Annotated in this window: 60 protein-coding genes and 1 tRNA gene (2 of these 61 cut by a window edge); 28 read left to right on the plus strand and 33 right to left on the minus strand. The window is 72.5% G+C overall.

The annotated features are described in order from the left end of the window. Positions 1 to 91, minus strand: the 5' end (the start) of a protein-coding gene (locus DDE18_RS12345) for a ferritin (protein ID WP_116572584.1). Its footprint begins 422 nt before the window's first position; 91 of the gene's 513 nt are visible here — the first part of the coding sequence; its start codon is at positions 89 to 91; the stop codon falls past the left edge of the window. Positions 92 to 149: 58 nt separating this feature from the next. After that, positions 150 to 674 (minus strand): hypothetical protein, encoded by a 525-nt coding sequence (locus DDE18_RS22970; protein ID WP_116572585.1) that lies wholly within the window; start codon positions 672 to 674, stop codon positions 150 to 152. A 109-nt stretch (positions 675 to 783) separates the two neighbouring features. Here DDE18_RS22970 and DDE18_RS12355 point away from each other — a divergent pair, with 109 nt between their 5' ends. Genes DDE18_RS12355 through DDE18_RS12365 form a run of 3 tightly spaced genes read left to right on the plus strand, consistent with a single transcriptional unit; the run spans position 784 to position 4,255 of the window. Further along, a complete protein-coding gene (locus tag DDE18_RS12355; RefSeq protein WP_116572586.1) occupies positions 784 to 1,872 on the plus strand; it encodes a hypothetical protein in 1,089 nt (362 codons plus the stop codon). Continuing rightward, complete coding sequence (locus DDE18_RS12360; protein WP_116572587.1) at positions 1,869 to 3,056, plus strand: hypothetical protein; 1,188 nt, start codon at positions 1,869 to 1,871, stop codon at positions 3,054 to 3,056. The genes DDE18_RS12355 and DDE18_RS12360 overlap by 4 nt, the downstream gene beginning before the upstream one ends. Further along, positions 3,053 to 4,255, plus strand: coding sequence for a hypothetical protein (locus DDE18_RS12365; RefSeq protein WP_116572588.1), 1,203 nt, complete (start codon positions 3,053 to 3,055; stop codon positions 4,253 to 4,255). The genes DDE18_RS12360 and DDE18_RS12365 overlap by 4 nt, the downstream gene beginning before the upstream one ends. Here DDE18_RS12365 and DDE18_RS12370 read toward each other — a convergent pair. Together DDE18_RS12370 and DDE18_RS12375 are read right to left on the minus strand one after the other, a co-directional pair. Further along, positions 4,216 to 4,896 (minus strand): EcsC family protein, encoded by a 681-nt coding sequence (locus tag DDE18_RS12370; protein WP_116572589.1) that lies wholly within the window; start codon positions 4,894 to 4,896, stop codon positions 4,216 to 4,218. The genes DDE18_RS12365 and DDE18_RS12370 overlap by 40 nt on opposite strands. A gap of 29 nt (positions 4,897 to 4,925) precedes the next feature. After that, complete coding sequence (locus DDE18_RS12375; protein WP_116572590.1) at positions 4,926 to 5,900, minus strand: calcium-binding protein; 975 nt, start codon at positions 5,898 to 5,900, stop codon at positions 4,926 to 4,928. A 76-nt stretch (positions 5,901 to 5,976) separates the two neighbouring features. Here DDE18_RS12375 and aat point away from each other — a divergent pair, with 76 nt between their 5' ends. After that, positions 5,977 to 6,666 carry a leucyl/phenylalanyl-tRNA--protein transferase gene (gene aat, locus DDE18_RS12380; RefSeq protein WP_245916651.1) on the plus strand — a complete coding sequence of 230 codons (690 nt, stop codon included), beginning with the start codon at positions 5,977 to 5,979 and terminating at the stop codon, positions 6,664 to 6,666. Between the two features lie 72 nt (positions 6,667 to 6,738). Then, the gene (locus DDE18_RS12385; RefSeq protein WP_116572592.1) at positions 6,739 to 7,182 is read left to right on the plus strand and encodes a hypothetical protein; all 444 of its coding nucleotides are present in this window, start codon (positions 6,739 to 6,741) and stop codon (positions 7,180 to 7,182) included. Positions 7,183 to 7,197: 15 nt separating this feature from the next. On the opposite strand, the gene DDE18_RS12390 is transcribed toward DDE18_RS12385, so the two are convergent. Further along, positions 7,198 to 8,064, minus strand: coding sequence for an Fpg/Nei family DNA glycosylase (locus DDE18_RS12390; protein WP_116572593.1), 867 nt, complete (start codon positions 8,062 to 8,064; stop codon positions 7,198 to 7,200). Between the two features lie 88 nt (positions 8,065 to 8,152). On the opposite strand from DDE18_RS12390, the gene DDE18_RS12395 reads away from it, so the two are divergent. After that, the gene (locus DDE18_RS12395; RefSeq protein WP_116572594.1) at positions 8,153 to 9,346 is read left to right on the plus strand and encodes an ATP-binding protein; all 1,194 of its coding nucleotides are present in this window, start codon (positions 8,153 to 8,155) and stop codon (positions 9,344 to 9,346) included. Here the strand turns inward: DDE18_RS12395 and DDE18_RS12400 are convergent. Genes DDE18_RS12400 through DDE18_RS12410 form a run of 3 tightly spaced genes read right to left on the minus strand, consistent with a single transcriptional unit; the run spans position 9,343 to position 11,206 of the window. After that, positions 9,343 to 9,549 (minus strand): CDGSH iron-sulfur domain-containing protein, encoded by a 207-nt coding sequence (locus DDE18_RS12400; RefSeq protein ID WP_170313280.1) that lies wholly within the window; start codon positions 9,547 to 9,549, stop codon positions 9,343 to 9,345. The two genes, DDE18_RS12395 and DDE18_RS12400, sit on opposite strands and share 4 nt — an antisense overlap. Beyond that, complete coding sequence (locus tag DDE18_RS12405) at positions 9,546 to 10,589, minus strand: iron-containing redox enzyme family protein (RefSeq protein WP_116572595.1); 1,044 nt, start codon at positions 10,587 to 10,589, stop codon at positions 9,546 to 9,548. Before DDE18_RS12405 ends, DDE18_RS12400 begins: the two co-directional genes overlap by 4 nt. After that, positions 10,586 to 11,206 (minus strand): methyltransferase, encoded by a 621-nt coding sequence (locus DDE18_RS12410; RefSeq protein WP_245916652.1) that lies wholly within the window; start codon positions 11,204 to 11,206, stop codon positions 10,586 to 10,588. Before DDE18_RS12410 ends, DDE18_RS12405 begins: the two co-directional genes overlap by 4 nt. 133 nt (positions 11,207 to 11,339) lie before the next feature. On the opposite strand from DDE18_RS12410, the gene DDE18_RS12415 reads away from it, so the two are divergent. The 6 genes from DDE18_RS12415 to DDE18_RS12440 all read left to right on the plus strand — a co-directional run bounded on the left by DDE18_RS12415 (position 11,340) and on the right by DDE18_RS12440 (position 16,427). Beyond that, positions 11,340 to 11,927, plus strand: a complete 588-nt coding sequence (locus DDE18_RS12415) for a TetR/AcrR family transcriptional regulator (RefSeq protein ID WP_116572597.1) — start codon at positions 11,340 to 11,342, stop codon at positions 11,925 to 11,927. An 8-nt stretch (positions 11,928 to 11,935) separates the two neighbouring features. Continuing rightward, positions 11,936 to 12,853: an alpha/beta fold hydrolase gene (locus DDE18_RS12420; RefSeq protein ID WP_116572598.1), complete on the plus strand. Its 918-nt coding sequence runs from the start codon at positions 11,936 to 11,938 to the stop codon at positions 12,851 to 12,853. A 79-nt stretch (positions 12,854 to 12,932) separates the two neighbouring features. Next, complete coding sequence (locus tag DDE18_RS12425; RefSeq protein WP_116572599.1) at positions 12,933 to 13,505, plus strand: mycothiol transferase; 573 nt, start codon at positions 12,933 to 12,935, stop codon at positions 13,503 to 13,505. 289 nt (positions 13,506 to 13,794) lie between these two features. Beyond that, the gene (locus DDE18_RS12430) at positions 13,795 to 14,601 is read left to right on the plus strand and encodes a glycerophosphodiester phosphodiesterase (RefSeq protein WP_116572600.1); all 807 of its coding nucleotides are present in this window, start codon (positions 13,795 to 13,797) and stop codon (positions 14,599 to 14,601) included. A gap of 10 nt (positions 14,602 to 14,611) precedes the next feature. After that, positions 14,612 to 15,541 (plus strand): DUF5926 family protein, encoded by a 930-nt coding sequence (locus tag DDE18_RS12435; RefSeq protein ID WP_116572601.1) that lies wholly within the window; start codon positions 14,612 to 14,614, stop codon positions 15,539 to 15,541. Between the two features lie 259 nt (positions 15,542 to 15,800). Then, the gene (locus DDE18_RS12440) at positions 15,801 to 16,427 is read left to right on the plus strand and encodes a hypothetical protein (RefSeq protein WP_116572602.1); all 627 of its coding nucleotides are present in this window, start codon (positions 15,801 to 15,803) and stop codon (positions 16,425 to 16,427) included. Positions 16,428 to 16,484: 57 nt separating this feature from the next. Here DDE18_RS12440 and DDE18_RS12445 read toward each other — a convergent pair whose 3' ends face one another. The 8 genes from DDE18_RS12445 to larB form a co-directional block, all read right to left on the minus strand. Further along, complete coding sequence (locus tag DDE18_RS12445; RefSeq protein WP_116572603.1) at positions 16,485 to 17,582, minus strand: adenylate/guanylate cyclase domain-containing protein; 1,098 nt, start codon at positions 17,580 to 17,582, stop codon at positions 16,485 to 16,487. Positions 17,583 to 17,595: 13 nt separating this feature from the next. Next, positions 17,596 to 17,967 carry a cyclic nucleotide-binding domain-containing protein gene (locus DDE18_RS12450; RefSeq protein ID WP_116572604.1) on the minus strand — a complete coding sequence of 124 codons (372 nt, stop codon included), beginning with the start codon at positions 17,965 to 17,967 and terminating at the stop codon, positions 17,596 to 17,598. A 186-nt stretch (positions 17,968 to 18,153) separates the two neighbouring features. Continuing rightward, on the minus strand, positions 18,154 to 18,897 hold the full coding sequence (locus tag DDE18_RS12455; RefSeq protein ID WP_116572605.1) for a hypothetical protein: 744 nt from the start codon (positions 18,895 to 18,897) through the stop codon (positions 18,154 to 18,156). 98 nt (positions 18,898 to 18,995) lie between these two features. Next, positions 18,996 to 20,222: an arginine deiminase gene (locus DDE18_RS12460; RefSeq protein ID WP_116572606.1), complete on the minus strand. Its 1,227-nt coding sequence runs from the start codon at positions 20,220 to 20,222 to the stop codon at positions 18,996 to 18,998. Positions 20,223 to 20,255: 33 nt separating this feature from the next. After that, on the minus strand, positions 20,256 to 21,308 hold the full coding sequence (locus DDE18_RS12465; protein WP_116572607.1) for a GNAT family N-acetyltransferase: 1,053 nt from the start codon (positions 21,306 to 21,308) through the stop codon (positions 20,256 to 20,258). A gap of 11 nt (positions 21,309 to 21,319) precedes the next feature. Then, complete coding sequence (locus DDE18_RS12470) at positions 21,320 to 21,925, minus strand: TMEM165/GDT1 family protein (RefSeq protein WP_116572608.1); 606 nt, start codon at positions 21,923 to 21,925, stop codon at positions 21,320 to 21,322. After that, on the minus strand, positions 21,925 to 23,097 hold the full coding sequence (larC, locus tag DDE18_RS12475) for a nickel pincer cofactor biosynthesis protein LarC (RefSeq protein WP_116572609.1): 1,173 nt from the start codon (positions 23,095 to 23,097) through the stop codon (positions 21,925 to 21,927). The genes DDE18_RS12470 and larC overlap by 1 nt, the downstream gene beginning before the upstream one ends. Beyond that, a complete protein-coding gene (larB, locus tag DDE18_RS12480) occupies positions 23,094 to 23,810 on the minus strand; it encodes a nickel pincer cofactor biosynthesis protein LarB (protein WP_116572610.1) in 717 nt (238 codons plus the stop codon). Before larB ends, larC begins: the two co-directional genes overlap by 4 nt. Before the next feature lie 114 nt (positions 23,811 to 23,924). On the opposite strand from larB, the gene DDE18_RS12485 reads away from it, so the two are divergent. Beyond that, complete coding sequence (locus tag DDE18_RS12485; protein ID WP_116572611.1) at positions 23,925 to 24,713, plus strand: VOC family protein; 789 nt, start codon at positions 23,925 to 23,927, stop codon at positions 24,711 to 24,713. Between the two features lie 5 nt (positions 24,714 to 24,718). Here DDE18_RS12485 and DDE18_RS12490 read toward each other — a convergent pair whose 3' ends face one another. Continuing rightward, a complete protein-coding gene (locus DDE18_RS12490) occupies positions 24,719 to 25,552 on the minus strand; it encodes a prephenate dehydratase (protein ID WP_116572612.1) in 834 nt (277 codons plus the stop codon). A 25-nt stretch (positions 25,553 to 25,577) separates the two neighbouring features. On the opposite strand from DDE18_RS12490, the gene DDE18_RS12495 reads away from it, so the two are divergent. Further along, the gene (locus DDE18_RS12495) at positions 25,578 to 25,976 is read left to right on the plus strand and encodes a DUF4446 family protein (RefSeq protein ID WP_245916653.1); all 399 of its coding nucleotides are present in this window, start codon (positions 25,578 to 25,580) and stop codon (positions 25,974 to 25,976) included. Between the two features lie 8 nt (positions 25,977 to 25,984). Here the strand turns inward: DDE18_RS12495 and DDE18_RS12500 are convergent, their stop codons facing one another. After that, complete coding sequence (locus DDE18_RS12500) at positions 25,985 to 27,562, minus strand: bifunctional phosphatase PAP2/diacylglycerol kinase family protein (RefSeq protein WP_245916655.1); 1,578 nt, start codon at positions 27,560 to 27,562, stop codon at positions 25,985 to 25,987. Between the two features lie 33 nt (positions 27,563 to 27,595). Here DDE18_RS12500 and serS point away from each other — a divergent pair, with 33 nt between their 5' ends. The 4 genes from serS to DDE18_RS12520 are packed head-to-tail and all read left to right on the plus strand — an operon-like array spanning position 27,596 to position 31,153. Further along, positions 27,596 to 28,882 carry a serine--tRNA ligase gene (gene serS / locus DDE18_RS12505; protein WP_116572613.1) on the plus strand — a complete coding sequence of 429 codons (1,287 nt, stop codon included), beginning with the start codon at positions 27,596 to 27,598 and terminating at the stop codon, positions 28,880 to 28,882. Continuing rightward, positions 28,875 to 29,741: an HAD family hydrolase gene (locus DDE18_RS12510; protein WP_245916657.1), complete on the plus strand. Its 867-nt coding sequence runs from the start codon at positions 28,875 to 28,877 to the stop codon at positions 29,739 to 29,741. Before serS ends, DDE18_RS12510 begins: the two co-directional genes overlap by 8 nt. After that, entirely contained in the window at positions 29,738 to 30,565 is an 828-nt protein-coding gene (locus DDE18_RS12515; protein WP_245916658.1) for an HAD family hydrolase, read from the plus strand. The genes DDE18_RS12510 and DDE18_RS12515 overlap by 4 nt, the downstream gene beginning before the upstream one ends. Positions 30,566 to 30,574: 9 nt before the next feature. Next, positions 30,575 to 31,153, plus strand: a complete 579-nt coding sequence (locus DDE18_RS12520; protein WP_116572614.1) for a hypothetical protein — start codon at positions 30,575 to 30,577, stop codon at positions 31,151 to 31,153. Positions 31,154 to 31,351: 198 nt separating this feature from the next. Here DDE18_RS12520 and DDE18_RS12525 read toward each other — a convergent pair whose 3' ends face one another. The 4 genes from DDE18_RS12525 to mobA are packed head-to-tail and all read right to left on the minus strand — an operon-like array spanning position 31,352 to position 33,950. Then, positions 31,352 to 31,957, minus strand: a complete 606-nt coding sequence (locus DDE18_RS12525; protein ID WP_116572863.1) for a bacterial proteasome activator family protein — start codon at positions 31,955 to 31,957, stop codon at positions 31,352 to 31,354. A 5-nt stretch (positions 31,958 to 31,962) separates the two neighbouring features. Beyond that, positions 31,963 to 32,955, minus strand: coding sequence for an NAD(P)H-quinone oxidoreductase (locus tag DDE18_RS12530; protein ID WP_116572615.1), 993 nt, complete (start codon positions 32,953 to 32,955; stop codon positions 31,963 to 31,965). A 48-nt stretch (positions 32,956 to 33,003) separates the two neighbouring features. Then, a complete protein-coding gene (locus DDE18_RS12535) occupies positions 33,004 to 33,327 on the minus strand; it encodes a DUF6457 domain-containing protein (RefSeq protein ID WP_116572616.1) in 324 nt (107 codons plus the stop codon). 47 nt (positions 33,328 to 33,374) lie between these two features. After that, entirely contained in the window at positions 33,375 to 33,950 is a 576-nt protein-coding gene (gene mobA, locus DDE18_RS12540) for a molybdenum cofactor guanylyltransferase (RefSeq protein WP_245916659.1), read from the minus strand. A gap of 115 nt (positions 33,951 to 34,065) precedes the next feature. Here mobA and DDE18_RS12545 point away from each other — a divergent pair, with 115 nt between their 5' ends. From DDE18_RS12545 to DDE18_RS12555, 3 genes are read left to right on the plus strand one after another with little or no spacing between them, the layout of a single operon-like run. After that, on the plus strand, positions 34,066 to 34,833 hold the full coding sequence (locus DDE18_RS12545) for a carbon-nitrogen hydrolase family protein (RefSeq protein ID WP_116572618.1): 768 nt from the start codon (positions 34,066 to 34,068) through the stop codon (positions 34,831 to 34,833). Positions 34,834 to 34,844: 11 nt separating this feature from the next. After that, on the plus strand, positions 34,845 to 36,185 hold the full coding sequence (locus DDE18_RS12550; protein ID WP_116572619.1) for a hypothetical protein: 1,341 nt from the start codon (positions 34,845 to 34,847) through the stop codon (positions 36,183 to 36,185). Between the two features lie 60 nt (positions 36,186 to 36,245). Then, entirely contained in the window at positions 36,246 to 36,482 is a 237-nt protein-coding gene (locus DDE18_RS12555; RefSeq protein ID WP_116572620.1) for a biotin/lipoyl-binding carrier protein, read from the plus strand. Between the two features lie 31 nt (positions 36,483 to 36,513). Here DDE18_RS12555 and DDE18_RS12560 read toward each other — a convergent pair whose 3' ends face one another. From DDE18_RS12560 to DDE18_RS12570, 3 genes are all read right to left on the minus strand, one after another. Beyond that, positions 36,514 to 37,233, minus strand: a complete 720-nt coding sequence (locus tag DDE18_RS12560) for an ANTAR domain-containing protein (RefSeq protein ID WP_133241224.1) — start codon at positions 37,231 to 37,233, stop codon at positions 36,514 to 36,516. A gap of 335 nt (positions 37,234 to 37,568) precedes the next feature. Beyond that, a tRNA-Ser gene (locus DDE18_RS12565) sits at positions 37,569 to 37,658 on the minus strand. Between the two features lie 57 nt (positions 37,659 to 37,715). Beyond that, positions 37,716 to 38,870, minus strand: coding sequence for an ROK family protein (locus tag DDE18_RS12570; RefSeq protein WP_116572622.1), 1,155 nt, complete (start codon positions 38,868 to 38,870; stop codon positions 37,716 to 37,718). A 118-nt stretch (positions 38,871 to 38,988) separates the two neighbouring features. Here DDE18_RS12570 and zwf point away from each other — a divergent pair, with 118 nt between their 5' ends. From zwf to eda, 3 genes are read left to right on the plus strand one after another with little or no spacing between them, the layout of a single operon-like run. Next, positions 38,989 to 40,485 carry a glucose-6-phosphate dehydrogenase gene (zwf, locus tag DDE18_RS12575; RefSeq protein WP_116572623.1) on the plus strand — a complete coding sequence of 499 codons (1,497 nt, stop codon included), beginning with the start codon at positions 38,989 to 38,991 and terminating at the stop codon, positions 40,483 to 40,485. Then, positions 40,482 to 42,344 carry a phosphogluconate dehydratase gene (gene edd, locus DDE18_RS12580; protein ID WP_116572624.1) on the plus strand — a complete coding sequence of 621 codons (1,863 nt, stop codon included), beginning with the start codon at positions 40,482 to 40,484 and terminating at the stop codon, positions 42,342 to 42,344. The genes zwf and edd overlap by 4 nt, the downstream gene beginning before the upstream one ends. After that, positions 42,328 to 42,969 carry a bifunctional 4-hydroxy-2-oxoglutarate aldolase/2-dehydro-3-deoxy-phosphogluconate aldolase gene (eda, locus tag DDE18_RS12585; RefSeq protein ID WP_116572625.1) on the plus strand — a complete coding sequence of 214 codons (642 nt, stop codon included), beginning with the start codon at positions 42,328 to 42,330 and terminating at the stop codon, positions 42,967 to 42,969. Before edd ends, eda begins: the two co-directional genes overlap by 17 nt. A gap of 6 nt (positions 42,970 to 42,975) precedes the next feature. On the opposite strand, the gene DDE18_RS12590 is transcribed toward eda, so the two are convergent. Both DDE18_RS12590 and DDE18_RS12595 read right to left on the minus strand, forming a co-directional pair. Continuing rightward, entirely contained in the window at positions 42,976 to 43,431 is a 456-nt protein-coding gene (locus DDE18_RS12590) for a nucleoside deaminase (protein WP_245916660.1), read from the minus strand. Between the two features lie 24 nt (positions 43,432 to 43,455). Next, positions 43,456 to 43,941 (minus strand): tRNA adenosine deaminase-associated protein, encoded by a 486-nt coding sequence (locus tag DDE18_RS12595; protein WP_116572626.1) that lies wholly within the window; start codon positions 43,939 to 43,941, stop codon positions 43,456 to 43,458. A gap of 97 nt (positions 43,942 to 44,038) precedes the next feature. Between DDE18_RS12595 and upp the strand changes: the two genes are divergently transcribed. The 3 genes from upp to pntB all read left to right on the plus strand — a co-directional run bounded on the left by upp (position 44,039) and on the right by pntB (position 47,787). Next, complete coding sequence (gene upp, locus DDE18_RS12600) at positions 44,039 to 44,680, plus strand: uracil phosphoribosyltransferase (protein WP_116572627.1); 642 nt, start codon at positions 44,039 to 44,041, stop codon at positions 44,678 to 44,680. A gap of 125 nt (positions 44,681 to 44,805) precedes the next feature. After that, a complete protein-coding gene (locus DDE18_RS12605) occupies positions 44,806 to 46,338 on the plus strand; it encodes a Re/Si-specific NAD(P)(+) transhydrogenase subunit alpha (protein WP_116572628.1) in 1,533 nt (510 codons plus the stop codon). Between the two features lie 3 nt (positions 46,339 to 46,341). Continuing rightward, a complete protein-coding gene (gene pntB, locus DDE18_RS12610; protein WP_116572629.1) occupies positions 46,342 to 47,787 on the plus strand; it encodes a Re/Si-specific NAD(P)(+) transhydrogenase subunit beta in 1,446 nt (481 codons plus the stop codon). 18 nt (positions 47,788 to 47,805) lie between these two features. Here pntB and DDE18_RS12615 read toward each other — a convergent pair whose 3' ends face one another. The 4 genes from DDE18_RS12615 to DDE18_RS12630 all read right to left on the minus strand — a co-directional run bounded on the left by DDE18_RS12615 (position 47,806) and on the right by DDE18_RS12630 (position 51,655). Beyond that, entirely contained in the window at positions 47,806 to 48,267 is a 462-nt protein-coding gene (locus DDE18_RS12615) for a DUF2231 domain-containing protein (protein ID WP_116572630.1), read from the minus strand. A gap of 57 nt (positions 48,268 to 48,324) precedes the next feature. Beyond that, on the minus strand, positions 48,325 to 49,239 hold the full coding sequence (locus tag DDE18_RS12620; RefSeq protein ID WP_116572631.1) for a sugar ABC transporter permease: 915 nt from the start codon (positions 49,237 to 49,239) through the stop codon (positions 48,325 to 48,327). Further along, on the minus strand, positions 49,239 to 50,252 hold the full coding sequence (locus tag DDE18_RS12625; RefSeq protein WP_211754533.1) for a carbohydrate ABC transporter permease: 1,014 nt from the start codon (positions 50,250 to 50,252) through the stop codon (positions 49,239 to 49,241). Before DDE18_RS12625 ends, DDE18_RS12620 begins: the two co-directional genes overlap by 1 nt. Before the next feature lie 107 nt (positions 50,253 to 50,359). Next, positions 50,360 to 51,655, minus strand: coding sequence for an extracellular solute-binding protein (locus DDE18_RS12630; protein WP_116572632.1), 1,296 nt, complete (start codon positions 51,653 to 51,655; stop codon positions 50,360 to 50,362). 141 nt (positions 51,656 to 51,796) lie between these two features. Here DDE18_RS12630 and DDE18_RS12635 point away from each other — a divergent pair, with 141 nt between their 5' ends. Further along, a complete protein-coding gene (locus DDE18_RS12635) occupies positions 51,797 to 52,852 on the plus strand; it encodes a LacI family DNA-binding transcriptional regulator (RefSeq protein WP_116572633.1) in 1,056 nt (351 codons plus the stop codon). Here the strand turns inward: DDE18_RS12635 and DDE18_RS12640 are convergent. Together DDE18_RS12640 and DDE18_RS12645 are read right to left on the minus strand one after the other, a co-directional pair. Continuing rightward, positions 52,821 to 53,552, minus strand: coding sequence for a VIT1/CCC1 transporter family protein (locus tag DDE18_RS12640; RefSeq protein WP_116572634.1), 732 nt, complete (start codon positions 53,550 to 53,552; stop codon positions 52,821 to 52,823). The genes DDE18_RS12635 and DDE18_RS12640 overlap by 32 nt on opposite strands. 64 nt (positions 53,553 to 53,616) lie before the next feature. Continuing rightward, on the minus strand, positions 53,617 to 53,960 hold the 3' portion of the coding sequence (locus DDE18_RS12645; RefSeq protein WP_211754534.1) for an NADPH-dependent F420 reductase. 295 nt of this gene lie beyond the right edge of the window; 344 of the gene's 639 nt are visible here — the last part of the coding sequence; the start codon falls outside the window, past its right edge — the gene reads right to left on this strand; the stop codon is at positions 53,617 to 53,619.

The raw sequence follows: 53,960 nt of genomic DNA on the forward strand, positions 1-53,960 counted from the left end.
CGATGGCAAGCTGCCGGTAGACCAGTGACGCCTCGAACTCCAGGGTGATCTGGTCGTTGAACGCCTTCTCCAGGGACTCGCTGAGCTTCATGGGCGCCAGCGTATCGGGGCGCCCGGACACGCCTCCGGGCGCCTTCACCGCCGGCGGGTCAGCCCTTGTCGGGATCGGCCGCCTTGCGGAGGATCTCCGACTCGGACTTCACCGCCTTCGTCAGCGACGGGTCCACGAGCGGCTCGGTGTCGGGCTGCTGCAGGTCGGTCTGGCCGGTGTCGGGGTTGTAGCCCGGCCCCGCGCCGGTCGTCCCGACGGGTGTCTCGACGTCGGGACCGCCGTCCAGCTCCTCGCGCCAGTCGTCGAACCGGTCGTCCCCCGGCCCGCCGTGCTCGGCGGTGCGCGACGGAGCCTTGGGCTCGGTCGCCGTCTGCGGCTGCGGCTGGACCGGGGTGGTCTTCGGGACCTCGGTGAGGCGCTCGCCGGGGCGCGGTGGCACCCAGGAGCCCTCGGCCGTGTCCTGCGTGGAGGAGTCGCGGTGGGCGCGGAGCAGCACGCCTTCCGCGGCGCCCTTCGCCAGGCCGGTCACGAACGCCGCCGACTCGATGGGATGCCGGACCGCATGCACGGTCCCCTCGACCACGGCCTGGGCGGCCCTCGTGGCGGTGCCGACGGTTGACATGTCTGGTCGTCTCCTCTCGTGGGGTGTCTTCCCCCTTCGAGTACCCGCCAGGGAGCCGGCCCATCCTCGGCGGCGCCGCCACGGGGCGCGGGTCCTAGACTCAGCGACCATGAGCCGCGTCGTACACCTCCACATCGGCGCCCCCAAGACCGGCACCACCTACCTGCAGGACCGGCTGATGCTCAACCAGGCGTCGCTGGCCGAGCACGGGGTGACGATCCCGACCAAGAACCGCTTCGTCGACGCGGACCTCTTCCACTTCCGGGCGGCGCTCGACCTGCTCGAGCAGGACTGGGGCGGCGCTCCCGGGCACGCCAGGGGCTCGTGGGACACGATGGTCAAGCGCGTACGCCGCGCCAAGGGACCGGTGATCATCAGCCACGAGATCCTCGCGCCGGCCAAGCCGGACAAGGTCGCGAAGGCGATGAACGACCTCGAGGGCTGCGAGGTGCACGTCGTCTACTCCGCCCGTGACCTCGGCCGCCAGCTGCCGGCCGCGTGGCAGGAGAGCATCAAGCAGGGCCGCAAGTGGTCCTTCGAGCGGTTCCTCAACAAGGTGGAGCGCGGCCAGACCTGGTTCCGCGCCGCTATGGACCTGCCGTCGGTGCTGTCGACGTGGGGCGCCAAGCTGCCGCCGGAGCGGGTGCACGTCGTGACCGTGCCGCACGACCGCGGTCCGAGCGGCGACGAGCTGTGGCTGCGGTTCTGCCGCGCCTTCGGCCTCGACCCCGCGTGGGCACCGCTCGACTCCGAGCGCACCAACCGCTCGCTCGGCATCGCCGAGACCCAGCTGATCCGCCGCCTCAACCGCCGCCTCGAGCTGCCGATGTGGCGCGACGTCACCTACGACTCCCTGATCCGCGAGCTGCTCGCCCAGCAGGTGCTCGTGAGCCGCGACTCGATCCCGGTGCGGCTGCCGCCCGACCGGTTCGAGTACGCCGAGGCGCAGGGCCAGCTGTGGATCGACTGGATCAAGGGCAGCGGCGTCGACGTGATCGGCGACCCCGAGGACCTGCGCCCACGCCTGCCCGCCGAGGGCACCAAGTGGCGCGACCCCGACAAGGTCGGGCCGAAGCTGCAGCTGGGCGCCGCCCTGGACGCGCTCACCGTGATGACCCGCGAGGCGGCCGAGCGGACGGAGGCCGAGTCGAGCGTCCGGCGCCTCCGCGACCAGGCGCGTCGCCTGCGCGAGCGGTGAGCGACTCGCGGGCCTGGGGGTGGGTCGCCCACCTCCGTGACGGCGGCTCGACCCCGTGGGCCGAGTGGCTCACGGCGGGCGACCGACCCTGGTCGGTCGAGCGACCCCGGTCGGTCGAGCGACCCCGGTCGGTCGAGCGAAGTCGAGACCACGAGCCGACCGCCCGCGTGCTCCCGGGGGCCCAGCAGCTCGAGCTGCTCCGCCGGGTCAACGCGGGAAGTCGTGGTCGACTCGCGGACGGCCTCGCCGACCGCATCCTCTCCGCCGCGGCGCCGGGTCGGGGCAAGCCCGACCTGGCGCTGGCCGGCGCCGGCCCCGAGCCGGCCTGGGGCCCGCGCCCGGTCGACCCGGCCGAGCTGCCCGCGCACGAGCTGACCCGGGTCGCCACCAGCGTGCTCGCCGACGACGTGGTCGGCCTGGGCGTCCCCGAGGTGACCTCGCCGCGCGCCCGGCTCTGGCGGCGCCGCTACCGCCTCCTCGGCGACCCGCTCGTCGCGGCCGAGCTGCGTGCCGACCTGATCGCCCGCGGCCGTCCGCCGGGCGGGAGGCGACCGACCGTCCTGGTCCTCGCCGGGCCCTACGACCGGCTGCTCGCCGACACCTGGAGCCGGCGCTGCTTCGAGCGCAGCTCGACCGGATGGCCGGAGTGGCTGCGGTTCTGGCGCGAGCGCGACGCGCTGCCGACCCGCGTCGACCTGGTCCGGGCGGCCCAGCCGTGGGCCGCGCGGCACGCGGAGGTGTGCGTGGTGACCGACCCGGCGCGGCTGCCGCGACTGCTCGGCGTACGGTCACTGCCGCAGGTGGACACCCCGGGTGCCGACGTGGCCGAGCTCGGCCGCCGGATCGCCACCGTCCTCGGGCTGCTGGTGCCGAAGGAGGACCGCGCGGCCCTGATGTCGCAGACGCTGTGGCCCCGGATCCCGCGCACGACGACCCCGCCCGTCGTCGTACCTCCCGAGCACCGCGACTGGCTCGCGGCGCAGGCGGAGCGGCAGGTCCGGCTGCTGAGGCGGGCTGGCTACGCTGTCGCCGGCGACCTCTCCGACCTGGCTCCTGGGCCGGCGCAGCGGGAGGCAGGGGAGGCGGCCGGTGACCTGGACGCTGCCGTCCTCGAGCTGGCGGTGCGGATGCTGGCCGACCCGTCCTGGAAGCACACGGTGTGGATGCGGAAGGAGGAGCGATGAGCGGACGCGTGCTGCTGCACGTCGGCACTCCCAAGACCGGCACGTCCTACCTCCAGGACGTCCTCTTCCGCAACCGGGCGCAGCTGGAGCCGCAGGGCATCCGTTATGCCGCCGACCGGTTCGACGCCCACTTCCTCGCCGCGCTCGACCTGATGCGGCTGACGTGGGGCGGGCTCGAGACCCAGGCCGTCGGCGCGTGGGACCGGCTCGCGGCGTCGGTGCGCGAGTGGGACGGCACGTCGATCATCAGCCACGAGATCCTCTCGACGGCGAGCCCGACCCAGGTCGCCCGCGCGCTGGAGTCCTTCGGCGGCGCCGAGGTGCACCTGGTGCTGTCGGTGCGCGACCTGGTGCGGCAGATCCCCGCCGAGTGGCAGGAGAACGTCAAGCACCGCAGCCTCGTCTCCTACGCCCGCTTCCTCGAGATCATCGCCGACCCCGGCCGGGACACCCGGATCGGCTCGTGGTTCTGGGGCGCGCAGGAGATCCCGGACATCCTCGACCGCTGGGGCTCCTCGCTGCCGCCCTCCCACGTGCACGTGGTGACGGTGCCGCCGCCGGGTGCGCCGCGCGACGAGCTGTGGCGGCGCTTCAGCCGCACCTTCGGGCTCGACGGCCTCGACCTCGACCTGACCCCGGAGCGCGCCAACCCCTCCCTCGGCGTGCCCGAGACCGCGCTGCTGCGGCTGGTCAACAAGCGGGTCGTGCCGATCGTCGACCCGCCCGACTACCGCCCGCTGGTGCGCGAGCTGCTCGCCCACCAGACCCTCTCCCGCCGCACCGACTCCGCCCGCCTCGGGCTCCCGCCGGAGAAGCACGCCTGGGCGCAGGACCTCTCCCGCGCGTGGGGGGAGGAGATCACCAGGCGTGGGTACGACGTCGTCGGCGACGTCGCCGACCTGGTGGGCCCGCCCCCGGGCGACTTCGTCGACCCCGACACGGCGCCCGCCGACGAGCTGCTCCCCGCGGCTCTCGACGCGATCAGCGCGCTGCTGGTCGAGGGCTCCCGGCTGCGCGCGGTCGAGGCAGAGCTGCACCGCGAGCTCGACGAGGCCCGGGCCGCGCTCGAGCGGTCCTACCTGCGCCCGTCGTACCGGCTGCGCGAGAAGGCCGTGCACTCGCTGGAGACCAGCGCTCCCGGACGGGGTGCGCTGGGGGTCTACCGGCGGCTGCGGGGCAGGAGCTCGCGGTCGGCGTAGCGGCCGACCTTCCACGTCGCGAAGCCGTCGGCGCCGGCGCCGACCAGCCCGCCCACGACCGGCACCCGGCGCCCGACCGTCGTCGCGAGCCGCTTGCCGGCCACCCGCGCGATCAGGTCACTGGCGACCTCCGCGGAGATCTTGGCGTCGAGCAGCGGGTCGTGGCTCGGTGCGGTGGCGATCGCCATCGGGGGCGCGGGGAGCTTTTTGCGCTTCACCATCTCCTCGACCGACTCCTCGCCGAGGAGCGTGACCAGGACGGCGTTGCGCACCCGCGGGTCGGCGAGGTCGTGGCCGCGGAGGTGGGCGATCGCCGCGATCATCCGGCACTGCACGACCGCCAGCCCGGCGAGGTTGGCCGGGATCGCGACGGTGGCGGTGACCAGGCCACCGATGTTGGTGAGGAAGCCCTGGGCCCCGGCCAGCCGCACGTGGGTCTCGATGACGTCGTGGATGGCCAGGTCGACGTCGCCGCCGTGGGCCTTGAGCTGGCGCTCGGCCGCCGCCCGGGCGCCCGGCAGCGGGCCCGCACCGTCGATGGCGCGGGTCAGCGCCTCGCGCACGAACCCGGTCGTCAGGCCCGGCGCCATCTCGGTGATCTTGGGAGCCAGCCGCTTGCCCACGGAGCCCTTGATGCCCATGCGGCGATCTTATGGCGGGGGTGGGAGGGTCAGCGCCGCACCTCGCAGCCCATGGCCCGCTCAGCGCTGATGCAGACGTCGCGGCCGCGGCCGGCGCGCGCCTTGTCCCGACCGCTCCCGAGGTCGAGCCTGTCGCGGCCGGTGGTGCCCTGGACGACGTCGTTGGCGCCGAAGGTGCGTGCGTCCAGGCTCTTCGCGAGCGAACCCTCGACCTCGAAGTCGTCGAGTCTCGGGGTGCCACGGAAGACCCAGCGCAGACCGACGCTGTCAGTGGGCTCGAACTCCTCGATCCCGTCGTAGCTGCCCATGCGTCGACCGTCGACCCTCAGCCGGCCGTTCGCCATCGTGATCTCCGTGCCGCGAGGCACGTCCAGCCCCCATGTCTGGAAGGTCAGCTCGTCGCGGCCCTGGGCACCCCACCACTGGAACCCGCGCACGTGGTTCTCCAGCCAGGTGGAGATGTGGTCCCTCCCGCGGCCAGCGTCGAGCACGACCCCGGGCACCGCCTCCGCGTGGATCCTGTCATTGCCCTCTTCCCCGTAGGCCCGTCCGTCGATGGCTGAGGGGATCAACATCATCCAGTCGTGGCCATACCCGGCGTACGCCGCGCCGTTGCGCGAGTCGAGGCGGAGGTCGTCCGACCCCGGTCCACCCGAGAGGAAGTCGCCTCCGACGCGGTTCCAGTGGTGACCGGCACCCCAGTCGTCCGAGCGGAGCACGTCGTCCCCGGATCCGGCGAAAAGGCGGTCACTGCCGTCACCGCCGAGAACAGTGTCGTCCCCCTCGCCTGCACAGACGAGGTCGTTGCCGCCGCCCGCGTCGATGTCGTCGTTGCCTTCGAAGCTCATGATGACGTCGTCCCCCGGCGTGCCCAGCACCGTGTCGTCGCCAGGCGTGCCCACGATGGTCGGCGTGTTGTCATCGCAGGTCGGCTCGAAGGCGGACGCCGGCGACACGGCGTACAGGCTGGTCGCGACGAGCGCGGTGGCGAGCAGGAGCTTCATGGCATTCCTTCCCGGAGTTGCTGCGAGTCTGACGCACGCCGGGGCGGATGAGTTGTCACCGGTTAGGTTGGCCGACGTGCCGTTCGAGCCGCCGCCCACGCCGTGGGTCTTCCCCGAGCCAGGCCTGTGGGAGGACGACGACCTGGTCGCCCTCGGTGCCGACCTCGCGCCCGGCACCCTGCTCGCGGCCTACCGGCAAGGACTGTTCCCGATGCCCGTCGCGATGCGCGGCGACCCGATGGGATGGTTCTCGCCGGTGGACCGGGGCGTCCTCCCGCTCGACCACCTGCGGATGACCCGGTCGCTGCGCCGCTCGTGCCGCGACTTCGAGATCCGCGTCGACACCGCCTTCGAGGAGGTCATCGACGCCTGCGCCGACCCAGCCCGGGGCGAGGGTGGCTGGATCGACGACGCCGTGCGCTCGGCGTACGTCGGGCTGCACGCCCTCGGCTGGGCCCACTCGGTGGAGACCTGGCGCGACGGGCGGCTGGCCGGTGGGCTGTACGGCGTGGCGATCGGCGGCCTGTTCGCAGGCGAGTCGATGTTCCACCGGGATCGGGACGCGTCGAAGGTGGCGCTCGTCGGCCTGGTCGACCTGATGACCGACGGGCACGCGTCGGGGAGGCTGCTCGACGTTCAGTGGCGGACCGACCACCTCGCCAGCCTCGGCGTGGTGGAGGTGCCGCGCGAGACCTACCTCACCCGGCTGCGGCGCGCGCTCGAGCTGCCGCTGCCGCAGGCGTTCGGGGACCCGGGGGAGTCTTGATCGTGCGCGGATGGGGCATGGTGTGCCCCGACCCCGTGTCTTCCGCACGCCACCACACCTGAGGGGACAGTCATGAAGAAGGCCCTGGTCGCCGCCACGCTGGTGCTCGTCGGCGGTGCTGCCGTCGGGTGTGGGGGCGGTGCGCCCACCGACGCCACCGACGAGGCCTTCTGCGATGCCTACAGCAGCCTCTTCGCGGACGCTGCGGAGCTCGGCGACGCCGACGACGCGACCATCATCAAGCGGGTCAAGGAGTGGGGCGCCGAGATGGAGAAGGCCGGCACGCCGGCGGACATCCCCGACGACGCCCGCGCCGGCTTCGAGAAGACCGTCGAGGAGATCGACGACCTCGACGCGGACGCCAGCCAGGAGGACTTCGAGAAGCTCGAGGAGGACTACTCCGACGAGGAGAAGAGGCAGGCCGAGGCGTTCGCGAAGTACACCACCGACACCTGCGGCTCCCCGCTCGACCACATCGAGGTCCCCGAGGCGCCCACCGAGGCGCCGTCCGAGTGACCGGATCCGCCGCAGCTACTTGAGCAGCTTGCTCAGCCGCCGGTCCGCCAGCGGCTTGCCGCCGGTCTGGCAGGTCGGGCAGTACTGCAGGCTCGAGTCGGCGAACGACACCTCCCGGACGGTGTCGCCGCAGACCGGGCACGGCTGGCCGGTGCGCCCGTGCACGGCCAGGTTGCTCTTCTTCTCGCCCTTCAGCTCGCTCGCCGCGAGTCCGCGGGAGCGCTCGACCGCGTCGCCCAGCACGCCCTTGACGGCGTCGTACAGCGTCTGCAGCTCGGTGTCGTCGAGGCTGTTGGCGGGCTTGAACGGCGAGAGCCGCGCCGCGTGCAGCAGCTCGTCGGAGTAGGCGTTGCCGATGCCGGCGATCAGCGACTGCATCCGCAGGACGCCCTTGATCTGCTTGCGCCCCTCCCGCTCGAGGATCTCCCGGAGCACGTCGATCGTGAAGGCGTCGTCGAGCGGGTCCGGCCCGAGGCGCGCGATCCCCTCGACGTCGGACGGGTCGCGTACGACGTACAGCGCGAGGCTCTTCTTCGTGCCGGCCTCGGTGATGTCGAGCCCGGACGTGTCGTCGATGACCACCCGGGCGGCGAGCGGCGACTTGCTGTTGGGGCGGGCCGGCAGTGCCGGCACCTCCTCCTTCCAGCGGATCCAGCCGGCGCGCGCCAGGTGGACCACCAGGTGCAGCCCGCTGGCGGTGATGTCGAGGAACTTTCCGTGCCGCGTCACGTCCTCGACGAGCGTGCCGTGCAGCGCCTGCAGCGGCGGGTCGAAGGTCTTGAGCGCGCTGAACGCCGCGAGGTCGACGCGGGTGATCGCGCGGTCGACGAGGCGGCCCCTCAGGTCGAGGGCCAGGGCCTCCACCTCGGGCAGCTCCGGCATGCCGCCGAGTCTAGGCCGGTGACTGCCTCGACTCGCCGACTATCCCGATGTCTAAGGCAGACCCTAGAGAAGCCGATACGGTCCCATCGTGGACCCAATCCGGAACCCCTACGCACCCGGCGCCGGCCAGCGCCCGCCGGAGCTCGCCGGCCGTGACGAGCAGCTCGGCGCCTTCGACGTCGTGATCGAGCGGGTGTCGGCGGGGCGGCCGGAGCGCAGCCTGGTGCTCACCGGCCTGCGGGGGGTGGGCAAGACCGTGCTGCTCAACGCCCTGCGCAGCGCGGCCGTCCGCAAGAAGTGGGGCACCGGCAAGCTCGAGGCCCGCCCCGACCAGGGCCTGCGGCGCCCGCTCAGCAGCGCCCTGCACCAGGCAGTCCGCGAACTCGGCCACCGCGACGCGGACAGCGTCGACCACGTGCTCGGCGTGATCCGCTCGTTCGCCCAGCGCGACGCCGGCGTGGGGGCCCGGCTCAAGGACCAGTGGCACCCCGGCATCGACGCCCCTGCGGTCAAGGGGCGCGCCGACTCGGGCGACATCGAGATCGACCTCGTCGAGCTCTTCACCGACGTGGGCGGCCTCGCGGCTGACCAGGGGAGAGGGGTCGGCGTCTTCATCGACGAGATGCAGGACCTCGGCGCCGACGACGTCTCCGCGCTCTGCGCCGCCTGCCACGAGCTGAGCCAGAGCGGCCTCCCGCTCATCGTGGTCGGCGCCGGGCTGCCCCACCTGCCGGCGGTCCTCAGCGCCAGCAAGTCCTACTCCGAGCGACTCTTCCGCTACCAGCGCATCGACCGCCTCTCCCGCGAGGCCGCCGATCGCGCGCTGAGCGCGCCCGCCGAGGACGAGGGTGCGGCCTACACGGCCGAGGCCCTCGAGGTGATGTACGCCGCGACGGGCGGCTACCCCTACTTCATCCAGGCCTACGGCAAGGCCGTGTGGGACCTCGCACCGGAGAGCCCGATCACCGCCGACGACGTGGCGGTCGCGGCGCCGGAGGCGGAGTCGGAGCTCGCCGTCGGCTTCTTCGGCAGCCGCTTCGAGCGCGCGACGCCGGGGGAGCGCGACTACCTCCGCGCCATGGCCGATGTCGCGGTCGACCTCGGCGACGTCGACGACGTGCCGACCGCCGACGTGGCCGCCTCGCTCGGCAAGAAGCCGCAGTCGCTGAGCCCGGCGCGCGACAGCCTGCTCAAGAAGGGGCTCATCTACTCCGGCGAGCGGGGCCGGATCGCCTTCACGGTGCCCCACTTCGGCCGCTACCTACGCGAGCAGGCCATCTAGTCCGGCCGGCGCTCCGGCGGCAGCGAGCGGTGGGTGCCGTCGCACCACGGCATGCGCTGAGAGGTGTCGCACCGGCAGATCGCCACGACCGGGCGTCGTACGACGTGGACCTCGCCGTCGCCGTCGACGACCTCCTCGGCGCCGCGCAGCAGCAGCGGCCCGCCCGGACAGGCGAAGGTGCGCACCGGCCGCGGCCCGCTCACACCGCCACCTGCTCGTTGTCGCCGTCGTCCAGGAGGCTCGACCGCCCCGCCTCCCAGGCGTGGAGGAGCGCGCGCCCGGCCGCGTCCTCGACGACGAGGCAGGCCGCGGCGCCGAAGAAGAGCTCGGGCACGCAGGCCGGGTCGGTGTCGGCCAGCGACCCGCAGATCGAGCGGAACACCAGCTGCTCGTGCACCGCGTCGGCCTCGACGTGCTCGTCGTAGTAGTCGAACACCTCGCGGGGCAGGCCGAGCCGTTCGGCGGCGCGGGCCAGCAGCCGGCTCGGCCCCGAGCTGGTGGCCTCGAAGACCCCGAAGTGGCCCATCGCCGCCGGGGCCAGCCGCCGCTGCAGGCCGAGCACGTGCATGGTGTTGGGCACCACGAGCGTCGTGCCGGGCAGCCGCCGCAGGTAGTCGCCCACGGCCGCCGACAGCCCGCACGCGGTCATCGCCCGGGCGTACAGCCCGCTGTGGTGGCGGCCCGGGTCACCGGCGCCGTACTCGTCGTACAGCAGCTCCGCCAAGGCGGACTGCGCCGCGCCGGTCAGCCGCGGCAGCACGAGCGCCTGCGGGTCGGACTCCCGCAGGTTGTAGGCACTGCGGTGCACCAGCAGCTCGAGGAACTGCTCGGCCGTCCCGTCCTTGCGCAGGTACGACGCGACCGAAGCGCCGCCGAAGCCGTCGACCATCGCGAACAGCCGGTCGGGGACGGGGCCGTCGGCGGCGAGCGCCTCCTCGACCAGCTCGGCGGTCGCGAGCCTGAGCTCCGCCTCCACGTGGTCGGCCAGCAGGCCCCACACCGCCACGCGGGACGGCGCCCACTCCCAGGCGGGGTCCACGTCGGCGAAGCCGTCGACGTGCAGGTGGTGCAGGCACCACAGCACGAGGTGGAGGTCGTCGGCGTCGGGGCCGGCCGCCGCGACGTCGCGGACGTTGTCGATGGGGAGCGGTCCCTCGGCGGCCGGGGAGAGCAGACCGGGCAGCACCAGCTCGCCCAGCGGCCCCCGTGGCGCCGGCAGTCGCGGTCGGTGCGGGCCGCTCATGCGGCCACCGGTCGCTCGGCCGGCTGGAGCAGGGCCAGCTCGCCGCGGTCCGCGTGGCGGCGCACCTCGACGAGCGAGAGGCCGTCCAGCTCGGGTGCCAGGATGGCGGACTGTCCCGGCCCGAGCTGCAGCAGCAGCGCGCCTCCCGGCACCAGGTGGTCGCGGGCGACCTCCAGGCAGGTCCGGGCGACGTCCAGGCCGTCCGCCCCGCCGTCGATGGCGTGCGGCGGGTCCTCGGGGAACCGGCCGACCTGGTCATGCGGCACCCACGGCGGGTCGGCGATGACGAGGGCGAAGCGCTCGGACTCGGCCACCGCGGTGTCGAGCGGCAGCTCCCGCACCGAGACCTGCCCGGCAAGACCCGCAGCCTCGGCGTTGGCGAGCGCATAGCCGCACGCCACCGGGTTGTCGTCGACGCACACCAGTCGCCGGTCCCGGCCCCACACCGCGCACAGCCCGATCTGACCAACGCCGGCGCACAGCTCGAGGACGGGGCCCTCGGGCAGCTCGTCGAGGAGCTCGGCCGCCCACGCCGACTGGGCCACGGTCCAGGGCCGGGGCTCGAGGACGCGGTGGTCGTAGTGGATGGTCAGGCCGGCGAAGTCGAGCTCGGGCACGTGGTCTTTCCTCCCTGTCGGCGGTCGGGATCGGGGCGTGGGGGCGCTCCGGTACCCCGCGACGGCCCTGCTCAGCCGCACCCCCGGGACGTTATCCGGCCCAAAAAAGCACGACCGTGCTATCGTCGGGAGCATGCGCAAGGGTGAGGCCACCAGGTCGACGATCCTCGACGAGGCGTTCCGCCTCGCGACCAGGGTCGGGTTCGAGGGCGTCACCATCGGCCAGCTCGCCGAGCAGACGGAGCTGAGCAAGAGCGGCCTCTACGCCCACTTCGCCTCCAAGGAGCAGCTCCAGCTCGACACCCTGGCGCGGGCGCGGGAGCACTTCATCGACCGGGTGGTCCGGCCGGCCCTGGCCACCGAGCGGGGTGAGCCGCGGGTCCGCATGCTCTTCGAGCGCTGGGTCGCCTGGGCGGAAGAGGGCGATGGCTGCCTGTTCGTCGCCGCCTCCGCCGAGCTCGACGACAGGCCCGGGCGGCTGCGCGACGCCCTGGTCCGCAACGAGGTCGACTGGCTCGACCTCATCGCCACCGTGGCGCGTACGGCGATCAGCGAGGGGCACTTCCGCGAGGACCTCGACCCAGACCAGTTCGCCTACGAGCTGCACGGCATCGAGCTGGCGCACCACCACGCCGTACGGCTGTTGCGTGACCCGCGCGCGGGTGCTCGCACGCGCACGGCCTTCGAGTCCCTCGTCGTCGCGGCCCGCGGCACGCACTGACCCCCCACATGGAGAACGAGAGAGTCCTCATGGCTTCACAAAAAAGCACGACCGTTCGTCTCTATCGCGTCGGCTTCCGCCTGGGCGAGCTGGTCGCACCCGGGCTGTCGGCCCGGTTGGCCACGGACCTGTGGTTCCGCCTCCCGCCGCCGAGGCCGGCTGGCGAGGTCCCGCCCGGCGGCACGCCGTTCGAGGTCCACGCCCAGCGGCATGCCGTCCGCGGCCTGTACTGGGGCCGCGGTCCCGCCGTCTACCTGGTCCACGGCTGGGGCGGCCGCGCCGACCAGCTCGCCGCGTTCGTCGAGCCCCTCGTCAGCGCCGGTCATCGCGTGGTCCTCTTCGACGGCCCGTCCCACGGGGACTCGGAGCCGGGGGCGCTCGGCCCGGGCAGCACCTCGGCCATCGAGTTCGGCCGAGCCCTGGACGCCGTCGCGGCGCGGTTCGGCCGCGCATCTGCGGTGGTCGCGCACTCGATGGGCGCGGTCGCGACCTTGCTCAGCCTCAAGTACGGCTGGCTCGCCACGGAGCGCCTGGTCCTGCTCGCCCCCATGTCCCGGCTGTCGACCCATCGCGACGCTCTCTTCTCGGCCCTCGGGGTCGGTCCTCGCACGACCCGCAGGACCGACCGCCTCCTCGAGCGCCGGGTCGGGCACCCGATCGAGGAGTTCGACCTCGCCCGGCTGGGCGCGGAGGTCGACCCGGTGCCCACCCTCGTCGTGCACGACCGCGACGACCGGATGACCCCACACGCGGCGAGCGAGCTGTGGGTGGAGTCGTGGCCCGCCCGGCTCGTCTCCACGGAAGGCCTGGGTCACCAACGCCTGCTCCGCGATCCCGGCGTGGTGCGCACCGTGACGGACTTCGTGACGGGCCGCAGCGCCGCAGCCGTGCACCGCGGTGACGCTCTGAGGGCCGCCACCGGCTGACTACAGCGGACAGATCCTGTCCGCCTGGTCCGGGAGAGTCGGAGCAACACCCCGACCCAACCCGACCGAAGGAGACCCGATGTCCCACCCCGAAGCCGCTGCCCTCGCCGCCACCCTGCGCACGCAGGTGGCCGCCGTCCGCAACGCAGCCCACGGCCTGACCGAGGAGGAGGGCCGGCTCGCCCCGGCCCGCAGCGACCTGTCGATCGGCGGCATCCTCAAGCACCTCGTCGTCAGCTGGACGGGGTGGCAGCGCCGCGAGGCGCAGAACCGCGGCGCCCGCGGGTGGGACCTCACCGACGAGGACTTCGCCGACTTCTACGGCAGCTTCGCCCTCACCGACGACGAGACCCTGGAGGGCATCCTCGAGACGTACGACGACGCGACCCGCCGGCTGGTCGAGGCGGTCGAGGCGAGCGACCCGGACGCCGAGGAGCTCGCGCCCCCGCAGCCCTGGTTCGGCCAGCACGAGCCCACGCCCATCACCAAGCGCGTGCACCTGCTCGCCATCGTGGAGGAGTTCGCCCGCCATGCGGGTCACGCCGACATCGTCCGCGAGCAGGTCGACGGCGCGAAGGCCGCCGAGCTGGCCCTCGCGGTGATGGGGCTGCCGGGCAACGATTTCGTCAAGCCTTGGCAGCGCTCGGCCTGAGCCCCCGTCGAGTCGGCGCATCTGCTCACCACAACCCCGTCGAGTCGGCTCGTCTGCACACGAGCACCGCGTCGAGTCGGCTCGTCTGCCGCCCGGCAGCCCGGCAATGCCGCCGACGCCCCGCCGGGCGGTGCGTATGCAACCGTTCCTCGCCGCGATTCGGTTGCCAGCCCACCGCCCGCGGCGGCGGCGCCGGGTGCGGACGGCTCTGTGATCGCGCCCGCCGACCGGCGGACCCGGACACCACTCGGCCGAAACCTCGGCGATGCAGCCGCACTAGGCTCGCGCCATGAGGCCGCAGGTCGTCGCCCATCGGGGCGCCAGCCACGACACCGCCGAGCACACGCTGCTGGCCTACACACGTGCCCTCGAGGTCGGGGCCGAAGCCCTGGAGTGCGACGTGCGGCTCACCGCGGACGGACATCTCGTCTGCGTGCACGACCGCGACCTGCGGCGTACGGCGGCCACCCGCGGCGTTGTGTCGACGATGAACCTGGCCGAGCTCGACCAGCTCGACTTCGCGTCGTGGAAGAACCCGTGGGCCGAGCTCGACGACGAGGCGCCCGACCGGGATCCGGAGACGGGCAAGGTGCTCACGCTGCGCAAGCTGCTCGAGACGGTCGCCGACCACGGGCAGGGTGTGGAGCTGGCCATCGAGACCAAGCACCCCACCCGCTACGGCGGGCTCGTCGAGCGGCGCCTGGTCGAGCTGCTCGCCGACTTCGGGTGGGACGGGCGCGACTCGCCGGTGCGGGTGATGAGCTTCAGCCGCACCGCGATCGCCCGGATCCGCCACCTGGCCCCCGACCTGCGGGTGGTCATCCTGATCGAGAAGGCCCACCACTGGCCGCTGCTCAAGCAGGCCATCGGGCCGAGCTGGATCCTGGGCCCCGGCGTCACCGAGCTGCAGGACCACCCCACCTTCGCCAAGGCGCTGCGCAAGTCCGGCCGCGACATCCACGTCTGGACCGTCAACACCCCGGAGCAGCTGCAGACCTGCCTCGACGTCGGCGCCCGGGCGATCATCAGCGACAAGCCGGCCTACATGATCCAGCTGCTCGACGCCCAGAACGGGGGGAGGCGCTACGCCAGATAGGTTGGCGCCCATGGCGAAGAAGTCCCGCACGAAGGCACGTGAGTCCCCCCCAGCCGGGGAGGTCGGCCCCCGCCAGCCCTGCCCCTGCGGCTCTGGCAAGCGCTACAAGGCGTGCCACGGCGCAGCCGGCGGCGCCCCCGCGCCCTACGTCGCCCGCCCCTTCGAGGGCATGCCGAGCGAGTGCGACGTGATCGCCATGCGGGAGCTGGTGCCGGCCGCGACCGCGCCCTTGGCGGTCAAGGAGACCGACCGCCCCGTTCGCCTGTGCTCCCTGCTCCCCGCGGCCGCCCCGGCGATGGTGCGCGAGGGCGGCGCGATCTGGCTCGGCCTGCAGGTGCAGCACCAGTACGGCGATCCCGCGCGCGACCTGGGCGCGGTGCTCGAGAAGGCGCTGGCGACCGAGGAGCCGGGCGTCATCGGCCTCGCCTCCGCCCCCGGCGACGGCCCGCGCCTGCAGGACCTGGTCAGCGACTCCGAGCTCGACATCACCGTGCACGACGGGTTCGGCTACTGGGTCGACGACCTGGAGGAGGACCCGACGGTCACAGCCGCGCTCGAGCAGGCCAATGCGGCGGCCAACCCGACGGTGCGGCTGGCGTCGGTCGAGGCGGCGTACTGGACCAGCGTCGGCTCCAAGGAGCACCTGCGCTGGGTGATGCCGCACCCGGAGGACGAGCTGCTCTCCGCGCTGGCCCGGCTGCACGCCGCCGGCCAGGACGTGATCGCCGACGGCTCGCGGCTCGTCGGCATGTTCCGCGCACACGGCCTGCTGGCCCCGGTGTGGGACCTGCCGGTGGGCACGGGTGCCGAGGTGCTGGAGGAGCCGGCCGCCCGGTTCGGTCGCGACCTGGCCGACGCCATGGCCTCCGGCGGAGAGCTCTCCGCGGCCGAGCGCTCGGCCCGCGCGGGCCTCGCCAACCGCCAGGTCACCATCCGGTGAGATGCGAATCACCGGGACTTTCGGCCAGGCGGTTGTGGTCCGCGGTGAACGCGGGGTAAATTGGCCATTGCCCGGTCGTTGTTGTTTCCCCCGTCAACAGCGGCCGGGCTTTCATGTGCCCTGAGAGCGGTGCCCGCAGGCACGTCCGGCCAGGGCCATCCGGTCCTCAGGATCCTGGAAAGACCGGCGTCACGTTCTCCCCTGACGGACGTCTCCTCCTCAGGACGCCCGCGTCGGGCGCCCGGACCTGGGAGGACCCATGTACACCAGCTCGCGCTCGAGCTCGCTCTCTGCCCCGCTCGCGGCGCTCGTCGCGATGGCCGTCGCCCTCGCCGGCTTCGTGGTGATGCTCGGCGTCGGCGCCTCTGCCACGGCGGTCGAGTCGGCCTCTTCCTCGGTGCGTGCCGCCGGCTGCTCCGCCGAGCAGCAGGAGGTGACCGACGCGAAGGCCGCCTTCACCTCGGCGAAGAAGAAGGTCGCGCGGCTGAAGAAGAAGTGGAAGAAGGCCCAGGGCGTCCAGAAGCGGAAGCTCTACAAGAAGTTGAAGAAGGCCAGGAAGCAGCTGCGCTTCCAGAAGGAGTGGCTCGCCATCGCCACCACCGCCCACAACGCGTGCCTGGCCAAGCAGGCCGCCTCGCCGAGCAGCACCGCCGGCCCGACCAGCACGGCGAGCACCGCGCCCACGACGTCCACCTCGCCGACGGTCACCGCCACGACGACCGCGAGCGACCCGGTGCCGACCTGCCTCCCGGGCACCGCGCCGTGCCTGCCGGAGGTGCCGACGAGCACGGCGACCGACCCGGGTCTCCCGCTGCCCACCTGTCTGCCGGGCCAGCCGCTGCCGCTCCCGGGTGAGATCCCGACCTGCGTGGCGCCGCTGCCGTGACCTGGTGATTCAGGCTGAATCACCGCCACTGACCCGTCCCCGCTCCGCGCGGACGGGTCAGTCGTCCTCGGCGGGCTTGCGGCGCCGCAGGTGCCACGCCTCGAGGCGGGAGTAGCCCTTCACCGACACGCGGCGCAGCCGCTTCAGCTTGTACGGCGAGGGGTCCGGCTCGTCGTGGGCGCCCTCTGGCCCGTCCGGCTCCACCTCGTCGTCGGTGTCCTCGCCCCGGTCCGCGGGCCCGTCGGGCCCCATCAGCCCGTCGTACGCCCCCCGGTCGACCACGAGCGTGCCGGGCCGGGCGACGGACGTGAGCCGGGCGGCGATGTTGACCGTGTGCCCGAAGACGTCGCCGAGCCGGGTGACGACCTCGCCGTAGGCGAGCCCCGCGCGCACCGCCGGGAACGGGTCCTCCTCGTCGGCCCCGCGAGCGGTCAGCTCGAGCGCCACCTCGATCGCGCCGACGAGGTCGTCGGCGGTGAAGAGGATCTCGTCGCCGATTGTCTTGATGACCTGGCCACCATGGTCGGTGACCGTGCCGGTGGTGTCCTGCTCGAAGCGCTCGATCCACTCGACGAGGGCCGCCTCGTCCATCGTCTTGCTGTGGGTGGTGTAGCCGACGATGTCGACGAAACACACGGCCCGCGCCGGCTCGGGGGTGCCGCTCGTGGCGTTCATCAGCAGGCGGCTGGCGGCGCTGGCGAGGTGCCGCCGCCACACGTAGGCCTGCAGCGCCTCGACGCGCGGCAGCACTCCGGCGGCCAGCTCGGCGAGCCGGACGTCGGGGTCCGGGCCCTCCAGGGCCAGGCCGGCGAGCAGCGAGACCTGCCACTCGGCGAGCCGGGCATAGCTGCGACCCCAGGTGCGGACCAGGGCGGACTGGGACTCCTCGTCGAGGATGCCCATCCGCATCAGGTCGACCGTCATCTGCAGGGCGTGCACGTCACTCTCGGCGAACGCGACGTCCTCGTCGGTGCGGTGCGCGAAGCCGAGCAGCCGCCACAGCTCCTCGGCGAGCTCGAGGGGGACCCCGGCCCGGGCGGCCACGTCCACCCGGGTGAGGGTCGGGGCGTCGCCCAGGAGGAAGGCCTCGACCTGGTCGAAGGCGGCGGCGAGGTCGTCGTACGACGAGGTCGCGGGCGCCGGGTCGTCGGTCACGCGGACGGCCGCCTCAGCTCTCGCTGGCGCGCTCCGCGTGCGCGTTGCGGAGCGCGTCGCCGAACGCCGGGATCTCGGTGACCAGCTGCTCGACCGCCTCGGCGGTGTAGTGGATGAGCTTGAGCGGCGTCACCGCGACGATCGAGGCCGTGCGCAGCGTGTGGTTGACGATCGCGGCCTCGCCGATGATCTCGCCGGCGCCCAGGCGGGCGATCTCCTGGCCGCCCTTCCGGACCGAGACCTCACCGTCGACGATGATGTAGGCCTTGTCGGCAGGGGTCCTCTCGGAGATCGGGGACCAGCCCTCCGGCAGGGTGACCTCGGTGCCCGCGGCCTTGATGCGGGAGATCTCGATGTCGGTGAAGCCGTCGAGGATCGACGTCATGAGGCGTGCCTTTCATCGCTTGGTGGTGCTCCCTGAGTGCGGATCCTCGCATGTCGAGCGGCGGTTGGGCACGGCTTCCACGCCCGGCGCGCGGGCGGGTGTGGTGGGTGCGGTCGGGGGCTGGGGGAGTGCGATGAGGCCGCCGCCCGACGGTGTCGGACGGCGGCCTCGCGCGGTGTCAGCAGGTCACGGCACGACGTGCACGACGATCGGCTGGGAGTAGATGTAGTCCGAGAACTCCGGGCCGTCGGTGTAGAACGCCTTGAAGACGTAGTCGCCCACGGGGTACTCGTCGGCGACCCTCTCGAGGAAGGAGTAGCTCTGGAACTCGAAGGCGCCGTTGTCGCCGACGGAGGCCATGCAGCAGTAGTCGGGGCTGCTGCTGCCGCCCTTGACGTTGCCGTCCTTGTAGATGTCGACATAGCCCTCGGTGGCGATCTTGTCCTTGTACTTCACGACGCCGGTGAGCGAGCCCGGGTCGTAGGTGTAGTCGTTGGCCAGCGCCGACTCGGAGACGGTGAACTCGACGGCGTTGACGTTGAGCGAGGAGTCGAAGACCCGGACCGAGGTCTTGCCCTTGCGGGTCTTGTACTTCGCCTTGACGACGTACTTGCCCGGGGCCGCGGCCTGCGACATCCGGTAGGACGCCTTGCCCTTCTTGATCTTCTTCTTGTCGGCCAAAGCGCCGTTGACGATGAACGTCACCTTGCCGCGGCTGCCCTTGCCGGTCACCGCGGTGACCTTCACGCCCTGCATGCCGTAGTGCGAGTAGGCCTTGGGCGACGTCGTCATCTTGATCGGCGCCGGGCGGGCGGCATCGGCCGCGTTGATGGTGGTGGAGGAGACGGGGGCTGCCTCGGCCGTCGTCACGGGCGCGGCAAGGGCCGCAGCAGTGACGACCGAGACGAGGGCGGTCGCGAGCGTGCGCATCGGAGAGCCTCTTTCAGATCGCTGGGTTGACAGTCCACGAGGTCCTTCCCCGGTCCGGACCCGTCCAAACCACAGCGTCTGCTCCCCGGCTCGCCCGGTCACCCGCGAGGCATCGGCTCCCGCGAGATCGGGCAGCTCATGCACCGCGGTCCGCCCCGGCCGGACCCCAGCTCGGAGCCGGCGATGCGCAGCACCTCGATGCCGGCCTCCTCGAGGCGGTCGTTCGTCCCGTCGTTGCGCTCGTAGGCCACCGCGACCCGCGGGGCGAGCGCGAGGGTGTTGTTGCCGTCGTCCCACTGCTCGCGCTCGGCGGTCACCGGGTCGAGGCCGGTGTCGATCTGGTGGAGCGTGTCGATCTCCATCGCCTTGGCCGCGGCCACCAGGAAGGGCTCGGCGTCCGCCACGTGGAGCACGAGGTCGGAGTCCTCCTCGCCCCGCTCGGTGACCGTCACGGCGTACGCGCGAAGGCTGTCGGCGACGTTGGGATACATCACCACCTTGTCGACGTCGACCATCGTGCAGACCGTGTCGAGGTGCATGGTCGCGCGCTCCTGCGCGATCGGCACGGCGAGCACCGTGTGCGCCAGGTCGGCGCCGAAGACCTGCCGGGCGAGCCGCTCGACGCCCGCCGGGGTGGTGCGCTCCCCGACGCCGACCGCGACGACGCCCGGCGCGAGCAGGAGGACGTCACCGCCCTCGACGTGCTCGTGGTGCCAGCCGTGGATCTTCGCAGTGCCGCGGAACCGGGGGTGCTCGGTGTAGATCAGCTCGGTCAGCTGGGTCTCCCGCGCCCGCGCCGGCATCGCCAGGCTGGTGATCGCCACCCGGTCGCGCACCCACACGCTGGAGTCCCGGGTGAACAGCAGGTTGGGCAGCGGGTCGATCAGGAAGTCGTGCTGGTCGAGGAGGCTGGTCACCAGGCCGTGCCCGCCGCGCACCTCGTCGTTGCGGATGCCGGCCGTGAGCAGCTCGGTGAGCTCCTCGGGGGACGCGTCGGTGAGGAAGTCGGCGAGGTAGGCGCGCATGGTGTCGCCGAGGTGCAGCCCGCTCAGCGCCGAGGTGATCGCCATGCCGCGTGCCTCCTCGCTGGCGAGGCTCTCGGTCAGCAGGTCGGTGAGGTAGAGCACCTCGACGCCACGGCCGCGCAGGGTCTCCGCGAAGGCGTCGTGCTCGTCCTGTGCCCGGGCGACCCACGGGATGCCGTCGAAGAGCAGCTTGTCGTTGTTGCGCGGTGTCAGGCGCTGCAGCTCGGGGCCCGGGCGGTGGAGCATGACGGTGCGGAGCGTGCCGACCTCGCTGTCGGCACCGTGGGGACCGGTGACCATGGGCCGACTCTAGACCCGGCGCACAGGCCGCCGTCAGCCCTGCCGCGCGCGCCACTCCTCGGCGAGGATCGCGTAGTGCGGCGTGCTGGTCCACTCGCCCTTCGACCAGAAGTCCTGGCGGAACTCGCCCTCACGGGTCATCCCGAGCCGCTCGGCCAGCGCCGCGGAGCGGCTGTTGCGGGCGTCCATCTCCGCGCGCACGCGGTGCACGCCGTAGTGCTCGAAGGCCACCCGCAGCAGCTCCGCCGCGGCCTCGGTGGCGATGCCGCGGCCGGCGACGGCCGGGCTGACGACCCAGCCGATCTCGGCCTTGTCCCAGCCGGGCTCCTCGAGGAGCAGCATCACGTCGCCGACCACGCGGCCCTCCCGCTCGATCACCACACGGAAGATGTGCGGCCCCGGCCCGATGAGCCGGTCGCGCACCATGCCCTCAACCTCGCCGCGGGTGAACGTGTCGCTGAGCAGGTGCTCGGTGACGGCGGGATCGCCGTAGTAGCCCCACATGTCGTCCACGTCTGCGAGCGTCGCGGTCCGCAGGACGAGTCGCCGCGTCCGGATCGGCAGCTCCGGCGGCCGCGGCGTCAGGTGCTCCCGGCGCAGCTCTGCGACCCACGACGTGACCGTCGGCGCGCCGAACCGGTGCTCGTCGTAGGCCGTCATCGGCAGCAGCAGGCCTTCCAGCCCGGCCACGGCCTCGCCCAGCGAGCCGCGGGCGAGGTGGTCGCGAAGGTCCGCCCGCAGGGCGTCGGCGGCGGCCCGGGCCTGCGCCTCCCACCTGAGCAGGGCGCGCACCTGGCCCGGACCGGGCGTGCGCAAGCAGACGAACCGTCCCGCCAGCCACGCATCAAGGGCCTCCTCGGCCGCGGCACGCTCGTGGTCGTGCCACCACGTCAGCCACCACGCGTGCACCCGCTCGACCCCGCCGGCGTGGGCGATCGGCTCGAGGTGGTCGGGCGGCACCATGGGCGTGCCGTCGGAGAGGACGTACGACGCCTGCGGCAGGAGGCCGGCCTCGATGAGCGCCAGCGAGTCCGACCCGGCCGGCACGAAGTGCTCGCGGACGTAGGCGTCGTCCTCGGGCGTCATCAGGTCTGGCCTCAGCGCAGCAGCTCCCACAGGGTCAAACCTGCCATCAGCACGCAGACGCTCGCACCCAGATAGTGCAGCACGCTGAGCCGCACGTGGTTGAGCAGCACCCGACCCACCAGAACGGCCAGCCCGGACACCGCGAGCAGCGCACCCCAGGCGCCGACGAAGACGCTCACCGGGTCGTCGTACTTGGCGACCAGGGAGAGCGTGAGCAGCTGCGACAGGTCACCCCACTCCGCTGCGAAGAGCACCAGGAAGCAGGTCACGACCGCACGGAAGCCCTGCCGCGGGACGGAGCCCGCCCGCGCGGCGAACTCCTCCTCGGTCTCCGCCTCCTCCGCGTCGGCGCTGCGGGCCTCGCGCAGGAGCAGGACCGCTCCGACCAGGAACATCAGGGCGGCGGCCACGTGCACGACCTCGTCGGGGAGGAAGGCCGCGGCCTTGCCGAGCGCCACCGCGATCAGGGTCTGCACGAAGAACGCGGCGCCGACGCCGACCCACACCAGGATCCCGCGGAACTTCGTGGACAGCACCAGCGTGGCGATGAAGGTCTTGTCGGGCAGCTCCACCACGAAGATCGCGGCGAACGCCAGCGCGGCGACGACCAGGTCCATCAGGCTCCTTCCCTGAGCAGGGCTCGGGTGGCGGCGACGGCGTCGGCGAGCACGTCGTTGGCAGGGCGGCGGAGGGCAGCGGCCGCGCGCGCGACGTCGTCCCACTCCGGCTGGGCGTTGACGACCTCCCCGTGGTGGCGGGCGAGCTTGACCGCGATCGGCTGGCCGTCGACGGCCACCTCGAGCATCTCGCGGTCGAGGGCGTGCTTGCCGAGCAGGGTCTCGCGCACCCCGATGCTCGACGTGTGCCGCCAGATCGCCTCCCGTACGGCGGCCGCCCGTCCCGACGGGGTGAGGACGCTGAGCGTGTGGGCCGGGCGGCCCTTCTTCATCAGGATGGGCGTCAGCCAGGCGTCGCTCGCGCCCGCATCGAGCAGGGCAGTGATGACGCCGGGCCAGACCCGTGGGTCGAGGTCGTCGACGTTGGTCTCGATGAGGAGCGGGCGGTCGTCGGTGGCGGGGACGTCGCCGACCAGGAGGCGTACGACGTTCGCGTGGGTCGCGGGGTCGCGCCCACCCGCGCCGACGCCGATCTCGCGGACGGTCATCGCGGGCTGCGGGCCGTAGCCGGTGGCGAGCGTGGTCAGCAGCGCCGCACCCGTGGGCGTGCAGCTCTCCGCGTCCCCCGGCCCGGCGTGCGAGGGCATGCCGCGGAGCAGCTCGGCGACGGCCGGTGGCGGCACGGGGAGCAGGCCGTGGGCACCCTGGACCGTGCCCGAGCCGACGGCGACCGGCGACACCACGACCTCGCCGCCCAGCCACGCGAATCCCGCGCACACGCCCACCACGTCGGCGATCGCGTCGAGGGCACCGACCTCGTGGAAGGACACGTCGAGCGGGTCGGCGCCGTGCACGGTCGCCTCTGCGACGGCCAGCCGCTCGAAGGTGCGCAGCGCGAGGCCGCGCGTGTCCTCCTCGAGGTCGGCGGCGGTCAGCATCGCCCGGATGTCACGCCAGGAGCGGTGGTGCACCGAGTCGGCGACCTCGACGTGGCATCGGGTCGCCACGAATCCGGCGCGGGCCACCTGCTCCAGGCGCAGCGTGACCGGCTCGGGGGAGGCCGCGTCGATCGCCGACTGCAGGACGTCGACGGGGACTCCTGCGCCGACGAGGGCGCCCAGCAGCATGTCGCCGCTCGCGCCTGCGCTCGCGTCGACCCAGACGACCGTCATCCGCGCCCTGCCTCGTTCGCCCGCCGTCCGGACCGATCCGGCGAGGCGCTTCGCGCGATGCGCGCGGCCGCGACCCCCGCGCCGTAGCCGTTGTCGATGTTGACCACCGTGACGCCGGGCGCGCAGGAGTTGAGCATGCCGAGGAGGGCGGCCAGACCGCCGAAGGAGGCGCCGTAGCCGACGCTGGTAGGGACCGCGATCAGCGGTAGGCCGGTGAGGCCGCCGACGACCGAGGGCAGCGCGCCCTCCATGCCGGCGACGACGACCAGGCAGTCGAGGTCGTCGAGCCGGTCGCGCACGGCGAGGAGCCGGTGCAGGCCGGCCACGCCGACGTCGCGGATCTCGGTCACGCCGGCGCCGTGGACGGCGACCGTGAGCGCCGCCTCGGCCGCCACGGGGGCGTCGGATGTGCCGGCGCTCAGGACGCCCACCGCACCGCGGGGCGTGGGCAGCGGGCCCAGGGTGGCGGCGCGGGCGACGGGGTGGACGTCGGCCCCGAGCGACTCGACGGCCAGCATCGCCTCGGGGGAGAGGCGGGTGGCGAGCACCGCCCGCTCGGGGTGGCGCTCGTGGAGGGTGGCCATGATCGCGGCGACCTGCTCGGGCGTCTTGCCGGCGCCGTACACGACCTCGGGGTCGCCGGTGCGCGCGGCCCGGTCGACGTCGACGCGCGCGAAGCCGAGGTCGGCGATCCGGTCGTCGGGGGTGTCCACGCGGGCAACTTACCGTCCGCCACCGAGTGTTCACCGGGGTGGCTGTTGCCACTGTCGGTGGTCGGGTGTTGTGTGGGCTCGGGGTCGCCCCAATACCACTACGGAGGAGCCACGATGGCGAAGTTCGATTCCAATGCCCAGGGCACACCGAGCTGGATCGAGTACAGCAGCCCGGACCAGCAGGCGTCGAAGGACTTCTACGCCCAGCTGTTCGGCTGGGACTACGACGACCAGCCGATGGCCGATGAGGCGGGCAACGAATTCGGGGTCTACTCGATCGCGCAGATCGAGGGCGACTCGGTCGCCGGCCTCGGCCCGGTCATGGGCGAGGGCCAGCCGGCGTCCTGGGGCGTCTACCTCGCCACCGACGACGTCGACGCGGTCGTCGGGAAGGCCCGCCAGGCGGGCGCGCAGGTCGACGTCGAGCCGATGGACGTGATGGACCAGGGCCGGATGGCCTGGGTGCGCGACCCGGGCGGCGCGTCCGTCGGGCTGTGGCAGCAGAAGTCGTTCGGCGGGTCGCAGCGGGCCAACGAGCCGGGCACCAACATCTGGAACGAGCTGACCGTGGCCGACCCGGCCGCGACCGCCCGGTTCTACGCCGACATCCTCGGCCTCGAGGTGCAGCAGCAGGACATGGGGCCCGACGTCCCGCCCTACATCATGTTCGCCGCCGAGGGCCGCACGGTCGCAGGCACGATGCCGCTCCAGCCCGGCATGCAGCCGCACTGGAACGTCTACTTCAACGTCGACGACGTCGATGCAACGGTGGCCAGGGCCAAGGAGCTCGGTGCCACCGAGTTCGCCCCGGCCTTCGACGTGCCCGGCATCGGCCGGCTCGGCTACCTCGTCGACCCGCAGGGCGCGTCGTTCAACCTGCTGCAGAACCCGCCCGAGGCCTGAGCGCCCTACTCCGCGCGGAACGGGTCGGCCGGGTAGACGCCCAGGATCGTCACGTCCGTCGTGAAGAACGCGAGTTCCTCGAGCGCCCGCTTCACCGGCGGGTGCTCGGGGTGCCCGTCCACCTCGGCGAGGAACTGCGTGGCCGCGAAGAGCCCGTCGACCATGTAGCTCTCCAGCTTGGTCATGTTCACGCCGTTGGTGGCGAAGCCGCCCAGCGCCTTGTAGAGCGCGGCCGGGATGTTGCGCACGTTGAAGACGAACGACGTGACGACCGGCCCGTTGTCCGGTGGCGCCTGCTCGAAGTCGCGGGAGAGCACGATGAAGCGCGTGGTGTTGTGCTCCTCGTCCTCGATCTCGTCGCGCAGCACCTCGAGCCCGTAGACCTCGGCGGCCAGCGGCGGTGCGATCGCGGCCTGGGTCGGGTCGCCCAGCTCGGCCACCTCGCGGGCCGCGCCCGCCGTGTCGCCGGAGACGACTGGCCTGAGGCCCAGCTCGCGGATCACCCCGCGGCACTGGCCCAGCGCGTGCACATGGCTGTGCACGGTCCGCAGCTGGTCGACCTTCGCCCCGGGCACGGCCATCAGCGCGAACTGGATGCGGAGGAACTTCTCGCCGATGATGTGCAGCCCCGACGTCGGCAGGAAGTGGTGGATGTCGGCCACCCGGCCGGCGATGGAGTTGTCGATCGGGATCATCGCGAGGTCGCAGTCACCGGCCGTGACGGCCGCGAAGGCGTCCTCGAACGACGCGCACGCCACGGCGTCCCAGTCGGGATAGGCCTGCTGGCAGACGATGTGGGAGTTGGCCCCGGGCTCTCCCTGGTATGCGATGCGCTTCACGCAGGCCGAGTCTAGGGTCTGACTCGTGTGGATCCTCGCCGCTGTCTCCCTGCTGGTCGCCCTCGTCGCGCTGCTGCTCGCCGTCGTCGGCCTGCGCCGCACCCGATCCGCCTCACCGCGCCAGGCGGTCGACGCCCTCCCCGAGGACGTGCACGGCCTCCGTCAGGAGGTCGCCGCGCTCAAGACGGAGTCGGCCGACGCGTTGCGCCACCTCGCGGTGGTGCGGTACGACGCCTTCGGCGACGTGGGCGGGCACCTGAGCTGGAGCCTCGCCCTGCTCGACGACGCCGGGCACGGCGTCGTGCTCACCTCGATCCACGGCCGGAGCGACGCGCGCACCTACGCCAAGAACATCACCGGCTGGACCAGCGAGCAGCAGCTCTCGCCGGAGGAGGAAGAGGCGATCGCGCACGCCCGCCCCTGAGGAGCGGCTCAGCGGGGCACGCGCACCAGCAGCCGCCCGTGCACGCACTCCATCCGCAGCTCCCGGCCGGGACCGATGGAGTCGCCGTCGAGCTGGCGCGGGGTGTCGTGGGCCGCGCGCACGACGATGGTGCGGCCGGTCATCCGGTTGATCGTCTCGTCGACCCGCGGCCGCTTGGCCAGCACCCGGAAGGCCAGCGGGATCCAGGACCAGAAGCCCTTGGGGTGGAGGATCACCACGTCGAGGCGGCCGTCGTCGATGGCAGCGTCGGGGAGCAGCGGCATGCCGGCCTGGAGGTAGCCGACGTTGCCGACCACGACCGTGCGGGCCCGGTGGGTGGTGACCTCGCCGTCGTCGACCTGCACCTCGACCTTCACGGCGGGGAACATCAGCGACTTCAGGGCGGACAGGACGTAGGCGATCCAGCCGACCCTCTTCTTGATGTCCTCGTTGACGCCCTCCATGATCGCGGCGTCGAAGCCCATCCCGGCCATCACCATGAAGTGGGTGTCCTCGAAGCCGTCGCCGCTCACGTCGACGAGGTCGATGGCGCGGTCCTGCCCGTTGAGGGCGACATCGATCGCGGACCGGAGGTAGAGGGGGATGTCGAGGTTGCGGGCCAGCAGGTTGCCGGTGCCGGCCGGCACGATGCCGACCGGGATGCCGGTGCCGGCGAGCTCGGCGCACACCTCGCGCACGGTGCCGTCACCGCCGCAGACGAGCACCAGGTCGGCCCCGGCGACGGACGCCTTCTCGGCCATGCCCGTGCCGGGATCCTCCACGGTCGTGTAGTGCCACTCCGGCTCCGACCAGCCCGACTCGCGGGCCATCGCGCTGACGATCGAGCGGAACTGCCCGGCGTCCTCGACCTTGATCGGGTTGAGCACCACGTGCAGCCGGCGCTCGGAGGTGAAGACCTCGGGCAGCGGCTCGACGCTCTCCGCGTGGCCGCGCGGCAGCGGCGACCACAGCGCGAGACACACCAGCGCGATCCCGCCGCCGAGCAGGACGCCGCCGAGCACGTCGCTCGGCCAGTGCCGGCCCAGCAGCACCCGGTCGAGGCAGATCACGACGAGCAGCACCGCCAGCCCGGCGTACACCCCCCGGCGCAGCCCGCCGCGGCGCACGAGCATGAGCGCCACGACCGCCAGCACCGTGCAGAGCGCGGCACCGGTCGAGGCGTGCCCGGAGGGGAAGGCCTTGGTGTCGAGCAGCCCGACGCTGTCCTGCCACTCCGGCCGGGCGCGGCCGAGCAGGCGCTTGAGGCCCTGGGTCACCAGCCAGGTGCTGAGCATGGTGAGCACGACGTACGCCGCGGCGCGGGGATGCTTCTGGAGGAGCAGTGCGCCGCCGAGGAGGACCGTGATCACCAGCATGCCGAGCGTGCCGAAGACGTGCTCGACGACCCGCAGCGCGACGATCAGGGTCGCGTGGCCGTCGGCCCAGTCCTCCGCCCGGCGCCCCCACGCGTCGACGGAGTCGAGCGGGTAGCGGTCCTGGGTGGTGACCATCCAGGCCAGCACGGCGAAGGCGACCAGCAGGGCGCCGGCCCGGGCGAGGTGGGCGGAGCGGGGTCGGTCGAGCACCGGGCCAGTATGCCTACGACTAGCCTTGCCGCCATGATCGATCCCCGCCTCCTCCGTGACGACCCCGACCGCGTGCGCGCCGCCCAGGCCAAGCGCGGGCTCTCCGCGGACGTGGTCGACACGGCGCTGGCCGCCGACCGGGCCCGCCGCGACGCGATCGCCGCCTTCGAGGCTCGCCGGGCCGAGCAGAAGGCGGCCGGCAAGGACGTCGCGAAGGCCCAGGGCGAGGAGAAGCAGGCGCTGCTCGCGAAGGTCAAGGACCTGGCCGCCGAGGTGAAGCGGCTCGAGTCCGCCCTCGCCGAGGCCGAGCAGGCGTGGGACGACGCGATCAAGGCCATCCCCAACGTCGCGGCCGACGAGGCCCCCGCGGGCGGCGAGGACGACTTCGTCGTGCTCGAGCACGTCGGCAAGCCGCGCGACTTCGAGGCCGAGGGCTTCGCTCCGCGCGACCACGTCGAGCTGGGCCGGCTCCTCGGCGCCATCGACCTCGAGCGGGGCGCCAAGGTCAGCGGCAGCCGCTTCTATTTCCTGACCGGCGTCGGCGCCCAGCTCGAGCTGGCCCTGGTCAACATGGCGATGGACCAGGCCCGGGCCGCCGGCTTCACCCAGGTGATCGCGCCGTCGCTGGTCAAGCCGCGCGCGATGGACGGCACTGGCTTCCTCGGCCAGGCCGCCGACGACGTCTACCGGATCGAGGGCGAGGACCTCTACCTCGTCGGCACCAGCGAGGTCCCGATGGCGGCCTACCACTCCGACGAGATCCTCGACGCGGCCTCGCTGCCGCTGCGCTACGCCGCCTTCAGCCCGTGCTTCCGCAAGGAGGCCGGCTCGCACGGCAAGGACACCAAGGGCATCATCCGGGTGCACTGGTTCGACAAGGTCGAGATGTTCGTCTACACCACGGTCGAGGAGTCGTACGCCGAGCACGAGCGGCTGCTGGGCTGGGAGAAGGAGTTCCTCGACAAGCTCGAGCTGGCCTACCGGGTCATCGACGTGGCCGCCGGTGACCTCGGCCTGAGCGCGCAGCGGAAGTTCGACTGCGAGGCGTGGATCCCCACCCAGGGCAGGTACCGCGAGCTCACGTCGACCTCCAACTGCACCGAGTTCCAGAGCCGTCGCCTCGACATCCGCACCAGGGTCGACGGCCAGACGGCGCCGGTCGCCACGCTCAACGGCACCCTCACCGCGATCACCCGGGCCATCGTCGCGATCCTCGAGACCCACCAGCAGGCGGACGGGTCGGTGCGCGTCCCGAAGGCGCTGCAGCCCTACCTCGGCGGGCTCGAGGTGCTCACCCCGATCGGCTCGATCGGTGGCTGAGGTGCGACCGGAGCGAGCCTCCGAACCCCACGGCGACTGGCGCCCGCAGCTGGTCGCCCTCGACATCGACGGCACCCTGCTCAAGTGGGTCGACGGGCAGTCCGATCCCTACGAGACCATTCCGACGGTCGTCCACGACGCGGTGCAGCGCGTCCTCGACGCCGGGTCGCACGTCGTACTCGCCAGCGGGCGCAGCCCGCACGGCATGACCCGGATCGCCGACATGCTCGCCCTGCACCGCGACCCCGACGAGCGGCTCTGGATCGTGGCGTCGAACGGCGCCGTGATCCTCCGCTACCCGCCCGTCGAGGTCGTGCACGAGGAGACCTTCGACGCGCGCCCCGCGGTGGAGGCGGTGCTGCGCGAGCACCCGAAGGCGCTGGTCGCGGTGGAGGAGCGGGCCGTCGGTGGCTACCGGGTCAACCGGCACTTCCCCGAGGGCGAGCTCTCCGGCGAGATGATCCTCACCGAGGTCGACGAGATCGTCGCCAAGCCGGTCAGTCGCGTGATCATCCGCGACCCCGCCGCCACGGCGGACGACTTCGTCGAGCTCGCGGCGCGGCTCGGGCTGCACGGCACCGACTACGTCGTCGGGTGGACCGCCTGGCTCGACCTGTCCCCGGTCGGGGTCTCCAAGGCGAGCGGCCTGCAGCGGGTGGCGAGCGAGCTCGGCGTCGACCGGGCGGACACGCTCGCCATCGGCGACGGCCGCAACGACATCGAGATGCTGCGGTGGGCCGGCCGCGGGGTCGCGATGGGCCAGGCGGTGGAGGAGGTGCGGGCCGCGGCCGACGCGGTGACCGTGCCCGTGCACGAGGACGGGGCCGCCGTCGAGCTGTCCCGCTGGTTCCCGGCGTGACGCTGCGCAGGCCGAGGCTGGTCGCCACCGACCTCGACGGCACCCTGCTGCACTCCGACGGCACGGTCACCCCGCGGACGCGCGAGGTGCTCCGCGAGCTCGACGCCCTCGGCGTACCCGTCGTCTTCACCACCGGCCGCCCGATCCGCTGGATGGAGGGCCTGTGGGAGGCGGTCGGCGGCCACGGGCTGGCGATCTGCTCCAACGGCGCGATCGTCTACGACGTGGAGCGGCGCGCGATCGACACGGCGCACACGCTCCCGGCCGACTCGATGCTGGAGATCGCGCGTCTGCTGCGCCGGCACCTGCCGGGCACGTCGTTCGCGCTGGAGAAGACGACCGGATTCGGCGTGGAGCCCGAGTTCGTGCGCCGCCACGACGCCACGATCCACGACCTACCGATCGACACCCTCGAGGGCCTGGTCGACGGGTCCGTGGTCAAGCTGCTCGCCCAGCACGAGGGGATCGCGCCGGAGACGTACTGGCGGCGCGTCGAGGAGCTCGTCGGCCACCTGGCCCAGGTCACCTGGTCGAGCACCTTCGCGATGGTGGAGATGAGCCCCACGGGGGTCACCAAGGCCTCGGCGCTGGCCGAGCTCGCCACCCGGCTGGAGGTCGAGGCGGCCGACGTGATCGCCTTCGGGGACATGCCCAACGACCTGCCGCTGCTCGAGTGGGCGGGCACGTCCTACGCGATGGCCAACGCCCACCCGCTCGTGCTCGAGCTCGCCGACCACCTGGCTCCCTCGCACGACGAGGACGGCGTCGCCCAGGTGCTGGCCGCGGTCTTCGGCCTGTCGGGCGAGCCCGCCCGATCCCAGTAGGCTTCCGCCATGCTGCAGACCGCCGCCCGCCTGACCTGCGCGCTCCTGCTGGCGTTCGCCGGGCTCGTGCTGGTCGCCGAGGCGCCGGCGTTCGCGTGCACCTGCGCGCCGGGGGGCCTGCCACAGCAGACCGAGCGGGTCGACGTGGTCTTCCAGGCCACGGTCGATGCGGTGACGTCGGTCGACAAGACCACGTTCGAGTACGCCGTGACGGCGACGCACGCCTACAAGGGCGACGTCCCCCGGGAGACGACGGTGCGGTCGGCCAAGCTGGGCCCCGCGTGCGGGCTCGGCGACCTGAAGGCCGGCCGCGACTACCTGTTCCTGGCCAGGGGCTCGGCAGAGCCGTTCCGCGCCAACTCCTGCGACGGCTCGGGTCCGGCCACCCCCGAGCGGGTGACCGAGCTGGAGTCCGTGCTCGGCGAGGGGCAGTCCGTCGAGCCGCCTGCGCCGCCGACCGCGACGCGGACGCTGGTCGAGGAGTCGCCGCCGCCCTCGTTCGCGCGCCTGGCCGCCCCCGGCGCCGCCGTCGTACTGCTGTCCGTCCTCGGCCTGCTCGTGCTCGGGCGGAGGTCGCGGCGCCCATGACCTACGACGAGTTCGTGGGCTGGCGCGCGCTCTTCGGCGCCTTCGCCCTGGTCGTGGTGGGCGTCCTCATCTGGCGCACCTACCGCCGCCCCTGAGGTACGCCGTGACAAGGAGACCCTCCCACGCGGTCGTGGAGGGTCCCTTCGTCACGGACTATCCCGACGAGCCGGCTCGGCCCGTCCCGGTGAGCGGGTCAGGTCAGAGATACATCCCGCCGGAGTCGCCGTGCGACGGCGGCTGCCCCGGCTGCGGGGGCTGGCCCGGCTGGCCGTCCGCGGGGCCACTCTGCCCCGGGGGCATCAGCCCCGGGAGGGCCTTGCGCATCTGCTCGAGCTGGGCGCGCGCGGCGACCTGCTGGGCGTAGATCGCGGTCTGGATGCCGTGGAAGAGGCCCTCGAGCCACCCGACGAGCTGGGCCTGCGCGATCCGCAGCTCGCCCTCGGACGGCGTCCCCTCCTCGGTGAAGGGCAGCGAGAGCCGCTCCAGCTCCTCGACGAGCTCGGGGGCGAGCCCCGCCTCGAGCTCCCTGATCGAGGCGTGGTGGATCTCCTTGAGGCGGGCGCGGCTGGCCTCGTCGAGCGGGGCCGCCTTCACCTCCTCGAGCAGCTGGCGGATCATGCTGCCGATCCGCATCACCTTGGCCGGCTGCTCCACCAGCTCGGTGATGTGGCGCTCGCCCTCGGAGTCGTCGTCCTGGGGCATCGTCGGCAGCGCGCTGGCGGGGATCGTGCCCATGGGCTGCCCGTCGGGTCCGATGACCACGATCTGCTCCTCGTCCTGCTGTCCCTGCGGGGTCTCGCTCATGGCCACTACCCTACGGTCAGCACGATCTTGCCGACGTGACCGCTGTCCGCCATCAGCCGATGCGCCTCGGCCACCTCGTCCAGCGGCAGCATGGTGTGGACGACGGGACGCACCACCCCGTCCGCGACCAGCGGCCACACGTGCTCGACGACGGAGGCGCAGATGGCTGCCTTCTCCTCGGGCGGACGGGTCCGCAGCGAGGTGGCGATCACGGCGCCGCGCTTGCGCAGCAGCTTGCCGATGTCGAGCTCGCCCTTCGTGCCGCCCTGCATGCCGATGATGACCAGGCGGCCCTCGGTGGCGAGCGCGTCGACGTTGCGGCCGAGATACTTGGCGCCCATGTTGTCGAGGATGACGTCCGCGCCGCCGGCCTCCCTCAGCACCGCGACGAAGTCCTCCTCGCGGTAGTTGATGGCCACGTCGGCGCCCAGCTCGACGCAGGTGCGCAGCTTCTCCGCCGACCCTGCGGTCGCGTAGACGCGGGCGGACAGCGCCGTCGCGAGCTGGATGGCCATCGTGCCGATGCCGCCCGCGCCGCCGTGCACCAGGAACCTCTCGCCGGGCCGCAGACCGGCGACCATGAACACGTTGGACCACACCGTGCACGCGACCTCGGGCAGCGCGGCCGCCTCGACCAGCGACACCCCCTCCGGCACCGGCATCAGCTGGCCGGCCGGCACGGCCACCCGCTCGGCGTACCCACCACCAGCCAGCAGCGCGCACGCCTCGTCGCCGACCGCCCAGTCCTCGACGCCGACCGCCCAGTCCTCGACGCCGGGCCCGACGGCGGACACGACGCCGCTGCACTCGAGGCCGATCACGTCGGAGGTTCCGGGCGGGGGCGAGTAAAGGCCCCGCCGCTGCAAGAGGTCGGCGCGGTTGACAGCGGTGGCGGCCACGTCGAGGACGACCTCGCCGGGTCCGGGCGTCGGGTCGGGCAGCTCGCCCACGGACAGGACCTCGGGGCCTCCGGCTCCGGAGGCGATCACGGCTCGCATGGCGGCCAGCCTGCCACGCCGGGCGCTCGTCCAGCCGGTCGAGACCGCCTACTCGTCGAAGGACTCGCCCGTGTGGTCGACGAACGAGTCGTCCGGGACGGGGTCGTCGATCTCGTGGGGGTCGGGCGCGTCGGCCGGGCGGTCCCACTTCTCGGCGAGCAGCTGGGCGCGGGCTGCCAAGGCCTCGATCTCGTCGGGGCTGCTCGCCCCCGAGCCGACGGCGATGCCGAGGAGGTACGTCGTGATGGGCGCCGCGGTGCGCTGCACGTTGTGTGCCGCCTCCCGGGCCAGGTCGAGCACCAGGGCCTCGTCGACCTCAGTCTCGACGTCGAGCACGTCGCTCAGCTCATCGATCCAGTCGTGGAGGTTCACAGTGCCCAATGTGCTCTTGCCGAGCCCGCGCCGCAACCGGTTCGGCCTCACTCCTGCAGGTCGCGCAGGTCCTCCCACGTGTCGATGTCGATCCCTTCGCGCTCGGCCGCCGGCACGTCGGCGAGGTCGAGCGGGTCCAGGAGGTCGCGCAACGCCATCCCGTGCTGGTGCTCCAGGTCCGGCCGCACCTGGGCGAGCCGGGCCGCGTCGAGGACGCCGCACAGCTGCCGCCGCCCGTCGCGCGAGAGGAACGCGCCGTCGCGGCCGACGGCGGCCTCGCGCAGCCTGCGCATCGTGTACGCCGTGACGTGGGGCATGTCGACGGCCAGCACGCCGACCAGCGCGGGCGGACGGAGCATGGCGTCGACGCCGGTGAGCAGCCCCGCGACCGGGCCGCCGCGGGGCGGGTCCTCGCGCGTGAAGGTCACGGGCCGGTCCGTGCGCACCGTCTCGAGGCCGACCACCACCACCTCGTCGGCGTCGAGGTAGGCCTCGATGGCGAGCTCGAGGAGCGTGCGGCCCCCGATCTCGATCGAGCCCTTGTCGATGCCGTCCATGCGCGCGGCCGTGCCGCCCGCGAGCACGATGCCGCGGAAGCCGCTGGCCGAGAGGTCGAAGTCCACGCGCTGATTGTCACCCCTCGGGCCCGGGTAGTTCAGGGAGGAATGGACGAGATCCCGGCCACTCTCGTCCATTCCTCCCTTACTACCTCCTGCCACGGCTGGCAGTCTGGGGGGCGTGACCGACGCACTCACCGTGACCCTCGTCCAGTGGGGCAGCTCCCTCGACCCCGCGGCCAACCGGGCCCGGCTGGCCCAGGGCGCGGCAGCCGGAGGAGACCTGGTGGTCTTCCCGGAGGCCTTCGCGCGCGACTTCGGGGAGCCCGGGTCGGACCTCGGCCCCTACGCCGAGGCCCAGGACGGCCCCTTCGCGACCGAGGTGGCCGAGGTGGCCGCCGCCAACGACACGACGGTGCTGGCGGGCATGTTCGAGACCTCCTCCGACCCGGGCCGACCGTTCAACACGCTCGTGATGCGCGGCGTCGCCGAGGCGGCGTACCGCAAGATCCACCTCTACGACTCCTTCGGCTACCGCGAGTCCGACCGGCTCGTCGGCGGCCCCGTCGAGCCCGTCGTCGTGGACCTGCACGGATGGCGGCTCGGCCTGATGACCTGCTACGACCTGCGGTTCCCCGAGCTCTCCCGGGCCCTGGTCGCGGCCGGCGCCGAGGCGCTGGTCGTGCCGTCGGCGTGGGTGGCCGGGCCGCGGAAGGTCGAGCACTGGCGCACGCTGGTGCGTGCGCGGGCCATCGAGAACACCGTCTACGTCGTGGCGGTGGGACAGCCGCCGCCGCGCTACTGCGGCCACTCGCTGGTCGTGGACCCGCTCGGCGACGTGCTGGTCGAGGGCGGGACCGCCGAGGAGGTCCTCGACGCGACGCTGACGCGTGACGTGCTCGACGAGGCGCGTCGCACCAACCCGTCCCTGGTCAACCGACGGCTGTAACCTCGTCGCTCGTGTCCACCTCCGGCCAGCGCCCCTCGAAGGGCCGTCGCATCGCAGAGCGACCGGCCCCGCGGTGGCGCGTCCGCCCCACCCCGGTCCAGCAGCGGCCCGTCCAGGCGTTCGTCTACGAGCACGAGGACGTCGCGCGGGAGCACGACGGCCGGGAGGACCACGAGCCGGAGCACCGCGAGCCGGAGCGCCGCGAGCCGGAGCGCCGCGAGCAGGAGCGCCGCGAGCCGGAGACCACCGGGCGGGCCGTCCCGGACCCCGCGAACCCTCCTGCCGCCGCAGCCGAGACGCCCGCGCCACGCGCGGCTGAGACCTCTGCGACACCGCCCGTCAGCACGCCAGCGCCGCGCCCGGCCTCCAAGCCGCCGGCCCGCAGCCGCCTCGGGGCACTGGCCTGGCTGGGCTGCTTCCTGGTGGCCGCGGGCGGCCTGGCCGCCCTGGTCGCGGCCGCGATGGGGCTGCCGCCGCGCCAGCTCGACGACGCCGGCGCGGTCGCGGTGGTGACCGCCCTCGCCTGGGCGCTGGCCACCCGCACCGGAGGCCGCGCGGTCGTCGCAGGCGGCCTGGCGCTGGTGCTGGGAGCCGCCGCCGTCCTGATCGACCACGAGGTGCTGCGCACCGGCGCCGCGGTGATGACCTGCGTGGTCGGCGGGGTCCTGGCGGTGATGCTCACCGTGCCCGCCCGCACCTACCTCCGCGCGGTCCGGGAGGTCCTCGTGGCCACGCTGGTCGCCGGGCTCACGGCCATGGCAGCCATCGGCTTCTCGCCCACCGTCGTGGTCACGCGGTTCGACTACGCGTCCCTCGGGCTGGCGCTGCTGCTCGTCTTCTCGGTCGTCTTCCGCCTCGGTGCCGGCTTCCACGGCCTGGGCCGCCGCGGCGTGGTGACCGTCAGCGTCGGCGCCGTCCTGCTGGTGGTGACCCTGGCCTACGCCGAGCTCCTGAGGAGGTACGGCGGGTCCGGCGTCGTCGGCCCGGTCAACGGCCTCGTCGACTGGGCCACCGAGACCATCGGGGCGTTCCCCCGCCCGATCGTCGCGCTGCTCGGCATCCCGGCCCTGGTCTGGGGCTGCCACATGCGGGCCCGCCGCCGCCAGGGCTGGTGGGTCTGCGCGTTCGGGGTCGCAGCGACCGTGCCGATGGCCGCCGCTCTGCTTGACCCCGCCGGTTCCTTCATCGGCGCCGCCCTGCGGGCCCTCTACTCACTGGTCGTCGGCCTGCCGCTGGGCTACCTGGTGATCCGGGCCGACCTGGCGCTCACCGGTCCGCGAGGCGCCCGGGCCCGCCGGGCCGAGGAGGCTGCGGCCCACCGGCCGGAGCCCTCGCGCTTCGCCGCGCTCTGAGCCCTGCCGAGACTCGCTGAGGCCACGGCCTACGCCGGGGCATCCGCTAGCGTCGGCGCCATGGCACGCACCCCGTCGTCGATCGAGATCCTGGCCGAGATGGTCGCGAACGTCCTGAGCGTCGACTGCGAGGTCGGGGACACGGTCGGAGCAGGCGACACGGTCGTGCTCCTGGAGTCGATGAAGATGGAGATCCCGGTGCTCACCGAGCATCCCGGCACCGTCACGGCGATCAAGGTGACCGCCGGGGACGTGGTGCAGGAGGGCGACGTGCTGGTGGTCCTCGCGCCGTTCTGAGACGTGGAGGTCAGGCTTCGCGCTCGCCGGCTCATCGGCTCGCTTCGTCGTTGCCGGCCCGGAAGTCCATCGTACGGGCGAGCACCTGCTCGCTGACCCGGACCAAGGTCGTGTCGTGTGCGTAGGCGTGTGCGCGCAGCACTGCCAGGGCGTCGGCGGGGGAGATGCGCAGCTGCGCGATCACCATGCCGGTCGCGGTCGCGATGGCGTCCTGGTCGTGCCAGGTGTGGTCGCCGAAGGTCGCCTCGAGGATCGCGTCGGCGTCGAGCTCGCCGAGCATGGCGATGCCGACGGCGTCGGCGAGGAACTGGGCCTCGCCGACCGGGAGCCGGACGCCCAGGTCCTCGCTCTGGTGCACGGTCAGCACTCCCAGCACCGTGGACTCGGGTCGCATCGGGTAGGAGTGGAGCACGAGCTGTCCGTCCAGTGACCGGAGGTTCTCGCTCAGCATCGGCCACCGCCGTGTCTGCTCCGCGCGGGTCAGGCCGCCGACCGCCTCACCGGTCCGGGAGGCGTCCAGGCTCGGTCCCTCCCTGAGCACGTCCTGCAGCTCCTCGATCCTGCGGGCGGCTTCGTTGGTGGCGCTCAGAGTCACGCGCTCCGCCGACGCGAAGCCCATGCTGATCGCCCCGCCCTGGCTGTGGGTGAGCTCGCTGAAGGCCAGGCACAGGCGCAGTGTCAGTGGAGCGCGGGCTTCGGTGGCGGCCACTGCTCGCGTGAGGAGCCCCAGCAAGGCTGTCCTCGACTCCACGCGGGCCTCCCCTCGGGCCGCACCCGAGTGCGCGGCCGGGTCTCACCACCCTACTGCGGGGCCACTCAGCCGCCAGGACCTAGACGTCGCGGTCAGCGCGGACGTCCGGGGCGCCCCGGAGGGCAGCGATGAGCGCCGTGTTCGCCGACATGTCGCGGGCCACGTCGGTGAGGCGCTGGCGGTGGTGCCTCGCTCCGCGAGCACAGTCGTGGCCTCGGTGTGTTCGAGCGGGTGGTCAGGCTCGACCCGGTGGCGACCGGTGACCAGTTAGCCGTCAGGCAGCCGGCCCCGGAAATGCAGCAGACCGGGCCCCGAAGGACCCGGTCTGCGCTGGCTGGCGGTGACGGAGGGATTTGAACCCTCGGTGGACTTGCGCCCACAAACGCTTTCGAGGCGTTCTCCTTAGGCCGCTCGGACACGTCACCGCCGGTGAGATTACCGGACGGTGAACGGGCCGCTGAAATCGAGCCGGGCAGGAGGGCCTACGCCGTGCGGGCGGCGTCCTGCAGCCGAGCGTCGACGGCCGAGGGACTGAGCACCTCGTCGAGCGCGAGGGCGGCGCAGCCGACCAGCCCGGCCCGGTCGCCGAAGGTCGCGGGCAGCACCTGCAGGTCGCGAGTCGCGAGGGCCGAGGCGCGGCCGTAGACGCTCTCCCGCACCCCCGCGGCGTACACGTCGAAGGCCGCCGCCATGTCGCCGCCGATCACGACCGCCTGCGGGTTGAGCAGGTTGATCGCGATGGCGAGCACCTCGCCGAGCTGGCGTCCGCTCTCGCGCAGCAGCGCCTTCGCGTCCGCGTCACCGGAGACGGCGCGGGCGGTCAGCTCGCGCACGTGGGAGACGGGCGGGTCGAGCCGCGACACCAGCGCCCACCCGCCGGCGACGGTCTCGAGGCAGCCGGTGTCGCCGCACCGGCACCGGAGCCCCTCGGCCGCCGGGACCTTGGTGTGCCCGATCTCGCCGGCGGCACCGAGGTGGCCGCTGACGACGCGGCCGTCCGCGATGATCCCGAGGCCCAGCCCGGTCGAGGCCTTCACGACCAGCAGGTCGTCGTACGCCGCGGCGTGGCCGAGCCGCTCCGACCGCGCGAGCACGTCGGCGTCGTTGCCGAGGTGGAGGGGGGCGGTGGTCACGGCGGCGAGGTACGGCGCGAGGTCGACGCCGTCCCAGCCGGCCATCACCGGCGAGTCGATGCTCACGCGGCGCACCGGGTCGACGGTGCCGGGCAGGCTCAGCCCGACCCCCAGGACGGGGTGCGGCACGTCGGCGAGGAGGTCGGCGAGCGTATCCGCGACGGCAGGCAGTACGGCGTCGGGCCCGGCGCCGTGCTCGTGCGCGACCTCGGAGACGCCGATCTCGGTGCCGGCCAGGTCGAAGACAGCGAGCTGGGCGCGCGAGCGGCCGATGGCCACGGCGAGCACCACGCCGGCCGTGGCGTTGAGGACCAGGCCGGCCGGGGGCCGGCCCCCGGTGGACGGGAGCTCCTCGCCCAGGAGGAGCAGCCCGGCATCCGCGAGGGCGGCGAGGCGGCTGTCGACGGCGGTGCGGGACATGCCGGTGAGGCGGCGCAGGTCCGCGCGCGTGGCAGCCCGGCCGGATCGCACCAGCCCGAGGATCTCGCCCGCCGACTCACTCATGGGATCGCATCGTAGGGCCGAAGGAGCACGGGGACATGCCACTACCACTATCACTTACGCACAAAAAAAGCCTAAGTGATGCTTGCATTGAACATACTTCGCGCCTACGGTGGACTGCATGTCCCTGCCGACCACTGAGCCCACGACCGGGCTCCCCGCCTCCGACTTCGTCGTCTTCGGCGGCACCGGCGACCTCGCGCTGCGCAAGCTGCTGCCCGCGCTCTACCACCGGGAGCGCGAGCACCAGCTGCCCGAAGGCACCCGCATCATCGGCGGATCCCGCAGCGAGCTCGACGACCACGGCTACCGCCTCGTGGTCCGCGAGGCCCTCCAGACCCACGTCGCCCCGGGCGACCTCGAGGCCGAGGCCGTCGGCCGGCTCCTCGACCGCATCCACCACCTCACCCTCGACGCCGAGACCCCCGACGACTGGCACCTGCTCCACGGCCTGCTGAAGGAGCGCCCGGACCCCGAGCGCGTCCGGGTGTTCTACCTCGCCGTCTCCCCGGCGCTCTTCGGCCCGATCTGCGAGCGGCTCGAGCAGGTCGGCGTCGTCGAGCCATCCTCACGGGTCGTGATGGAGAAGCCGATCGGCACCGACCTAGACTCCGCGCGCCGCGTCAACGACGCCGTGGGCCGGGTCTTCGACGAGGCACAGATCTTCCGCATCGACCACTACCTCGGCAAGGAGAGCGTCCAGAACCTCCTCGTCACCCGCTTCGCCAACACCTTTCTCGAGCCGCTGTGGTCCTCCCACTGGGTCGACCACGTCCAGATCACCGTCGCCGAGACGCTCGGCGTGGGGGAGCGCGGCGGCTACTACGACCACGCCGGCGCGCTGCGCGACATGGTGCAGAACCACCTCCTCCAGCTGCTCTGCCTCGTCGCCATGGAGCCCCCGACGTACGTCGGCCGCGAGACCGTCCGCGACGAGAAGCTCAAGGTGCTCCAGGCCCTCAAGCCGATGACCGCCGAGGACGTCGACCGCGACACCGTGCGGGGCGCCTACGGCCAGGGCGTCGTCGACGGCGCGGTGGTGCCGTCGTACGCCGAGGACCTCGGGCACGCGGGCAGCAGCACCGAGACCTTCGTGGCCCTCAAGGCCGAGGTGCAGAACTGGCGCTGGGCCGGGGTGCCGTTCTACCTGCGCACCGGCAAGCGGATGGACCGCCGCGTGTCGGAGATCGTGGTGGTCTTCAAGGAGCCGCCGCACGCGATGTTCCCCCATGCCTCCGGCCCCACCACGGCCAACCGCCTGCACATCCAGGTGCAGCCCGAGGAGGGCATGCGCCTGCACATGACGGCGAAGGAGCCCGGCCCGGGCGGCATCCGGCTGCGGCCGGTCTCGCTCGACCTGAGCTATGCGACCGCGTTCTCCGAGCGCTCGCCCGACGCCTATGAGCGGCTGATCATGGACACCATCCGCGGCAACCCGACGCTGTTCATGCGGCGAGACGAGGTCGAGGCCGCGTGGACGTGGGTCGAGCCGATCCTCCAGCGGTGGGCCGAGACCCCCGACCGCCGTCCCAAGACCTATCCGGCCGGCACCAGCGGGCCGACCGCCGCCGCCATGCTCCTCGAGCGTGACGGCCGGACCTGGCAGGAGCACGCATGACCCTCCACCCCGTCATCTCAGCCGTCACCGCACGGGTCGTCGAGCGCAGCGAGGCTAGTCGCGCGGCGTACCTCGACCGCATCCGCGCGGCCGCCCAGCCGACCGCCGACGCCGCCCGCGCCGGCCTCGGCTGCGCCAACCTCGCGCACGGCTTCGCCGCCGCCGAGCCGGTCGAGAAGACCGCGCTCCGCGGCCGGGTGAAGCCCAATCTGGCGATCGTCACCAGCTACAACGACATGCTCTCGGCGCACCAGCCGTTCGTGGACTACCCGCCGGTGATCAAGAAGGCGGCGATCCGCGCCGGCGGCCTCGCCCAGGTCGCGGGCGGCGTGCCCGCCATGTGCGACGGCATCACCCAGGGCCGCGCGGGCATGCAGCTCTCCCTCTACAGCCGCGACGTGATCGCGATGTCGACGGCGATCGCGCTCAGTCACGACATGTTCGACGGTGCCGTGATGCTCGGCGTCTGCGACAAGATCGTGCCCGGCCTGCTGATCGGCGCCCTGTCCTTCGGCCACCTGCCGACCGTCTTCGTGCCGGCCGGCCCGATGGAGTCCGGACTGCCCAACGGCGAGAAGGCGCGTGTGCGCCAGCTCTACGCCGAGGGCAAGGTCGGCCGCGCCGAGCTGCTCGACGCCGAGGCGGCGTCCTACCACTCGCGCGGCACCTGCACGTTCTACGGCACCGCCAACTCCAACCAGCTGGTGATGGAGGTGCTCGGCCTCCACCTGCCGGGGTCGTCCTTCGTCAACCCCGGTACGCCGCTGCGCGAGGCCCTCACGAAGGCGGCCGCGGCCCGGGCGGTCGCGATCACCCGGCAGGGCGGCGAGCCCACGCCGGTCGGCGAGATCGTCGACGAGAAGGCGATCGTCAACGCCTGCGTCGCGCTGCTCGCGAGCGGCGGCTCGACCAACCACACGATGCACCTCGTGGCGATCGCCCGCGCGGCCGGCATCCAGCTGACCTGGCAGGACCTCTCCGACCTGTCGGCCGTGGTGCCGCTGCTGTGCCGGATCTACCCCAACGGCGCGGCGGACGTGAACCACTTCCAGGCCGCGGGCGGTATCGGCTTCCTGGTGCACACCCTGCTCGGGGCCGGGCTGCTGCACGAGGACGTGCGCACGATCGCCGGCCGGGGGCTGTCGCACTACACCCGCGAGCCGCACCTGCGCGGAGACTCGCTGACCTGGGAGGAGGGGCCGAAGGCCAGCCTCGACCTTGACGTGCTGCGCCCCGCCGACGACCCGTTCGCCCCCGACGGCGGGCTCAAGGTGCTCACCGGCGGGCTCGGCACCGCGGTCATCAAGACCTCGGCGGTCAAGCCCGAGCACCGGGTCGTCAGCGCGCCCGCGCTGGTCTTCGACGACCAGGACGACTTCCTCACCGCCTTCGGCGAGGGCCGCCTCGACGGCCACGACCTCGTCGCGGTGATCCGCTACCAGGGCCCGGCCGCCAACGGCATGCCCGAGCTCCACAAGCTGACCCCTGCCCTCGGTGTCCTCCAGGACCGTGGGCAGCGGGTCGCCCTCGTCACCGACGGCCGGATGTCGGGCGCCTCCGGCAAGGTGCCCGCGGCCATCCACGTCACCCCCGAGGCGGCGCTCGGCGGGCCGCTGTCCCGGGTGCGCGACGGCGACCTGGTCACGATCGACGCGGTCACCGGGTCACTGTCGATCGACGCCGACCTGCGCGGCCGTACGCCGTCGGGCCGGGCGCTCGATGGTCCGGAGTGGGCCGGAACCGGCCGGGAGCTGTTCGCCGCCTTCCGGGCTACCGTGGGCCCGGCCGACCTCGGCGCCAGCGTCTTCCCCGGCCACCCCGTCCCCGCCCAGGAGGTCCCCGTTGTCCAGCACAGCTGAGCTCCCGGCGTCGGCGTCGGTCCTCGACGTCGTGCCCGTGATGCCGGTCGTCGTTGTCGACCGGCTGGCCGACGCGGTCCCGCTCGCGAGGGCGCTGGTCGCCGGCGGGCTGCCCGCCATCGAGCTCACCCTGCGCACCGACGTGGCGCTCGAGGCGATCCGGGCGATCGCCGCCGAGGTGCCGGAGATCCTGGTCGGAGCGGGCACGATCGTGACCCCGGCCCAGGCGGAGGAGGCGCGGGAGGCCGGGGCACGGTTCCTCGTCTCGCCCGGCGCGACGCCCGCGCTGCTGGCCGCGATGACCGCCACCGGCCTGCCGTTCCTGCCGGGCACGGCGACCGTGTCCGAGGTGCTCGCCGTCCTCGAGACCGGGCAGACCGAGATGAAGTTCTTCCCCGCCGAGGCCTCCGGCGGCGCGGCGTACCTCTCCTCGATCGCCTCGCCCGTCCCGGCCGCGCGCTTCTGCCCGACCGGCGGCATCACCGCGGCCACGGCGCCGACCTACCTCGCGCTGCCCAACGTCGGCTGCGTCGGTGGGTCCTGGATCACGCCGTCCGGCGCCGTGCGCAGCGGCGACTGGGCGACGGTCGAGCGGCTCGCCCGAGAGGCTGCCGCGCTCCGCTGACGGCCTTCAGCGGCGCTCGGCGAAGAACCCCTCGAGCAGCGCCGCCGCCTCGTCGGCGAGCACCCCGGAGACGACCTCGGGGCGGTGGTTGAGCCGACGGTCGCGCACGACGTCCCACAGCGAGCCGACGGCGCCGGCCTTCTCGTCCCAGGCGCCGAAGACCAGCCGCTCCACCCGCGCGAGCACCAGGGCGCCGGCGCACATCGTGCACGGCTCGAGGGTCACCACGAGCGTGCAGCCGTCGAGCCGCCACTTCCCGCGGGTCGCCGCGGCTTCGCGCAGGGCGGCCACCTCCGCGTGGCCGGTCGGGTCACCCGTCGCCTCGCGAAGGTTGTGACCTCCGCCGATCAGCGCGCCGTCCGGGTCGAGTACGACGGCGCCGACGGGCACGTCGTCGGTCGTGAGCGCGGCCTCGGCCTCCGCCAGGGCGAGCCGCATCGCCCCGTCCCAGGGGCCGGTCATGCAGGCGTCCTCACTCAGGCGCCCTCACGCAGAGGTGAGGCCGACGGCGTCGTCGAAGAGCTCGCCGAAGCCCAGGCGCCGGGCGATGTCGCTCAGCATCTCGTCGGGGTAGAGCTCGAAGTCGTCGATCAGCACCCCCATGTCCATCGCGTGCATGCCGAGGTCCTCCAGCAGGCCGAGGTCGCCCGCGGGCTCCTGCGCGTCCTCGTCCTCCGGAGGCGGGAGGCCGAGGAAGTCGACGGCCGACTGGGCCAGCTCCCACTCCTCCGCGGCGGTCACGTCGGAGAGCAGCACGCGCGTGGACTGCCCGGCCACCCGGACGAGGACGAAGAAGTCCTCGTCGACGGCGACCATGCCCACCGCACCCCCGTCGCCTGGCAGCCGGCGCAGTGCGTGGGCCAGTGACTCGACGGTGGCATACGCCGGCGACGCGATCTCCTGGAGCTGCCAGACGCCGTCCTCGCGGTATGCCGCCAGGGCGAAGTCGACCTCCTCGATCTGGTCGGACATCCGGTCCCCTTCGTCGGTGCGCAGCGTGCCGTCACGTCAAGCGTCGCAGACATCGTCCGCACCGCCAACCCTGTTGTCGAGGCACTAGGTTGGCGCCATGCGCACCCAGGTCGTCGACCACCCGCTCGTCTCCCACAAGCTCACCACGCTGCGCGACCAGGACACCGATTCCCCGACCTTCCGCCGGCTCTGCGACGAGCTCGTCACGCTGCTCGCCTACGAGGCCACGCGGGAGGTCCGGGTGATCGCCGCAGACATCACCACGCCCGTGTCGCCGACGACCGGGGTCAAGCTCGCGACGCCCAAGCCCCTCGTCGTACCCATCCTCCGTGCGGGGCTCGGCATGCTCGACGGGATGATGCGCCTGCTGCCGACCGCGGAGGTCGGCTTCCTCGGCATGCTGCGCAACGAGGAGACCCTCGAGGCGTCGACCTACGCCGAGCGGCTGCCGGAAGACCTGTCCGGTCGTCAGTGCTATGTCCTCGACCCGATGCTGGCCACCGGCGGCACCCTTGCGGCGGCCATCCGCTTCCTCACCGACCGCGGCGCCGACGACATCACGGCGATCTGCCTGCTGGCCGCCCCCGAGGGCCTGGCCAGGCTGGAGGCCGGCCTCGACGGGCTCGCGGCCCCGGTGACGGTCGTCACCGCTGCGCTGGACGAGCGGCTCAACGACAAGGGCTACATCGTGCCCGGCCTGGGCGACGCCGGCGACCGGATGTACGGCGTCGCGCACTGACCGGCCGCAGGTCGACGCTCTGGATCGATCAAATGTGTCAAGGCCGCGGTGGGCCTTGAGACGGGCGCCGAGCCGAAATCCCGCGCGTGTACGTTTCCCACGTCCCCAACCCTCAGGAGGCATCCGTGCGGATCGGCATCCCCCGTGAGTCGAAGCCGGGAGAGAAGCTCGTCGCGGCCACGGTCGCCACAGCCGGCCAGCTCAAGCAGCTCGGCTACGACGTCGTGGTCGAGTCCGGTGCAGGTGTCGCGGCCGACCAGACCGACGAGGCGTTCGCCGCCGCCCGGGTCGGGGTCGCGGACGCGGACACGGTCTGGTCCTCCGACGTCGTCGTGAAGGTCAACGCCCCGAACGACGAGGAGATCGCCCGGCTCCGGCGCGGCGCCACGATCATCTCGCTGATGGCGCCGGCCAGGAGCCCCGAGCTGCTCGACAAGCTGCAGGCCGCCGGCGTGACCGCGCTCGCAATGGACGCCGTGCCGCGCATCTCCCGGGCGCAGTCCATGGACGTCCTCTCCAGCATGGCCAACGTCGCCGGCTACCGCGCGGTGATCGAGGCCGCCCACGAGTTCGGCCGGCAGTTCACGGGCCAGGTCACCGCCGCCGGCAAGGTGCCGCCCGCCCGGGTCTTCGTGGTCGGTGCCGGTGTCGCCGGCCTGGCCGCGGTCGGCGCCGCCGGCGCGATGGGCGCGATCGTGCGCGCCTTCGACGTCCGGCCCGAGGTGGCCGAGCAGGTCGAGTCGATGGGCGCGGAGTTCGTCACCGTCGACATGGAGACCGAGGTCTCCGCCGACGGCTACGCGAAGGAGATGACGGCCGAGCAGGAGGCCGCCACCGCCGCGATGTACGACGAGGAGGCCAGGGCCGCCGACATCGTCATCACGACCGCGCTGATCCCCGGCCGCCCCGCGCCCAAGCTGATCACCGCGGAGACGATCGCCGGCATGCGCAGTGGCTCCGTGATCGTCGACATGGCAGCCGCCAACGGCGGCAACACCGAGCTGACTCGCACCGACGAGCGGTTCGTGACCGACAACCTCGTCACGATCCTCGGCTACACCGACCTCGCCAGCCGGCTGGCAGCCCAGACCAGCCAGCTCTACGGCACCAACGTCGTCAACCTGCTCAAGCTGCTGACCCCCGAGAAGGACGGCCAGCTCACCCTCGACATGGACGACGTGGTCCAGCGCGGCATCACCGTGGTGCTCGACGGCGAGGCCATGTGGCCCCCGCCGCCGGTCCAGGTGAGCGCGGCCCCGGCCGCCCCCGCGGCCGCCGTCGCGCCGGTGGAGAAGAAGGAGAAGAAGCCGGTCGACCCCCGGAAGAAGCTCTTCGGCGGGGCGCTCGCGGCCGTGCTCTTCGCCCTCGTCGCGGCGTACTCGCCCACGTCCTTCCTCGGGCACTTCACCGTCTTCGCGCTCGCCGTGTTCGTCGGCTACTACGTGATCTCCAACGTGGCCCACGCCCTGCACACGCCGCTGATGAGCGAGACCAACGCCGTCTCCGGGATCATCCTGGTCGGCGGCATCCTGCAGGTCGGCAGCGACAACCTCGCGGTCACCGCGCTCGCCCTCGTCGCCGTGCTGGTGGCCAGCATCAACATCTTCGGTGGCTTCCTGGTGACGCTGCGCATGCTCCAGATGTTCCGGAAGGACTGACCCGTGACCGAGTTCCTCACCTCCGAGCGGCTGCCCGGGCTCGTCCAGGCGGCGTACATCATCGCGGCCGTGCTGTTCATCGCCGCGCTGGCGGGGCTGTCGAAGCACGAGACGGCCAAGCGCGGCAACGTCTTCGGCATGATCGGCATGGGGCTGGCGCTGGTCGCCACCCTGGTGCTCGCGGCCAGCAACGCCGAGGTGCTGCCCGACCAGCGCTCGCTCGCCGTGACCCTGCCGCTGGTGCTCGTCACCATGCTGGTCGGCGGCCTGATCGGTGCCTGGCGCGCCCGCACCGTCGAGATGACCGGCATGCCCGAGCTGGTTGCGATGCTGCACTCCTTCGTCGGCATCGCCGCCGTGCTCGTGGGCTACAACTCCCACCTCGAGGCCCACGACATCGGCGGCTCGCTCGACGCGATCCACGACGTGGAGGTCTACCTGGGCGTCTTCATCGGCGCCGTCACCTTCACCGGCTCGGTCGTCGCCTGGGCCAAGCTGAGCGCGCGGATGAGCTCCAGGCCGCTCGCCCTGCCCGGCCGCCACCTGCTCAACCTGGCGATCCTGGTCGCGTCGGCGGTCCTGCTCGGCTGGTTCATGTCCGTCGACTCCGACGTCGCGCTGGTGCCGCTCGTGCTGATGACCGCGCTGGCGCTGTTCCTGGGCTTCCACCTGGTCGCGGCCATCGGCGGCGGTGACATGCCCGTCGTGGTGTCGATGCTCAACTCCTACTCCGGCTGGGCCGCCGCGGCCGCCGGCTTCATGCTGAGCAACGACCTGCTCATCATCACCGGCTCCCTGGTGGGCTCCTCCGGTGCGATCCTGAGCTACATCATGTGCAAGGCGATGAACCGCTCCTTCGTGAGCGTCATCGCCGGCGGCTTCGGCTCCGACGGAGCGGTGTCGGGGGAGGCGCGCGACTACGGCGAGCACCGCGAGGTCTTCGCCGAGGAGGCGGCCGAGCTGCTGGTCGACGCCAAGAGCGTCGTCATCACGCCGGGCTACGGCATGGCGGTCGCGCAGGCGCAGTATCCCGTCGCCGAGCTCACCGCCAAGCTGCGTGCGAAGGGCGTCGACGTCCGCTTCGGCATCCACCCGGTCGCCGGCCGCCTTCCGGGCCACATGAACGTGCTGCTCGCCGAGGCCAAGGTGCCCTACGACATCGTGCTCGAGATGGACGAGATCAACGGCGACCTCGCGAACACCGACGTGGTCCTGGTCATCGGCGCCAACGACACCGTCAACCCCGCCGCCGTCGAGGAGCCCGGCTCCCCGATCTCCGGCATGCCCGTCATCGAGGTGTGGCACGCGCGCGAGGTGATCGTCTTCAAGCGGTCGATGGCGACCGGCTACGCCGGCGTGCAGAACCCGCTGTTCTTCAAGGACAACACCCGGATGCTCTTCGGCGACGCCAAGGAGCGGGTCGAGGACATCGTCCGCCACCTCGGCTGACCCTGCGCGGGCGGCGGCTCAGCGGAGCATGCCGCCCCAGACGGCGGTCGCGCCGGAGTGGCCGGCCTCGAAGCCGGCGTAGCCCGCGAAGGCCGCTGCGCCGAGGGCCAGCACCAGGCCCGCGAGCGCGGGCACACGGGCGGCCTCGCGCACCGGCACGAGGAGGACGACCACCAGCGCGGTCCCGAGCAGGACGTAGAGCGAGATCGCCGCGAGGTCGCCGGCCGCGGCGTGCTCGGCCACCGGCGGGGGCACCTGGTCGGGGAAGAGGGCGTCGCGGAGGAACTCCCCGGCCTCCTTGGCCACATAGCCCGCACCCGCCGCGGCCGCGGCCAGGAGCAGCATGGGCCAGCGCAGCCCGACCCGCCACCTCGGCACCGCGGCGTACCCCACCAGGCAGAGCGCCGCGAGCGGGCCGAGCACGACCACGGCGTGCACGACGAGCGGATGGAGCGGCAGGTCGCCGAAGGTTTCGAACAAGGGGTGCCTCCTCGCAGTGGTCCTGCCCGCAGTCTGGCAGGGAGGGCCACGCCGAGGTCAGCCCTTGGTGCCGCCCGCGGTGAGGCCTCCGACCAGGTGCTTCTGGGCGAAGAAGAACACGATGCCCGCGGGGACCATGATCAGGATGGCGGCCGGGGTGAGCAGCTCCCAGCGCTGGTTGAACTGCGGCACGAACTGCTGCAGGCCGGCGCCGAGGGTCAGGTGGCTGTCGGTCTGCATGAAGGCGATGGCGTAGGCGACCTCGCCCCACGCGGTGAGGAAGGTGTAGAAGGCCGTGACCGCGATGCCGGGCCGGGCCAGCGGCAGGATCACCCGCCAGAAGGTGCTGAACGGACCGAGGCCGTCGAGCGACGCCGCCTCGTCGAGCTCGCGGGGGATGGTCTCGAAGTAGCCCTTCATCATCCAGGCGCAGAAGGGCACGGCGGTCGAGCAGTAGGCGATGATCAGGCTCAGCTTGGTGTCGATGAGCCCGAGGTTGGCCATGATCGTGTAGATCGGCACGATCAGGATGGCCACCGGGAACATCTGGGTGATCAGGAAGAGCCACATCAGTCCGCGCTTGCCGGCGAAGTTGAAGCGCGCGAGCGCGTAGCCGGCCGTCGCGGACATCGAGATGCCGATGACCATCGTGAACCCTGCGACGACGACCGAGTTGAGGAACCAGGTCGGGAACGGGGTGTCCAGGAGGACCGACTTGTAGTTCTCGAGGTTGGGGCTGTTGAAGAGACTGATCTCGGAGCGGCGGATCTCGCTCGGCGGCTTGAGCGAGCTGAGGAACACCCACACCACGGGGAACAGCGCGATGAGGACGGCCAGCACCAGCGTGCCGTGCAGGGCGAGCGAGGCCAGCGGGCTGCGCTCCCGGCGCTGGCGCGGCGGAGGCCCGAAGGCCTTGCGGGGCTCGGTGGCGTCACCGGTCGCGACGGCCTCGGCGGCCAGGATCTCGCTCATCAGAACACCTCTCCCTGGTTCCTGAGCATCCGTCGGTAGGCGCCGGCGAAGACCACCAGCATCGAGAGGATCAGCACGCCGTACGTCGCGGCGAGCGAGTAGTTGCGCAGGCCCTCGAAGGCCGCGCGGAACGCTCCGGTCACGAGGATCTCGGACTCTCCGGCCGGCTCGCCGCCCGTGACGAAGAAGATGATGGGGAACATGTTGAACGTCCAGATCGTGCCCAGCAGGATCACGGACGCCGAGACCGGTCGCAGGCCCGGGAGGGTGATGTTCCGGAAGCGCTGCCACGGGCTCGCGCCGTCCATCGACGCCGCCTCGTAGAGGTCGCCGCTGATCGACTGGAGGCCGCCGAGCAGGGCGACCATCATGAAGGGCACGCCCAGCCAGATGTTGGTGACGACGGCGGCGAAGATCGCGGTCCAACGGTGGTTGAACCACTCGACGGGGTCGAGACCCACCTGCGTGAGCAGCGCGTTGATGAGCCCGAAGTCGTGGTTGAACAGGAACTTCCAGGCGAACGCCGACACGAAGGCCGGCACCGCCCAGGGCACGATCAGCAGCACCCGATAGAGACCTCTGCCCTTGAACCTGCGGTTGAGCATCACCGCGAGGCCGAGGCCGATCGAGTAGTGGAACGTCACGCAGGCGAGGGTCCAGGCGATCGTGTTGGTGAACTGCAGCCAGAACTTGCCGGTCTCACCGGTGAGGATCCGCTTGTAGTTGTCGAGCCCGACGAACTCGGCCTGCTTGGGGTTGGGCTTGCAGACCTCGCCGCCGCCGAGGGTCTTGGTGCAGATCTCGGACTGCTGGTTGCCCTCGTTGAGGTTGGTGAAGGACTGGTAGACGCCCTGCACGAGGGGGAAGAACACCAGCACGCCGAGCACCACGACGGTGGGGATCACCATCGCCCAGGCGAACCAGTTGCGGTCGAGGAGGCGGCGCAGCCTGCCGCGGCCGGACTCGGGCGGCGGCGTGTGGTCCGCGAGGTCGACGGGGGCGTCGAGTGTCATGGGGGCTCCCTCGTGTACGGCGTGCGGCGGCCGTCGTGGGCCACAAAAGTCTGCGTGGGGGTGGACGTCGGGGGCCGGGCCTCAGGTCCGGCCCCCGACGCGGGGTGTCACTCGGAGTAGTCGGGGACCACGTCGGCCTTGAACGTCTTGGCAGCCTCGTCGAGAGCAGCCTGCGGGTCCTTGCCCTGGACCAGGACCTGGGTGGCCATGGTGTCGAGCGGGGCGAAGAAGAGACCGCCCTCGGGGATCCACGGACGCGGCTTGGCGACGTCGAGCGCGGCCTTCCAGGCGGCGACCTTCTCGTTGTCGGCGACCAGGTCGTAGGCACCGGCGTTGGCCGGCAGCAGGCCGAGCTCGTCGGCGATGAAGGCCTGCGACTCCGCGGAGCTCATGAAGTCGACGAACGCGATGGCGGCGTCGGCCTTGGCCTCGTCCATGCCGGAGTAGATGACGTAGTTGTGGCCACCGACCGGAGCGCCGGCCTCGACCGAGCCGGCCGGGACCGGGGCGACGCCGAGGTTCTCGAAGCCACCGAACTTCGGGTCGTCCGAGATGGCCTTGACCTCCCACGGGCCGTTGATGATCATCGCGACCTTGCCCTCCTTGAAGAGGGTCATCATCGTGCCGTAGCTGTCCGCAGCGTCGGGCTTGGGCGCCGCGCCGCTCTTCACCAGGCCGGCCGCGGTCTTGATGCCCGCTGCGGCCTCCGGCGAGTTCACCAGGATCTTCTGGGCCTCGGGATCGACCAGGTCGCCGCCCTCGCCGTAGATGAACGGCAGCAGGAAGTAGCCGCCGGAGTTGATGTAGATGCCCTTGGCGCCAGTCTTCTCCTCGATGGTCCTGGAGACCTCGGCGACCTCGTCCCACGTCGTGGGGACGTCGACGCCGGCGTCGGCGAAGAGCTTCTTGTTGTACATCAGGCCGAGGGTGTCGGTGACCTGCGGGACGCCGTAGGTCTGGTCCTCGTAGACGTTGCTGGACATGGGGGTCTCGAGGAACTCCTCGCCCTCCAGCAGCGGCGTGCCGTCGAGGGCGTAGAGGTAGCCCAGCGACGCGAACTCGGGCACCCAGGCGACCTCGGCGCGCATGATGTCGGGGGCACCGGAGCCGGACTTGGCCGCGGTCTTGAACTTGTTCTGGGCCTCGGCGAAGGGCACCGACTGGTAGTTGATCGTGACGTCGGGGTATTCCTCGTTGAACTGCTCGATCAGCTTCTCGAACGCCGGCCCCTCGTTGGTCGGGTCGGAGGTGTCCCACCAGGTCAGCTCGGCCTCGAGGTTGCCGGCCTCCGGGGCGGCGTCCGTGTTCGTGTCGGTCTCGGTGTCGCCACCGTCGCTGCCGCAGGCGGCCAGGACGAGGGCGAGCGCGGCGGTGCCGGCGATGCCGGTCAGCGTGCGGCGCATGTGTGCTCCTTGTGGTCTGTGTCACATGGTCTGGGTCACGCGGGATTCGGCTTTGTGACAGTGATCACCGGGAGGCTAGCAAGAAATCTGCAAGAAATGGAAGCCCTTGCATTGTCGCTGCAAGAGTAGTTTCATTCGCCCATGGCCACCCTTGCGCAGATCGCGACCTCGGCCGGCGTCAGTGAGGCGACGGTCAGCCGGGTCCTCAACGACAAGCCCGGCGTCAGCGACGCTGCGCGCCAGGCCGTCCTGACCGCTCTCGACGTCCTCGGTTACGAGCGGCCCGCCAAGCTGCGCCGCCGCAGCGCGGGCCTCGTCGGCCTCGTGGTGCCCGAGCTGGTCAACCCGATCTTCCCCGCGTTCGCTCAGGTCATCGAGGACGCGCTCGCGCGCCGGCGGTTCACCCCCGTGCTCTGCACCCAGGCCCCCGGCGGCATCTCCGAGGACGAGTACGTCGAGTCCCTGCTCGACCACGGCGTCGCCGGCATCATCTTCGTGTCCGGCCGCCACGCCGACACCACGGCCGACCACGAGCGCTATCGCACCCTGCTCGACCGGGGCATGCCGGTGGTCCTCGTCAACGGGTACGCCGAGGGGCTGGCCGCGCCGTTCGTCTCGGTCGACGACCGGGAGGCGGCAGAGCTGGCGGTGTCCCACCTGGTGCAGCTGGGCCACCGGCGCATTGGGCTGGCCACGGGCCCCGCGCGCTACGTCCCGTCCGCGCGCAAGCGAGCGGGCTTCGTGGCTGCGCTGGAGACCCATCTCGGGCTCTCGCGGAAGGAAGCCGAGAGCTGGATCGCCGACTCCCTCTTCACCGTGGAAGGTGGCGCCGCGGCGACCCGCCAGCTCGCCGCGCGAGGAGCAACCGCCGTGGTCTGCGCCTCGGACATCATGGCGCTCGGCGCCATCCGCGGGGCCCGCGAGCTGGGGCTGCGGGTGCCGGAGGACTTCTCGGTCGTCGGCTTCGACGACTCCTTGCTCATCGCCTTCGTCGACCCCCCGTTGACCACCGTGCGCCAGCCGGTCGCCGCGATGGGCGCCGCCGCGGTGTCCGCGCTCGTCGACGCGATCTCGGGGCAGCCGGTGCCGGCGATGGAGTACATGTTCAGGCCCGAGCTGGTGCTGCGCTCCTCGACCGGTCCCGCCCCGCTGGAACAGCGGCCGTTCAGAGCAGCGGGCCGACCAGCTGCCCGATGAGGTGGGTGACGACCATCGCGAGCACGCCACCGGCGACGTTGCGGGCCACGGCCCGGCCCGTCGGCGAGCTGCCCAGGCGCGCGCTGGCGAAGCCGGTCAGCGCGAGGGCCAGCGCCACGGACAGTCCGGTGACCCACACCCGCAGGTCGGCCGGCGACAGGGTGATCGTCAGCAGCGGCAGCAGGGCGCCGACCGTGAACGCGAGCATGGACGCGACCGCCGCCTGCCAGGGGCTGGTCAGCGCCTCGGGGTCGATGCCGAGCTCGGCCTCGGCATGGGCTGAGAGGGCGTCGTGGGCGGTGAGCTCGACGGCCACCTGCTGGGCGAGGTCGGGGCTCAGGCCGCGCTGCACGTAGAGGTCCGCCAGCTCGGCGAGCTCCTCCTCCGGCTCCTCCGCGAGCTCGGCGCGCTCCTTGGCCAGCAGCCCCTGCTCGGAGTCGCGCTGGGTGCTCACCGAGACGTATTCGCCCGCGGCCATGCTCAGCGCCCCTGCGACGAGGCCGGCCCCGCCGGCGATCAGGATCGCGTGCCGGTCCGAGGTCGCCCCCGCGACACCGGCCACGAGGCCGGCGACCGAGACGATGCCGTCGTTGGCGCCGAGCACCCCCGCGCGCAGCCAGTTCAGCCGGGCGGACACCGAGCCGTCGTGCGGCTCGTCGTCGTGCTGCCCGATGGGGGTGCCGAGTTCGTCAGCGCTCACCCCGCCATCCCAGCGCGGCGGCGTACGCCTCGCAAGCAAGGCAAGGCTGCTCTCAGTCGCCCGGTCAGTCGGCGGAGCGCACGATCCGGAGGTTGAACTGAGCGCTTCCGAGGCGCTGCACGAGCCGGAGCCAGAGCGGCATCCACATCTCCAGGCCGCGCGCCGCCTCCAGCGCCGGGAACTCGATGACGTCGCGCCAGCCGAGGTCGCGGAGCAGCCCCACCACCACGGTCCGGGCGTCGGCGTCGTCGCCCGCCACGAAGACCGTCGTGTCCTCTGGCAGCCGGTCGGGTGCCACCATGAGCGCGTTGTTGACGGTGTTGAGCGCCTTGACGACCCGCGCCCCGGGGTGGGCGCGCTGCACCTGCTCGGCGAGGCTGTCGGTGTCCTCGACCAGCAGGCTGGGCG

Origin of the sequence: Nocardioides gansuensis (genome assembly GCF_003076135.1) — a bacterium.
GTDB classification, from domain to species: Bacteria; Actinomycetota; Actinomycetes; order Propionibacteriales; family Nocardioidaceae; genus Nocardioides; species Nocardioides gansuensis.

Coding starts and splice junctions, on each gene's coding strand:
- DDE18_RS12415 (WP_116572597.1), top strand. CDS start 11,340: ATGCGCAAGGGTGAGGCCACCAGGTCGACGATCCTCGACGAGGCGTTC.
- DDE18_RS12375 (WP_116572590.1), bottom strand. CDS start 5,900: ATGAAGCTCCTGCTCGCCACCGCGCTCGTCGCGACCAGCCTGTACGCC.
- DDE18_RS12450 (WP_116572604.1), bottom strand. CDS start 17,967: ATGACGTCGATCCTCGACGGCTTCACCGACATCGAGATCTCCCGCATC.
- zwf (WP_116572623.1), top strand. CDS start 38,989: ATGTCCCTGCCGACCACTGAGCCCACGACCGGGCTCCCCGCCTCCGAC.
- DDE18_RS12420 (WP_116572598.1), top strand. CDS start 11,936: ATGGAGAACGAGAGAGTCCTCATGGCTTCACAAAAAAGCACGACCGTT.
- DDE18_RS12405 (WP_116572595.1), bottom strand. CDS start 10,589: ATGAGCGGCCCGCACCGACCGCGACTGCCGGCGCCACGGGGGCCGCTG.
- DDE18_RS12365 (WP_116572588.1), top strand. CDS start 3,053: ATGAGCGGACGCGTGCTGCTGCACGTCGGCACTCCCAAGACCGGCACG.
- larC (WP_116572609.1), bottom strand. CDS start 23,097: ATGACGGTCGTCTGGGTCGACGCGAGCGCAGGCGCGAGCGGCGACATG.
- DDE18_RS12430 (WP_116572600.1), top strand. CDS start 13,795: ATGAGGCCGCAGGTCGTCGCCCATCGGGGCGCCAGCCACGACACCGCC.
- DDE18_RS12595 (WP_116572626.1), bottom strand. CDS start 43,941: ATGTCCGACCAGATCGAGGAGGTCGACTTCGCCCTGGCGGCATACCGC.
- DDE18_RS12460 (WP_116572606.1), bottom strand. CDS start 20,222: ATGGTCACCGGTCCCCACGGTGCCGACAGCGAGGTCGGCACGCTCCGC.
- DDE18_RS12355 (WP_116572586.1), top strand. CDS start 784: ATGAGCCGCGTCGTACACCTCCACATCGGCGCCCCCAAGACCGGCACC.
- DDE18_RS12625 (WP_211754533.1), bottom strand. CDS start 50,252: ATGACACTCGACGCCCCCGTCGACCTCGCGGACCACACGCCGCCGCCC.
- DDE18_RS12530 (WP_116572615.1), bottom strand. CDS start 32,955: ATGCGAGCCGTGATCGCCTCCGGAGCCGGAGGCCCCGAGGTCCTGTCC.
- DDE18_RS12425 (WP_116572599.1), top strand. CDS start 12,933: ATGTCCCACCCCGAAGCCGCTGCCCTCGCCGCCACCCTGCGCACGCAG.
- serS (WP_116572613.1), top strand. CDS start 27,596: ATGATCGATCCCCGCCTCCTCCGTGACGACCCCGACCGCGTGCGCGCC.
- DDE18_RS12630 (WP_116572632.1), bottom strand. CDS start 51,655: ATGCGCCGCACGCTGACCGGCATCGCCGGCACCGCCGCGCTCGCCCTC.
- DDE18_RS12520 (WP_116572614.1), top strand. CDS start 30,575: ATGCTGCAGACCGCCGCCCGCCTGACCTGCGCGCTCCTGCTGGCGTTC.
- DDE18_RS12465 (WP_116572607.1), bottom strand. CDS start 21,308: ATGACGCCCGAGGACGACGCCTACGTCCGCGAGCACTTCGTGCCGGCC.
- DDE18_RS12635 (WP_116572633.1), top strand. CDS start 51,797: ATGGCCACCCTTGCGCAGATCGCGACCTCGGCCGGCGTCAGTGAGGCG.
- DDE18_RS12370 (WP_116572589.1), bottom strand. CDS start 4,896: ATGGGCATCAAGGGCTCCGTGGGCAAGCGGCTGGCTCCCAAGATCACC.
- DDE18_RS22970 (WP_116572585.1), bottom strand. CDS start 674: ATGTCAACCGTCGGCACCGCCACGAGGGCCGCCCAGGCCGTGGTCGAG.
- DDE18_RS12385 (WP_116572592.1), top strand. CDS start 6,739: ATGAAGAAGGCCCTGGTCGCCGCCACGCTGGTGCTCGTCGGCGGTGCT.
- edd (WP_116572624.1), top strand. CDS start 40,482: ATGACCCTCCACCCCGTCATCTCAGCCGTCACCGCACGGGTCGTCGAG.
- DDE18_RS12435 (WP_116572601.1), top strand. CDS start 14,612: ATGGCGAAGAAGTCCCGCACGAAGGCACGTGAGTCCCCCCCAGCCGGG.
- DDE18_RS12570 (WP_116572622.1), bottom strand. CDS start 38,870: ATGAGTGAGTCGGCGGGCGAGATCCTCGGGCTGGTGCGATCCGGCCGG.
- DDE18_RS12455 (WP_116572605.1), bottom strand. CDS start 18,897: ATGCGCACGCTCGCGACCGCCCTCGTCTCGGTCGTCACTGCTGCGGCC.
- DDE18_RS12470 (WP_116572608.1), bottom strand. CDS start 21,925: ATGGACCTGGTCGTCGCCGCGCTGGCGTTCGCCGCGATCTTCGTGGTG.
- DDE18_RS12590 (WP_245916660.1), bottom strand. CDS start 43,431: ATGACCGGCCCCTGGGACGGGGCGATGCGGCTCGCCCTGGCGGAGGCC.
- upp (WP_116572627.1), top strand. CDS start 44,039: ATGCGCACCCAGGTCGTCGACCACCCGCTCGTCTCCCACAAGCTCACC.
- DDE18_RS12525 (WP_116572863.1), bottom strand. CDS start 31,957: ATGAGCGAGACCCCGCAGGGACAGCAGGACGAGGAGCAGATCGTGGTC.
- DDE18_RS12440 (WP_116572602.1), top strand. CDS start 15,801: ATGTACACCAGCTCGCGCTCGAGCTCGCTCTCTGCCCCGCTCGCGGCG.
- DDE18_RS12555 (WP_116572620.1), top strand. CDS start 36,246: ATGGCACGCACCCCGTCGTCGATCGAGATCCTGGCCGAGATGGTCGCG.
- DDE18_RS12620 (WP_116572631.1), bottom strand. CDS start 49,239: ATGAGCGAGATCCTGGCCGCCGAGGCCGTCGCGACCGGTGACGCCACC.
- DDE18_RS12390 (WP_116572593.1), bottom strand. CDS start 8,064: ATGCCGGAGCTGCCCGAGGTGGAGGCCCTGGCCCTCGACCTGAGGGGC.
- DDE18_RS12485 (WP_116572611.1), top strand. CDS start 23,925: ATGGCGAAGTTCGATTCCAATGCCCAGGGCACACCGAGCTGGATCGAG.